The sequence below is a fragment of the Aeromicrobium tamlense genome (assembly GCF_013408555.1).
Classification (GTDB): domain Bacteria; phylum Actinomycetota; class Actinomycetes; order Propionibacteriales; family Nocardioidaceae; genus Aeromicrobium; species Aeromicrobium tamlense.
Window position 1 is genome coordinate 3,203,759 of sequence record NZ_JACBZN010000001.1, and the last position, 55,726, is coordinate 3,259,484.

Annotated in this window: 56 protein-coding genes and 4 tRNA genes (2 of these 60 cut by a window edge); 30 read left to right on the forward strand and 30 right to left on the reverse strand. The window is 71.9% G+C overall.

Annotation, left to right across the window (positions count from 1 at the left end):
* Together BJ975_RS15665 and BJ975_RS15670 are read right to left on the reverse strand one after the other, a co-directional pair.
* Positions 1-1,107 carry the beginning of a LamG-like jellyroll fold domain-containing protein gene (locus BJ975_RS15665; protein WP_179427603.1) on the reverse strand. Its footprint begins 3,228 nt before the window's first position, so 1,107 of the gene's 4,335 nt are visible here — the first part of the coding sequence; the start codon lies at positions 1,105-1,107; its stop codon lies off the left edge, out of view.
* 172 nt (positions 1,108-1,279) lie between these two features.
* Positions 1,280-1,834, reverse strand: a complete 555-nt coding sequence (locus BJ975_RS15670; RefSeq protein WP_179427606.1) for a mycothiol transferase — start codon at positions 1,832-1,834, stop codon at positions 1,280-1,282.
* A 72-nt stretch (positions 1,835-1,906) separates the two neighbouring features.
* Here BJ975_RS15670 and BJ975_RS15675 point away from each other — a divergent pair, with 72 nt between their 5' ends.
* A complete protein-coding gene (locus BJ975_RS15675; protein ID WP_179427608.1) occupies positions 1,907-2,188 on the forward strand; it encodes an antibiotic biosynthesis monooxygenase in 282 nt (93 codons plus the stop codon).
* 53 nt (positions 2,189-2,241) lie between these two features.
* Here the strand turns inward: BJ975_RS15675 and BJ975_RS15680 are convergent.
* Positions 2,242-2,331, reverse strand: a tRNA-Ser gene (locus tag BJ975_RS15680).
* Between the two features lie 76 nt (positions 2,332-2,407).
* Here BJ975_RS15680 and BJ975_RS15685 point away from each other — a divergent pair.
* Complete coding sequence (locus BJ975_RS15685) at positions 2,408-3,463, forward strand: YdcF family protein (protein ID WP_179427610.1); 1,056 nt, start codon at positions 2,408-2,410, stop codon at positions 3,461-3,463.
* 118 nt (positions 3,464-3,581) lie between these two features.
* On the opposite strand, the gene BJ975_RS15690 is transcribed toward BJ975_RS15685, so the two are convergent.
* From BJ975_RS15690 to BJ975_RS15705, 4 genes are all read right to left on the reverse strand, one after another.
* Positions 3,582-4,181, reverse strand: coding sequence for a CE1759 family FMN reductase (locus BJ975_RS15690; RefSeq protein WP_179427612.1), 600 nt, complete (start codon positions 4,179-4,181; stop codon positions 3,582-3,584).
* Positions 4,178-5,275, reverse strand: a complete 1,098-nt coding sequence (locus BJ975_RS15695; RefSeq protein ID WP_179428384.1) for an LLM class flavin-dependent oxidoreductase — start codon at positions 5,273-5,275, stop codon at positions 4,178-4,180. The genes BJ975_RS15690 and BJ975_RS15695 overlap by 4 nt, the downstream gene beginning before the upstream one ends.
* A 174-nt stretch (positions 5,276-5,449) precedes the next feature.
* A complete protein-coding gene (gene tadA, locus BJ975_RS15700; protein WP_179428386.1) occupies positions 5,450-5,872 on the reverse strand; it encodes a tRNA adenosine(34) deaminase TadA in 423 nt (140 codons plus the stop codon).
* 14 nt (positions 5,873-5,886) lie between these two features.
* The gene (locus BJ975_RS15705; RefSeq protein ID WP_179427614.1) at positions 5,887-6,348 is read right to left on the reverse strand and encodes a tRNA adenosine deaminase-associated protein; all 462 of its coding nucleotides are present in this window, start codon (positions 6,346-6,348) and stop codon (positions 5,887-5,889) included.
* A gap of 46 nt (positions 6,349-6,394) precedes the next feature.
* On the opposite strand from BJ975_RS15705, the gene upp reads away from it, so the two are divergent.
* Genes upp through BJ975_RS15720 form a run of 3 tightly spaced genes read left to right on the forward strand, consistent with a single transcriptional unit; the run spans position 6,395 to position 9,545 of the window.
* Positions 6,395-7,036 (forward strand): uracil phosphoribosyltransferase, encoded by a 642-nt coding sequence (gene upp, locus BJ975_RS15710; RefSeq protein ID WP_179427616.1) that lies wholly within the window; start codon positions 6,395-6,397, stop codon positions 7,034-7,036.
* Complete coding sequence (locus BJ975_RS15715) at positions 7,036-8,037, forward strand: adenosine deaminase (RefSeq protein ID WP_179427618.1); 1,002 nt, start codon at positions 7,036-7,038, stop codon at positions 8,035-8,037. Before upp ends, BJ975_RS15715 begins: the two co-directional genes overlap by 1 nt.
* Before the next feature lie 53 nt (positions 8,038-8,090).
* On the forward strand, positions 8,091-9,545 hold the full coding sequence (locus BJ975_RS15720) for an MFS transporter (RefSeq protein WP_317628244.1): 1,455 nt from the start codon (positions 8,091-8,093) through the stop codon (positions 9,543-9,545).
* A gap of 100 nt (positions 9,546-9,645) precedes the next feature.
* On the opposite strand, the gene pntB is transcribed toward BJ975_RS15720, so the two are convergent.
* Positions 9,646-11,052 carry a Re/Si-specific NAD(P)(+) transhydrogenase subunit beta gene (gene pntB / locus BJ975_RS15725; protein WP_179427620.1) on the reverse strand — a complete coding sequence of 469 codons (1,407 nt, stop codon included), beginning with the start codon at positions 11,050-11,052 and terminating at the stop codon, positions 9,646-9,648.
* 11 nt (positions 11,053-11,063) lie between these two features.
* Positions 11,064-12,605, reverse strand: coding sequence for a Re/Si-specific NAD(P)(+) transhydrogenase subunit alpha (locus BJ975_RS15730; protein WP_218846854.1), 1,542 nt, complete (start codon positions 12,603-12,605; stop codon positions 11,064-11,066).
* A 173-nt stretch (positions 12,606-12,778) separates the two neighbouring features.
* On the opposite strand from BJ975_RS15730, the gene BJ975_RS15735 reads away from it, so the two are divergent.
* Positions 12,779-13,669, forward strand: coding sequence for an SDR family oxidoreductase (locus BJ975_RS15735; protein WP_179427624.1), 891 nt, complete (start codon positions 12,779-12,781; stop codon positions 13,667-13,669).
* 1 nt (position 13,670) lies between these two features.
* On the opposite strand, the gene BJ975_RS15740 is transcribed toward BJ975_RS15735, so the two are convergent.
* On the reverse strand, positions 13,671-14,312 hold the full coding sequence (locus tag BJ975_RS15740) for an ACT domain-containing protein (protein ID WP_407647440.1): 642 nt from the start codon (positions 14,310-14,312) through the stop codon (positions 13,671-13,673).
* A gap of 95 nt (positions 14,313-14,407) precedes the next feature.
* On the opposite strand from BJ975_RS15740, the gene BJ975_RS17200 reads away from it, so the two are divergent.
* Both BJ975_RS17200 and ku read left to right on the forward strand, forming a co-directional pair.
* The gene (locus tag BJ975_RS17200) at positions 14,408-15,130 is read left to right on the forward strand and encodes a DapH/DapD/GlmU-related protein (protein WP_179427628.1); all 723 of its coding nucleotides are present in this window, start codon (positions 14,408-14,410) and stop codon (positions 15,128-15,130) included.
* 17 nt (positions 15,131-15,147) lie between these two features.
* Entirely contained in the window at positions 15,148-15,987 is an 840-nt protein-coding gene (gene ku / locus BJ975_RS15750; RefSeq protein WP_179427630.1) for a non-homologous end joining protein Ku, read from the forward strand.
* A 1-nt stretch (position 15,988) separates the two neighbouring features.
* Here ku and BJ975_RS15755 read toward each other — a convergent pair whose 3' ends face one another.
* Positions 15,989-16,756, reverse strand: coding sequence for a GAF and ANTAR domain-containing protein (locus BJ975_RS15755; RefSeq protein WP_179427632.1), 768 nt, complete (start codon positions 16,754-16,756; stop codon positions 15,989-15,991).
* 53 nt (positions 16,757-16,809) lie between these two features.
* Here BJ975_RS15755 and BJ975_RS15760 point away from each other — a divergent pair, with 53 nt between their 5' ends.
* Entirely contained in the window at positions 16,810-19,218 is a 2,409-nt protein-coding gene (locus tag BJ975_RS15760; protein WP_179427634.1) for an ATP-dependent DNA ligase, read from the forward strand.
* 42 nt (positions 19,219-19,260) lie between these two features.
* Positions 19,261-19,722, forward strand: a complete 462-nt coding sequence (locus tag BJ975_RS15765; RefSeq protein WP_179427636.1) for a hypothetical protein — start codon at positions 19,261-19,263, stop codon at positions 19,720-19,722.
* 61 nt (positions 19,723-19,783) lie between these two features.
* On the opposite strand, the gene BJ975_RS15770 is transcribed toward BJ975_RS15765, so the two are convergent.
* The gene (locus BJ975_RS15770) at positions 19,784-19,957 is read right to left on the reverse strand and encodes a CsbD family protein (protein ID WP_179427638.1); all 174 of its coding nucleotides are present in this window, start codon (positions 19,955-19,957) and stop codon (positions 19,784-19,786) included.
* A 181-nt stretch (positions 19,958-20,138) separates the two neighbouring features.
* On the opposite strand from BJ975_RS15770, the gene BJ975_RS15775 reads away from it, so the two are divergent.
* Complete coding sequence (locus BJ975_RS15775; protein WP_179427640.1) at positions 20,139-22,892, forward strand: M1 family aminopeptidase; 2,754 nt, start codon at positions 20,139-20,141, stop codon at positions 22,890-22,892.
* Positions 22,893-23,280: 388 nt separating this feature from the next.
* On the opposite strand, the gene BJ975_RS17205 is transcribed toward BJ975_RS15775, so the two are convergent.
* Positions 23,281-26,979, reverse strand: a complete 3,699-nt coding sequence (locus BJ975_RS17205) for an Ig-like domain repeat protein (RefSeq protein ID WP_179427642.1) — start codon at positions 26,977-26,979, stop codon at positions 23,281-23,283.
* 202 nt (positions 26,980-27,181) lie between these two features.
* Positions 27,182-27,257 (reverse strand) — tRNA-Arg (locus BJ975_RS15785).
* 93 nt (positions 27,258-27,350) lie between these two features.
* On the opposite strand from BJ975_RS15785, the gene BJ975_RS15790 reads away from it, so the two are divergent.
* Together BJ975_RS15790 and BJ975_RS15795 are read left to right on the forward strand one after the other, a co-directional pair.
* Positions 27,351-27,998, forward strand: coding sequence for a TetR/AcrR family transcriptional regulator (locus BJ975_RS15790; protein WP_179427644.1), 648 nt, complete (start codon positions 27,351-27,353; stop codon positions 27,996-27,998).
* A gap of 44 nt (positions 27,999-28,042) precedes the next feature.
* Positions 28,043-28,132, forward strand: a tRNA-Ser gene (locus BJ975_RS15795).
* 53 nt (positions 28,133-28,185) lie between these two features.
* Here the strand turns inward: BJ975_RS15795 and BJ975_RS15800 are convergent.
* From BJ975_RS15800 to BJ975_RS15815, 4 genes are all read right to left on the reverse strand, one after another.
* A complete protein-coding gene (locus BJ975_RS15800) occupies positions 28,186-28,629 on the reverse strand; it encodes a hypothetical protein (RefSeq protein ID WP_179427646.1) in 444 nt (147 codons plus the stop codon).
* A gap of 1 nt (position 28,630) precedes the next feature.
* Positions 28,631-28,719, reverse strand: a tRNA-Ser gene (locus BJ975_RS15805).
* A 162-nt stretch (positions 28,720-28,881) separates the two neighbouring features.
* The gene (locus BJ975_RS15810; protein ID WP_179427648.1) at positions 28,882-29,934 is read right to left on the reverse strand and encodes a hypothetical protein; all 1,053 of its coding nucleotides are present in this window, start codon (positions 29,932-29,934) and stop codon (positions 28,882-28,884) included.
* Between the two features lie 5 nt (positions 29,935-29,939).
* Positions 29,940-30,704: a carbon-nitrogen hydrolase family protein gene (locus BJ975_RS15815; protein ID WP_179427650.1), complete on the reverse strand. Its 765-nt coding sequence runs from the start codon at positions 30,702-30,704 to the stop codon at positions 29,940-29,942.
* Positions 30,705-30,738: 34 nt separating this feature from the next.
* Here BJ975_RS15815 and BJ975_RS15820 point away from each other — a divergent pair, with 34 nt between their 5' ends.
* Genes BJ975_RS15820 through BJ975_RS15830 form a run of 3 tightly spaced genes read left to right on the forward strand, consistent with a single transcriptional unit; the run spans position 30,739 to position 32,819 of the window.
* Positions 30,739-31,713: an NAD(P)H-quinone oxidoreductase gene (locus BJ975_RS15820; RefSeq protein ID WP_179427652.1), complete on the forward strand. Its 975-nt coding sequence runs from the start codon at positions 30,739-30,741 to the stop codon at positions 31,711-31,713.
* 43 nt (positions 31,714-31,756) lie between these two features.
* The gene (locus BJ975_RS15825) at positions 31,757-32,254 is read left to right on the forward strand and encodes a bacterial proteasome activator family protein (RefSeq protein ID WP_179427654.1); all 498 of its coding nucleotides are present in this window, start codon (positions 31,757-31,759) and stop codon (positions 32,252-32,254) included.
* A gap of 58 nt (positions 32,255-32,312) precedes the next feature.
* Complete coding sequence (locus tag BJ975_RS15830) at positions 32,313-32,819, forward strand: winged helix-turn-helix domain-containing protein (protein WP_179427656.1); 507 nt, start codon at positions 32,313-32,315, stop codon at positions 32,817-32,819.
* On the opposite strand, the gene BJ975_RS15835 is transcribed toward BJ975_RS15830, so the two are convergent.
* From BJ975_RS15835 to BJ975_RS15860, 6 genes are read right to left on the reverse strand one after another with little or no spacing between them, the layout of a single operon-like run.
* Positions 32,820-34,325: a sodium/solute symporter gene (locus BJ975_RS15835; protein ID WP_179427658.1), complete on the reverse strand. Its 1,506-nt coding sequence runs from the start codon at positions 34,323-34,325 to the stop codon at positions 32,820-32,822.
* On the reverse strand, positions 34,322-34,720 hold the full coding sequence (locus BJ975_RS15840; RefSeq protein ID WP_179427660.1) for a DUF485 domain-containing protein: 399 nt from the start codon (positions 34,718-34,720) through the stop codon (positions 34,322-34,324). The genes BJ975_RS15835 and BJ975_RS15840 overlap by 4 nt, the downstream gene beginning before the upstream one ends.
* Positions 34,717-35,454, reverse strand: coding sequence for a LytR/AlgR family response regulator transcription factor (locus tag BJ975_RS15845; RefSeq protein WP_179427662.1), 738 nt, complete (start codon positions 35,452-35,454; stop codon positions 34,717-34,719). The genes BJ975_RS15840 and BJ975_RS15845 overlap by 4 nt, the downstream gene beginning before the upstream one ends.
* A gap of 45 nt (positions 35,455-35,499) precedes the next feature.
* A complete protein-coding gene (locus BJ975_RS15850) occupies positions 35,500-36,105 on the reverse strand; it encodes an energy-coupling factor transporter transmembrane component T family protein (RefSeq protein WP_179427664.1) in 606 nt (201 codons plus the stop codon).
* The gene (locus BJ975_RS15855; RefSeq protein ID WP_179427666.1) at positions 36,102-36,764 is read right to left on the reverse strand and encodes an energy-coupling factor ABC transporter ATP-binding protein; all 663 of its coding nucleotides are present in this window, start codon (positions 36,762-36,764) and stop codon (positions 36,102-36,104) included. Before BJ975_RS15855 ends, BJ975_RS15850 begins: the two co-directional genes overlap by 4 nt.
* The gene (locus BJ975_RS15860; protein WP_179427668.1) at positions 36,761-37,354 is read right to left on the reverse strand and encodes a biotin transporter BioY; all 594 of its coding nucleotides are present in this window, start codon (positions 37,352-37,354) and stop codon (positions 36,761-36,763) included. Before BJ975_RS15860 ends, BJ975_RS15855 begins: the two co-directional genes overlap by 4 nt.
* A gap of 59 nt (positions 37,355-37,413) precedes the next feature.
* Here BJ975_RS15860 and BJ975_RS15865 point away from each other — a divergent pair, with 59 nt between their 5' ends.
* The 3 genes from BJ975_RS15865 to BJ975_RS15875 all read left to right on the forward strand — a co-directional run bounded on the left by BJ975_RS15865 (position 37,414) and on the right by BJ975_RS15875 (position 40,323).
* Positions 37,414-37,896 carry a TetR family transcriptional regulator gene (locus BJ975_RS15865; RefSeq protein ID WP_179427670.1) on the forward strand — a complete coding sequence of 161 codons (483 nt, stop codon included), beginning with the start codon at positions 37,414-37,416 and terminating at the stop codon, positions 37,894-37,896.
* An 85-nt stretch (positions 37,897-37,981) separates the two neighbouring features.
* Positions 37,982-39,190: a hypothetical protein gene (locus BJ975_RS15870; protein WP_179427672.1), complete on the forward strand. Its 1,209-nt coding sequence runs from the start codon at positions 37,982-37,984 to the stop codon at positions 39,188-39,190.
* A 197-nt stretch (positions 39,191-39,387) separates the two neighbouring features.
* Positions 39,388-40,323 (forward strand): hypothetical protein, encoded by a 936-nt coding sequence (locus tag BJ975_RS15875; RefSeq protein WP_179427674.1) that lies wholly within the window; start codon positions 39,388-39,390, stop codon positions 40,321-40,323.
* A gap of 84 nt (positions 40,324-40,407) precedes the next feature.
* Here the strand turns inward: BJ975_RS15875 and BJ975_RS15880 are convergent, their stop codons facing one another.
* From BJ975_RS15880 to BJ975_RS15890, 3 genes are read right to left on the reverse strand one after another with little or no spacing between them, the layout of a single operon-like run.
* Entirely contained in the window at positions 40,408-41,880 is a 1,473-nt protein-coding gene (locus BJ975_RS15880) for a GuaB1 family IMP dehydrogenase-related protein (RefSeq protein ID WP_179427676.1), read from the reverse strand.
* A 19-nt stretch (positions 41,881-41,899) separates the two neighbouring features.
* Positions 41,900-43,039, reverse strand: a complete 1,140-nt coding sequence (locus BJ975_RS15885) for a sensor histidine kinase (RefSeq protein WP_317628243.1) — start codon at positions 43,037-43,039, stop codon at positions 41,900-41,902.
* Between the two features lies 1 nt (position 43,040).
* On the reverse strand, positions 43,041-43,721 hold the full coding sequence (locus BJ975_RS15890; RefSeq protein WP_179427678.1) for a class I SAM-dependent methyltransferase: 681 nt from the start codon (positions 43,719-43,721) through the stop codon (positions 43,041-43,043).
* 60 nt (positions 43,722-43,781) lie between these two features.
* On the opposite strand from BJ975_RS15890, the gene BJ975_RS15895 reads away from it, so the two are divergent.
* Positions 43,782-44,498 carry a Fic family protein gene (locus BJ975_RS15895; RefSeq protein WP_179427680.1) on the forward strand — a complete coding sequence of 239 codons (717 nt, stop codon included), beginning with the start codon at positions 43,782-43,784 and terminating at the stop codon, positions 44,496-44,498.
* Positions 44,499-44,752: 254 nt separating this feature from the next.
* Here BJ975_RS15895 and BJ975_RS15900 read toward each other — a convergent pair whose 3' ends face one another.
* Positions 44,753-45,568, reverse strand: a complete 816-nt coding sequence (locus BJ975_RS15900) for an HAD family hydrolase (RefSeq protein ID WP_179427682.1) — start codon at positions 45,566-45,568, stop codon at positions 44,753-44,755.
* Positions 45,569-45,700: 132 nt separating this feature from the next.
* Between BJ975_RS15900 and ssd the strand changes: the two genes are divergently transcribed.
* The 8 genes from ssd (at position 45,701) to BJ975_RS15940 (ending at position 50,576) form a co-directional block, all read left to right on the forward strand.
* Positions 45,701-46,738: a septum site-determining protein Ssd gene (gene ssd / locus BJ975_RS15905; protein WP_179427684.1), complete on the forward strand. Its 1,038-nt coding sequence runs from the start codon at positions 45,701-45,703 to the stop codon at positions 46,736-46,738.
* The gene (locus BJ975_RS15910) at positions 46,735-47,853 is read left to right on the forward strand and encodes a TadA family conjugal transfer-associated ATPase (protein WP_179427686.1); all 1,119 of its coding nucleotides are present in this window, start codon (positions 46,735-46,737) and stop codon (positions 47,851-47,853) included. The genes ssd and BJ975_RS15910 overlap by 4 nt, the downstream gene beginning before the upstream one ends.
* Entirely contained in the window at positions 47,850-48,638 is a 789-nt protein-coding gene (locus tag BJ975_RS16895) for a type II secretion system F family protein (RefSeq protein WP_179427688.1), read from the forward strand. The genes BJ975_RS15910 and BJ975_RS16895 overlap by 4 nt, the downstream gene beginning before the upstream one ends.
* Before the next feature lie 134 nt (positions 48,639-48,772).
* Positions 48,773-49,324 (forward strand): type II secretion system F family protein, encoded by a 552-nt coding sequence (locus BJ975_RS15920; RefSeq protein ID WP_179427690.1) that lies wholly within the window; start codon positions 48,773-48,775, stop codon positions 49,322-49,324.
* Between the two features lie 116 nt (positions 49,325-49,440).
* The gene (locus tag BJ975_RS15925; RefSeq protein WP_179427692.1) at positions 49,441-49,635 is read left to right on the forward strand and encodes a DUF4244 domain-containing protein; all 195 of its coding nucleotides are present in this window, start codon (positions 49,441-49,443) and stop codon (positions 49,633-49,635) included.
* Between the two features lie 58 nt (positions 49,636-49,693).
* Positions 49,694-49,894 (forward strand): DUF4244 domain-containing protein, encoded by a 201-nt coding sequence (locus tag BJ975_RS15930; protein ID WP_179427694.1) that lies wholly within the window; start codon positions 49,694-49,696, stop codon positions 49,892-49,894.
* A 17-nt stretch (positions 49,895-49,911) separates the two neighbouring features.
* Complete coding sequence (locus BJ975_RS15935; RefSeq protein WP_179427696.1) at positions 49,912-50,226, forward strand: TadE family type IV pilus minor pilin; 315 nt, start codon at positions 49,912-49,914, stop codon at positions 50,224-50,226.
* A complete protein-coding gene (locus BJ975_RS15940) occupies positions 50,223-50,576 on the forward strand; it encodes an Rv3654c family TadE-like protein (RefSeq protein WP_179427698.1) in 354 nt (117 codons plus the stop codon). Before BJ975_RS15935 ends, BJ975_RS15940 begins: the two co-directional genes overlap by 4 nt.
* A gap of 20 nt (positions 50,577-50,596) precedes the next feature.
* On the opposite strand, the gene BJ975_RS15945 is transcribed toward BJ975_RS15940, so the two are convergent.
* Together BJ975_RS15945 and BJ975_RS15950 are read right to left on the reverse strand one after the other, a co-directional pair.
* Positions 50,597-52,330, reverse strand: a complete 1,734-nt coding sequence (locus tag BJ975_RS15945) for a BCCT family transporter (RefSeq protein ID WP_179427700.1) — start codon at positions 52,328-52,330, stop codon at positions 50,597-50,599.
* A gap of 117 nt (positions 52,331-52,447) precedes the next feature.
* On the reverse strand, positions 52,448-54,736 hold the full coding sequence (locus BJ975_RS15950) for a DEAD/DEAH box helicase (RefSeq protein ID WP_179427702.1): 2,289 nt from the start codon (positions 54,734-54,736) through the stop codon (positions 52,448-52,450).
* An 83-nt stretch (positions 54,737-54,819) separates the two neighbouring features.
* Between BJ975_RS15950 and BJ975_RS15955 the strand changes: the two genes are divergently transcribed.
* Both BJ975_RS15955 and BJ975_RS15960 read left to right on the forward strand, forming a co-directional pair.
* Positions 54,820-55,152: an STAS domain-containing protein gene (locus tag BJ975_RS15955; RefSeq protein ID WP_078699459.1), complete on the forward strand. Its 333-nt coding sequence runs from the start codon at positions 54,820-54,822 to the stop codon at positions 55,150-55,152.
* Between the two features lie 2 nt (positions 55,153-55,154).
* On the forward strand, positions 55,155-55,726 hold the start of the coding sequence (locus BJ975_RS15960) for a DUF7059 domain-containing protein (protein WP_317628242.1). It continues 880 nt past the right edge of the window; only the first 572 of its 1,452 coding nucleotides appear in the window; the start codon lies at positions 55,155-55,157; the stop codon falls past the right edge of the window.

Below are 55,726 nucleotides of genomic sequence, written 5' to 3' on the forward strand. Positions count from 1 at the left end.
CTTCGCGCCACACAGGTTGCCGCGCGTCTCGACGCCGCTGGCCTGGAAGTCGTCGTCGTACTTGAACACGCACTCGACGGTCATCTGGTTGGCGAGCTTCGGGAACTGCGCCTCGAACGGGTAGAGGTAGGCCGAGCCGGCGCCGTCGAACTCGGCGACCTTCGTGCCCATCGGGGCGTCGTCTCGCACCTCGGGCGAGCCGAAGGTGCGCGGGGTGAGGCCCTGCGCGCCGTCGACCGGGGCGCCGGAGGAGAAGTCGAGGTCGAGGACATCGGCCTTCGGGGCGGCGGGACCCTCGCGGTCGGCGTCGGCGAGCGCCGACACCTGCTCGGCGGTGAGCGGATCGCTGTAGATGCGGCTCGTGCGCAGCGTGGTCTGCGCGAAGAACTGGGGCTTGTTCGAGGCGTTGACGTCACCCGCCAACATCATCGAGTCGGCGCCGGCGGTCGAGTGCTTGAAGGCACCCGCGGCGGCGACGTCGCGGACCAGCTCACCGTCCAGGTAGAGCTTCAGTCGGGTGCCGTCCCACGTCGCGACCGTGTGGTGCCACGTGCCGGTGGTGATCGGGACGCGGACGCTCTTGTAGCCGCCGCCGACGTGGATCATGAAGTGCACGTCGTTGCCCGACATGACCGTGGCGAAGCCGCCCGACTCCTTCGACGAGCACAGCGCCGCCTCGGTGCTGGCGGACGTGCGCGGCCCGTCGAAGCGGAACGAGCACTCCAGCGACATGCCCTGCTCGAGCTTGGCGAACTCCGAGCGGATCGGGTAGCCGATCGCGTCGTCGGTGCCGTCGAAGCTCAGGACCGAGCGCCCGGTGCCGAGGTCGGCGCCCGCGGTCGGCTCGCCGTGCACGGTGGGCTCGAGGCCCTGCGCGTGCTCGGTGAGCTGGCCGCCCTTGAAGTCGACGTCGAAGACGTCGGCGGTCGGGAGGTCGACGGCCTGGCGCAGCGCGGACGCTGCGGCCGGCGGTGCGGCGATGCTCGACATCGAGCTCACCGCCGCATCGGCCAGTCGGGGCGACGCGAGGGCGGGCGTGGTGGTGAAGGTGCCGAACCCGACCGCCGCGGCGAGCGCGAGGCTGGAGGTGGTGCGAAGGGATCGCATGGGCAGTGTGCTCCTACGGGGAAAGCCATCAGGACGCCCTGAGACTCTCGGCGAGAGGTTCTTCCCGGTGAACGCCGGGTGAGCGCCCGGAGCACGATGCGTGAGCACTCGGTGCGTTCGGGGTCCGTTCGCCGTCCGTTCGCCGGGGGCGGCTCCGTGGCCCGCGTCACGACTACTGCGCGGGCGTCCAGCCCGGGGGAGGGTCCTCGCCCACGCGGCCGTCGACGGCCTCGCGGAGGAGGTCGGCGTGGCCCGTGTGCCGGGCGTACTCCTCGAGCAGGTCGAACAGCAGGCGACGCAGGCTCGGATGCGCGCCGTCGGCGTCGCTCACGGCGACGGACTGGTCCAGCCCTCCGTCTGCCAAGGCCTCGGCGTACCGCTGCCGGGCGCGAGCGACGGCGTCGTCGTAGAGCGCGTAGAGCTCCTGCGCGGTTCCGGTGACGGTGAAGGAGGCGTCGTCGCTGCCGTCCCAGTCGAGCTCGGCCCACAGGTCGCCGGGTGAGCGTCCGGCCAGCTTCGTGGCGGACGTGAAGTCCTCGACGAAGGCCAGGTGGGACAGCAGCCCCGCCAAGGTCAGGGTCGACGAGGGGAACGTGGCGTGCAACGACGCGGTGTCGAGGCCGTCGACCTTCCAGCGGAAGGTGGCGCGCTGGCGGTCCAGTGCGCCCAGGAGGTGCTCGACCTCCGAGGCGGCCATCGGGGGCTCCCACCAGGATCCGTCGACCATGGCACGACGGTACGTCGCACGCGGCCCGATCGCACCGGTCTCGACGACCCCATGTCGTGCTTGACTCCGATCATGACCTTCGCCGTCGTCTCGGTGCACTCGCCCAAGCCCGAGCACCGTGCCGCCGTGATCGACTCGATGCAGCGCTACAGCCGGGTCGCGCGCGAGCAGCCCGGGCTGGAGTGGACGGGCGTCGTGGACGACGCGAGCGGCCGTCTCGTGGGCATCGCGCTGTGGGAGTCCGAGGAGGCCGCGGCCGCCGCGCGCCCGGCACTCATGGCCGAGGTCGGCGATGATCCCTTCGCCGACTGGGACGAGCAGCCGATCGACGGGCTGCGCGGCCTCGTGCGCTGACTCGGAAGGCGAGAACCCCGCCGAGCTCGCGCTCGACGGGGTCCTGATCCTGCTGGCGGTGGCGGTGGGATTTGAACCCACGGTGGGCGTGAACCCACACACGCTTTCGAGGCGTGCTCCTTAGGCCGCTCGGACACGCCACCGCCGAGGAGTTTACGTCAGTCACCCCGCCGCGGCCCAATCGGGGCGGTCAAGGGGTCGGGGGCCTAGGGTTCAGGCGTGGGGTGGGCTCTCGTCGCGCTGCTGGCGCTCGCGGCCGGAGTGACTGCGTGGCAGGACCCGCGTCGGCTCCGCATCGGCGTCTACCTCACGCTCGCGATCGGTCTGGCGGTCGTGGGTCTGCTCGGCCGGCTCGCGCTCCTGATCGCCGGATCCGACGATCCGCTGCGGCTCGCGTGGGCGCTGCTGATCGCCCTCGGCGTCGCGTTCTCGGCCGTGGTCGTCCTCGGCCTGGCCAGTGTCGCGAACGGAATCCTCATGATCCGGCGGGAGGGCCGGCGCCCGGCCAATCTGCTCTCGCTCGTGTTCGGGCTCGGCGTGCTGGGCTACTGCGCGCTGATCGTCGTCATGTGGTGGGTCGACCGGAACCACACGGACGTGGCCCTCGAGCTGTTCTTCTGGATCGTCGCGATCGGCGTCCCGTTGGGCTACCTGGCGTTCGTGTTCGTGGCGTTCGTCGGCTACGGGCTGCTGTACGGCTGGGCCGCCGATCGCTGGGCCAGGCCGGTCGACGCGGTCATCGTCCTCGGCGCCGGGCTGAGCGGCGAGCGGGTGACGCCGCTGCTGGCCTCGCGGCTCGACCGCGGCAGGCAGGCGCTCGAGCGATCGCGGTCGCGCGGGAAGGACACCCATCTCATCTGCTCGGGCGGGCAGGGGCCGGACGAGGTCGTGCCGGAGGCGGTCGCGATGGCGAACCACCTCGCCGAGCAGGGTGTCGACCGCGACCTGCTGTGGTTGGAGGACGCCTCGACCTCGACGGAGGAGAACCTGCGGTTCAGCGCCCGCGTCGCCGCCGAGCACGGCGTGGAGTCCGGTCGGTTCGCCGTCGTCACGAACGACTTCCACGTGCTGCGCGCGGCGCTGCTGCTGCATCGGATGGGGCTCGAGGGCCACGGCCTCGGCGCGCGCACCGCGCGCTACTTCTGGCCCAGCGCGATCCTGCGCGAGTACGCCGCGATCCTGTGGGAGCACCGCCGCCTCAACACGGTCCTGCTGGCGCTCTCCTGCGTCCCGATGGCGCTGCTCCTCGTGCGCACCGTCGCCTCCGGGACCTGAGACGCCGCCACCCGCCCCTCCGACTCCACTTTCGGAACGGCTTGCACGCTTTCCTGCGGCGGAAAGGTGCATCCCGTTCCAGAAGTGGGCATGGGGCCGGCGGCGGAGCGTCCGGAGGTCAGCCGGGCTGGCTGATCGACAGCATCGTCTCGCTGAAGAGGTCGATCTCGTCGTCCTTCGAGCGGCCCGAGCCGGCGCCGGCGAGCAGGCTGGCGAGCTCGCCAGCCGCCCGCTCGATGCGCGACTGGAGGGTGCCCTCGCCGGCCGAGCCCCAGTCGTGCGGGCTGGCGAAGACGCCCGTCGGCACGACCACGGCCTGCAGGTAGGCGAACAGCGGCCGCAGCGCGAAGTCGATCACGAGCGAGTGGCGAGCCGTGCCACCCGTTGCGGCGAGCAGCACGACCTTGCCGATCAGCGCGTCGTTGTCGAGCGCGTCGACGAACGACTTGAACAGGCCCGGGTAGGAGGCCTTGAACGTCGGCACCACGACGATCAGCGCGTCGGCCTCGCCGACCTGGTCGTACACGTGCTGCAGGCGCGGGGCCGCGAAGCCGGTGAGCGCCGCATCGGTGATCTCGTGCGCGAAGTCGCGCAGGTTGACGACCTCGATGCTGGCGCCGCCGAGGGCGGAGCCGGAGGCGGCGGCGAGCCGGTCGGCCAGCATGCGCGTGGTCGACGGCTCGCCGACACCGGCGGACAGGGCGACGATGCGGGTCATGCGGGCACTTCCTCTTCGATCGCCGCGTCGCGGGCGGCGACACGGGCGGCGTGGGTGGGGGCGTCCGGCACATCGGCCGGTCGGCGCGCGTCGAACTCGGCGCGCATGGTGGGCAGGATCTCGCCGAGCAGGTCGAGCTGCTCGAGCACCGTCTTCAGCGGCAGGCCCGCGTGGTCGACGAGGAACAGCTGGCGCTGGTAGTCGCCGAAGTAGTCCGCGAACGCGAGCGTGCGCTCGAGGACCTGCTGCGGGCTGCCGACCGTGAGGGGCGTCTGCTCGGTGAAGTCCTCCATGCTCGGCCCGTGTCCGTAGACGGGGGCGTTGTCGAAGTACGGCCGGAACTCGTTGACCGCGTCCTGGCTGTTCTTGCGCATGAAGAACTGACCGCCGAGACCGACGATCGCCTGCTCCGGGGTGCCGTGCCCGTAGTGGGCGTAGCGCTGCCGGTAGAAGTTGATCAGCCGGATGTAGTGCTCCTTGGGCCAGAAGATGTTGTTGGCGAAGTAGCCGTCGCCGTAGAACGCGGCCAGCTCGGCCACCTCGGGCGTGCGGATCGAGCCGTGCCACACGAACGGCGCGACGCCGTCGAGCGGCGCGGGCGTCGAGGTGTAGCCCTGCAGCGGGGTGCGGAACTTGCCCTCCCAGTTGACGACCGGCTCGCTCCAGAGCTTCTGCAGCAGCTGGTAGTTCTCGATCGTCAGCTCGACGGCCTTGCTGATGTCCTTGCCGAACCACGGGTAGACCGGGGCGGTGTTGCCGCGGCCGAGCATGAGGTCCATGCGGCCGTCGACGAGGTGCTGCAGCGTCGCGTAGTCCTCGGCGATCTTGACCGGGTCGTTGGTCGTGATGAGGGTCGTCGAGGTCGACAGGATGATCTTCTCGGTCTGCGCGCCGATGTAGGCCAGCGTCGTCGTGGGGCTGGAGGGCACGAACGGCGGGTTGTGGTGCTCGCCGGTGGCGAAGACGTCCAGCCCGACCTCCTCGGCCTTCTTGGCGATCTCGACCGTGGCCTTGATGCGCTCGTGCTCGGTCGGGGTCGAGCCGTTCGTGGGGTCGGTGGTGACGTCGCCGACGGTGAAGATGCCGATCTGCATGCTGCTCATGTCCTCAGTCTCCCAGAAGATAGTTAAACATTCAACTAGTGGAACGCTGGAGTGTCGGGACTATTCCCGGCGAGGTCACTGAACGAGGTTTCCTGTCACTTCACGAGGTTCGCAAACCTCGTGAAGTGACGGTTTCCCCGGTTAACCGGGGAAACTGCGGACTCGTCAGCGCCCGAAGAAGGAGCGCAGCAGCACGGAGGAGTCGTCGGGCAGGACGTCGGCGAGGACCTCGGGCCGGTGGTTGAGGCGCCGGTCGCGCACCACGTCCCACAGCGAGCCGACGGCGCCGGCCTTCTCGTCCCAGGCGCCGAACACGAGCCGGTCGACGCGTGAGGAGACCACCGCGCCGGCGCACATCGTGCAGGGCTCGAGCGTGACGACGAGCGTGCAGCCGTCGAGGCGCCAGCGCCCGAGGGCGGCCGCAGCCGCACGCAGCGCCACGATCTCGGCGTGGCCGGTGGGGTCGGCGTCGCGCTCGCGGGTGTTGCGGCCCTCGCCGACGATCTCGCCCTCGTGCACCACCACGGCGCCCACGGGCACGTCGCCCTCGGCCGCGGCCTCGCGCGCCAGCTCGAGCGCCCGCCGCATGTACGGGTCCCAGGTCACCCGACGATCGCCTCGAACTGGTCGCCGAACCCGAGCTTCTCGGCGAGGTCGGCTAGCGCCTCGTCGGGGAACAGGTCGTCGTCGTCGCACAGCAGGCTCAGCTCGACGGACGCCAGACCGAGGTCGCTCACGATGTCGAGGTCGCCCACGGGCATCGGCTCCTCGTCGCCGTCGGGAGCGTTCACCAGCTCGGCCAGGTCGGCGGCGATGGGCCAGTCCCACACGGCCGTCGCGTCGGACAGCAGCGCCCGCACGTGCTCGCCGCTGCGGCGCACGATCACGAAGAAGTCGTCGTTGACCGAGGCCAGTCCGAGCACCCCCACCTCGGAGGGGAATCGCGCGAGCGCGGCGGTGAGTCCGTCGAAGTCCTCACCCAGCCGGGGCGGGAGTTCGACGACGGTCCACGCACCCTCGTCGCGGTACGCGGCGATCACGAAGTCGACGTCGTCCTCGGCCACTCTGCGATGGTGACAGACGCCCGCGACCGGCCGCTACCCTCGAGGCATGCGTGTTCACGTCGCCGACCATCCCCTGATCTCCCACAAGCTCTCCGTGCTGCGCGACGCGAGCACCGACTCGCCCACGTTCCGGCGCCTCACCGAGGAGCTCGTGACCCTGCTGGCCTACGAGGCCACGCGCGAGGTCAGCGTCGAGCCCGTCGAGGTGACCACCCCGCTCACCACCACCGAGGGCGTCCGGCTCACCAGCCCCGGCCCGCTGGTCGTGCCGATCCTGCGCGCCGGGCTCGGCATGCTCGAGGGCATGCAGCGGCTGCTGCCCACGGCCGAGGTCGGCTTCCTGGGGATGATCCGCAACGAGACCACCTTCGAGGCCGAGACCTACGCCGAGCGCCTGCCCGACCGTCTCGACGGCCGCCAGTGCTACGTGCTCGACCCGATGCTGGCCACGGGCGGCACCCTCGCGATGGCGATCGACTTCCTGGTGAAGCGCGGTGCCCGCGAGATCACCGCGATCACACTGCTGTCGGCGCCCGAGGGCATCGAGCGGCTCGAGCGCGACACCGCCCACATCGACGCCCCGCTCAACCTGTTCTCCGCCGGCCTCGACGAGCGCCTCGACGAGAACGGCTACATCGTGCCGGGCCTGGGCGACGCCGGCGACCGCCTCTACGGCGTCGTGGACTGATGCACGAGTTCATCGCGGCGCTGCCGAAGGCCGAGCTCCACGTCCACCACGTCGGCTCCGCCTCGCCCGAGACCGTCGCCGAGCTCGCCTCGCGCCACACCGACTCGCCCGTCCCCGCCGATCCCGGGGCACTGGCCGAGTACTTCACCTTCACCGACTTCGCGCACTTCATCGAGGTCTACCTGTCGGTGGTCGACCTGCTGCGCACGCCCGAGGACATCTGGACGCTGACCCACGAGGTCGGCCGTGACCTCGCCGCGCAGAACGTCCGGTACGCCGAGCTGACGATGACGCCCTACACCTCGATCGTGCGCGGCATCCCCGCCGAGGCGTACGTCGAGGCCATCGAGGACGCCCGCCAGGCCGCCGAGCGTGACTTCGGCGTGGCCCTGCAGTGGATCTTCGACATCCCCGGCGAGTCCGGCATCCCGGCCGCCGACGTCACCCTCGACACGGCGCTGCGGCTCGGCCCCGGCTCGCTCGTCGGCTTCGGCCTGGGCGGCCCCGAGATCGGCGTGCCGCGTCCACAGTTCGCCCCGCACTTCGAGCGCGCGAGGGCCGCCGGCCTGCACAGCGTGCCGCACGCCGGCGAGTCCACCGGTCCCGAGTCGATCCGCGACAGCCTCGACCACCTCGGCGCCGAGCGGATCGGCCACGGCATCGCCGCCGCGCAGGACCCCGCGCTGATGGAGCGACTCGTCGCCGAGGGCGTCGCGCTCGAGGTGTGCCCCACGTCGAACGTCCGCACGCGCTCGGTGCCGTCGCTGGAGGAGCACCCGCTGCCCGTCCTCGTCGAGGCCGGCGTCACAGTGACGATCAACTCCGACGACCCGCCGATGTTCGGCACCACGCTGAACGCCGAGTACGCGGTCGCGGCCGACCTGCTGGGCCTCGACGAGGAGGGCCTGCGCGCGCTGGCCACCGCCGCCGTCGACGCCAGCTTCGCGTCCGACTCGATGAAGGCGCACCTGCGCGAGGAGATCTCCGCGGCGGGTCGCTGACCCCGCCGGCCGCTCGACAGGACAGGCGGCGCGCTCACCGGCACAGTGGTCGGGTGGGTGACCGAACGACGCGCGGGGGAGCCGATCCCCTCGCCGTCGACGAGCCCGATCCGCGGCGCTGGCACATCCTCGCGGTGACCCTCGTCGTCGGCTTCATGACCCTGCTCGACGTGACGGTCGTGAACGTCGCGGTGCCGTCGATCCGCGAGGGACTGGACGCCTCCGCCGGGACGGTGCAGTGGGTGGTCTCGGGCTACGCGCTGACCTTCGGCCTCGTGCTGGTGGCCGGCGGGCACCTCGGCGACGCGTACGGCCGGCGCCGGATCATGACGATCGGTCTCATCGCGTTCATCGTCGCCAGCGCCGCCGTCGGACTGGCGCCTGGTGCGGGCTGGATGATCGCGGCGCGGCTGGCCCAGGGCGCCGCCGCGGGCCTGCTCACGCCGCAGAACGCGGGACTGATCCAGGAGCTGTTCACCGGGCCGGAGCGCGGTCGCGCCTTCGGCTACTTCGGCCTGACGGTCGCGGTCGCATCCGGCATCGGGCCGGTCCTCGGCGGCGGCATCATCGCGCTGGCCGGCACCGACCTGGGCTGGCGGCTGATCTTCCTCGTCAACGTGCCCATCGGCCTCGTGGCACTCGTCGCGATCCGCCGCCTCGTGCCGGTGCCGCGCGGTGACGCCGACCGCGAGCACATCGACGTCGTGGGCGCGCTCATCCTCGGCCTGAGCGTGCTGTGCCTGCTGTACCCGCTCATCGCGGCCGAGTCCGGCGAGCGGCTGCCGCTGCTGCTCGTGCTGGCGGTGCTGCCGCTGGCGGTGGCGTTCGTGCGCTGGGAGCGCTCCGTGCGGGCCCGCGACCGGCAGCCGCTGCTCGACGTCGGGATGCTCTCCGAGCTGCCCACCTACGGCAGCGGCATCGTGATCGGCACCCTGTACTTCGCGGGCTTCACGGGCGTGTTCCTGACGTCGTCGGTGTGGCTGCAGGAGGTGCGCGACCTGAGCGCCCTGCAGAGCGGCCTGCTGCTGACCCCGTTCGCGGTCGGCGCCGCGATCACCTCGACCCCGGCGGGCCGACTGGTCAGTCGCGCCGGGCGCCTGGTGACGATCGTCGCGCTCGTCGTGATCATGGTCGGCTTCAGCGCGATGGCGTGGATGACGCCCGGGCAGACCGACCAGGCCCTGTGGTGGACCTTCGCGCCGCTGCTGCTGTTCGCCGGGCTCGGCGGCGGCGGCGTCGTCGCGCCCAACCAGACGCTCACGCTCCAGGACGTGCCGCCGAGCGTGGGAGGAGCCGCCGGCGGAGCCCTGCAGACCGGCCAGCGGATCGGGTCGGCACTCGGCACCGCGGCGCTGATGACCGTCTACGGGCTGACCGCATCGGCGCACGACGGCGACACGGCGCTGCGGGTCTCGCTGCTCGTCTCGGTCGTGGTGCTCGGCCTCGCGCTGGCGGTCGCGGTGGGCTCGCACGTGCAGGCCGGCCGGCGCGAGGCCGCGCCCGACTGACCTCCGACATGTGGAGCGCTCCCCACCCTTCTCAGCCCGCGAGTGCCGAGAAACGGTGGAGAGCGCTACACATCTGGCCCGCCGGGGGCGGCGCCGGGACTCAGAGAGCCTTGATGATGTCCTCGACGCGGTCCTTGGCGTCGCCGAACAGCATCTGGCTGTTCTCGCGGAAGAACAGCGGGTTCTGCACGCCCGCGTAGCCGGCGGCCATCGAGCGCTTGAACACGATGACGTTCTTGGCCTCCCACACGTGCAGGACGGGCATGCCGGCGATGGGGCTGGACGGGTCCTCGGCGGCGGCCGGGTTGACCGTGTCGTTGGCGCCGATGACGAGCACGACGTCGGTGTCCTTGAGGTCGTCGTTGATCTCGTCCATCTCGAGGACGATGTCGTACGGGACCTTGGCCTCGGCCAGGAGCACGTTCATGTGACCGGGCAGCCGACCGGCGACGGGGTGGATGCCGAAGCGGACGTCGACGCCCTTCTCGCGCAGGCGCGCGGTGAGGTCGGCGACCGGGTACTGCGCCTGCGCGACGGCCATGCCGTAGCCGGGCGTGATGACGACGCTCTTGGCGGACGAGAGCAGCTCGGCGGCGGCCTCGGCGTTGATCTCGCGGTGGTCGCCGTAGTCGGTGTCGTCGCCGGGGCCGGCCTCGATGCCGAAGCCGCCGGCGATGACGGAGATGAACGAGCGGTTCATCGCCTTGCACATGATGTAGGACAGGTAGGCACCGGAGGAGCCCACGAGCGCGCCCGTGATGATCAGCAGGTCGTTGTTCAGCAGGAAGCCCGAGGCGGCCGCGGCCCAGCCCGAGTAGCTGTTGAGCATCGAGACCACGACGGGCATGTCGCCGCCGCCGATCGAGGCGACCAGGTGCCAGCCGAGGCCGAGCGCGACCAGCGTGACCAGGATCAGCAGCCACAGCGCGGGGTCGACGACGAACCAGATGGTCAGGATCACGAACAGCGCGAGCGCGCCGAGGTTGATCCAGTTCTTGCCCGGCAGCACGAGCGGGGCGGACTTCATCTTGGCGCTCAGCTTGAGGTAGGCCACGATCGAGCCGGTCAGGGTGACCGCGCCGATGAACACGCCGATGAAGACCTCGGCGTTGTGGATGTCGAGCAGCGTCCCGGCGTCGCCGGGCAGGTCGTGCGGGAGGTCGCGGTAGCCCAGGTAGCCGTTCCAGCCGACCAGGACGGCCGCGAGGCCGACGAACGAGTGCAGCAGCGCGATGAGCTCGGGCATGCCGGTCATCTCGACGATCTTGGCGCGCCACAGGCCGATCGCGGCGCCGATCGCCATGGCGACGATCAGCAGGGCCAGACCGATGCCGGGCTCGTTGTCGACCACGAGGACGAACGTCGCGGCGAGCGCGATCGTCATGCCGGAGATGCCGAAGACGACGCCCCGGCGGGCGGTCTCGTGCTTGCTCAGCCCCGCGAGGCTGAGGATGAACAGCAGGGCGGCGACGAGGTACGCAGCGTTGGCGAGGGAGGAGGCAGTCACAGGTCAGCCCTTCACTTCGAGAACATGCTGAGCATGCGACGGGTCACGGCGAAGCCGCCGAAGACGTTGATGCTGGCGAAGAGGACGGCCACGAACGCCAGCGCCCGGATGACGTTGTCGTCGGCACCGATCTGGATCATGGCGCCGACCACGATGATGCCGCTGATCGCGTTGGTGACGCTCATGAGCGGCGTGTGCAGCGCGTGGTGCACGTGGCCGATCACGTAGTAGCCGATCACGATCGACAGCGCGAGCACGGTGAAGTGCTGCGGCAGCTGACCCGGCGCGGTGGCCAGGACCCACAGGAAGATCAGGACGCCCGCGGCGAGCGCGCCGATCTTGACGCCGGGGTTGACCGGCTTCTTCGGCTCGGGGGCCGGGGCGGGCTCCTTCGGCGCGGCGGCCGGGGCCGGCGCGGCCGAGACCTGCACCGGCGGCGGCGGCCAGGTCTTCTCGCCGTCGCGCACGACGGTGACGCCGCGCTGGACGACGTCGTCGAAGTCGAGGACGATCTGGCCGTCCTTGCCCGGCGTCAGCAGCTTGATGAGGTTCACCAGGTTGGTGCCGTACAGCTGCGAGGCCTGGGTGGGCAGGCGGCCCGCGAGGTCGGTGTAGCCCAGGATCGTGACGCCGTTGGCGGTGACGACCTTCTGGCCGGCGACCGAGCCCTCGACGTTGCCGCCCTGCGCGGCGGCCATGTCCACGATCACGCTGCCGGGCTTCATCGAGGCCACGTCGGCGGCGGTGATGAGGCGAGGCGCGGCGCGTCCCGGGATCAGGGCGGTGGTGACGATGATGTCGACGTCGGCGGCCTGCTCCGAGTAGATCTCCGCGGCGCGCTTGTCGTACGCCTCGCTGGTGGCCTTGGCGTAGCCGTCGGAGGAGACCTCCTTGGCCTCCTCGGGCACGACGACCTCGAGGTACTCCCCACCGATCGACTTGACCTGGTCGGCGACCTCCGGACGCGGGTCGGTGGCACGCACGATCGCACCGAGGCTCGACGCGGCGCCGATGGCCGCCAGGCCCGCGACTCCGGCGCCGGCGACCAGGACCTTGGCCGGCGGCACCTTGCCCGCGGCGGTGACCTGGCCGGTGAAGAACCGGCCGAACTCGTGGGCGGCCTCGACGACGGCGCGGTAGCCGGCGATGTTGGCCATGGAGGAGAGCACGTCCATGGACTGGGCGCGCGAGATGCGCGGCACCGCGTCCATCGCCAGCACCGTGATCGGTCGCGATGCCAGCTTCTCCACCAGGTCGGGGTTCAGGCCGGGGCTGATCATGCTGATCAGCGTCGCGCCGTCCAGCATCAGGGCGATCTCGATCTCGGTCGGCGCGTTGACCTTGAAGATCACGTCGCTGGCCCACGCGTCGGGCTTGTCGCTGATCGTGGCCCCGGCCGCCGCGTAGGCGTCGTCGCTGAAGCTCGAGGCCGCTCCGGCCCCGCTCTCCACCGTCACCAGATAGCCGAGATCGATCAGCTGCTTCACCGTCGCCGGAGTCGCGGCGACGCGAGTCTCGCCGGGCGCGGACTCCTTCACGACGCCGATCCGCATCGAGCCCAGATCGGGCAGGGGGGTGCTCATCCCGCAGACAATAGCCGGGTGTCTGCGGACCCGGCGCATGAGGTGTGTCACGTTACGGACAGGTAACACAGGGCCGGCGTGGCAATCGGTGCATGTGACATCGCCAGTGGCACATTTCACATACCGCCGGTATCTTGGCGGGCATGTCGTCTCTGAAGCCCCAGCAATTCCGCGGCAAGGTCGCGCTCATCACGGGTGCCGCGCGTGGCATCGGCGCCGCGGTGGCCCGGGCCTACGTCGTCCACGGCGGTCGCGTCGCCCTCGTCGGCCTCGAGCCCGACCTGCTGGAGGAGCTGAGCACCGAGCTCGGCGAGTCGGCCGCGTGGTGGCAGGCCGACGTCCGCAGCAGCGACCAGCTGCGCACCGCGATCGACGAGGCCGCGGCGTACTTCGGACGCCTCGACCACGTGGTGGCCAACGCGGGCATCGCGTCCTACGGCACCGTCCGCCAGATCGAGGACGACGCCTTCGAGCGCGTCATCGACGTCAACCTCAACGGCGTCTTCCGCACGGCCAAGTACGCGATCCCGCACCTGCGGGCCTCGAAGGGCTACCTGCTCGTCGTGTCGTCGCTGGCCGCCTTCTCCAACATCGCCGGACTCAGCTCCTACAGCGCCAGCAAGGCCGGCAACGAGGCGCTCGCCGTCGCGCTGCGCCAGGAGGTCGCGCACCTCGGGATCAAGGTGGGCATCTGCCACCCCTCGTGGATCGACACCGACATCGTCCGCAACGCCGAGGCCGACCTGCCCACCTTCAAGGCGATCCGTCGCAGGCTGCCGTATCCGGCGAACACCACCACCGACGTCGAGACCTGCGCGGAGAGGATCCTCGTGGGGCTGGCGAAGCGCAAGAGCCGTGTCTACGTCCCGCAGGCCGTGCTGCTGGCCAACTGGACGAAGGCGTTCGTGAACTCGCCGGCCACGTGGCCCTACGTACGGCTGCTGACCCGCCGAACGGTGCCGGCGCTGGAGCAGGAGGTCACGGCGCTCGGCCGCTTCCACCACGCGCACACGCCGGTGACGCCGCAGCAGTAGGTCAGTCGCCCTCGGTCTGCACCGAGGCGGCGAGCGAGACCATGTGGCCGAGGCGCGCGATCTCGGAGGGGAGGAACTCCGGACCTCCGTGGCGGCCGACGGCGACGAAGAACTCGGTGCCCGAGCGGGTGGTGCCGGGGGAGCCGGCCAGCACGGTGGAGTCCCAGGCCGCCACCTCGGGCAGCGCGCGGGCGCTCTCCACCTTCAGCCAGCCGTCGCAGTCGGGCACGACGCGCGGGGCCGCCGACGAGCCGAACATGAACGCCGCGCCCTCCTCGCCGGGGCCCACCGCCATCGCCCAGTCGGTGCGGAACGTGGAGGGGATGACCTCGACGAGCCGCTCGATCGCGAGATCGGGCTCGTCGGTGAAGGCCTCGACCGCCTCGAGGTCCATGCTGAGGTTGGCGCCGGCGGTGTAGCGGCTGATCCAGTGGACGTGCACGCCCTCGAGCGCCTGGCAGGCCGTGATGAGGGCGTCGGGCATGACGGTGTGCGGCAGCTCGAGCAGCACGTCGTCGACCGCGATGCCGTCGGAGCGGTGCTCGACGATCTCGATCGCCTCGATGTCGGCGCCGGCGCCACCGAGGGCCGTCGCGAGGGCGCCGAGGGAGCCCGGCACGTCGGGGAGCTCCACGCGCAACAGAAACGCCATGGCAGCCATTGTCGCGCGTCCCGATTGCAGGGAGGTAAACGCGGCGCTGGCGAGTCGCGTCCGGGCGCAGCCCCTAGGCTGGCGCCGTGGTGGAGCACGCACGCGGGACCGAGGGCCTGCGACTCGTCGGCTCGTCGCAGCTGGTGGCCGAGCCGCCGATCCGGATGCTGGGCGACCTGCTGGTCCGCGGCGGCACGACGCACGTCGGCGCGTTCACGAGCCTGGCCCACGGCGTCGAGACCCAGGGGGCCACGATCGGCCGCTACTGCGAGTTCGCCCCCGACATCCTGATCGGCGCCACCGGCCACCCGCTGACGTGGCTCGGCGTCAACTCCTTCCAGTACAAGAAGGCCACGTGGGGCTGGCACCCCTCGGCGTCGGAGTCCGAGGTCATCGACCCCGAGGCCGACGGGCGCCCCTCGTTCCGCGGCGAGCCGTCGGTGGTCGGGAACGACGTGTGGATCGGCGCGAAGGTCGTGGTCCTGCGCGGCGTCACGATCGGCGACGGCGCGGTCGTGGCCGCTGGCGCGGTGGTCACCGAGGACGTGGCGCCCTACTCGATCGTCGGCGGCATCCCGGCCCGACCGATCCGCGACCGCGTCGACCCCGCCACCCGCGAACGACTGCTCGAGCTGGCCTGGTGGCGGTTCTCGCCCAACCAGCTGGCCGGCGTGACCTTCGACGACCTGCCGCGCGCGATCGCGCAGCTCGAGGAGCGGCTGCCCGGCCTCGAGCCGTATGAGCCCGGGTTCGTGCCCGTCGAGCGCCCGCAGCGAACCGACGCCAAGCGGTCGCGCTGGAGGCGCTGAAGGCGGATACTGGCTGGATGCGAGCCATCTGGAAGGGCGCGATCAGCTTCGGGCTGGTCCATGTGCCGGTGAAGGTGTACTCCGCCACCGAGAGCCACGACGTGTCGCTGCACCAGGTCCACGACGAGGACGGCGGGCGCATCCGCTACGAGCGCCGCTGCGAGATCTGCAAGGAAGTCGTTCCCTACAAGAACATCGACAAGGCCTACGACGACGGCGAGAAGACGATCGTCCTCACGGACGAGGACCTCAAGTCGCTGCCCGCCGAGCGCAGCCACGAGATCGACGTCGTCGAGTTCGTGCCCGACGACCAGATCGACGTCCTGCGCCTGGGCAACCCCTACTTCCTCGAGCCCGAGGAGAAGGCGCTCAAGCCCTACACGCTGCTGCGCCGCGCGCTCGAGGACACCGAGCGCACCGCCGTGGTCACGTTCGCGCTGCGCCAGCGCACCCGCCTGGGCGCCCTGCGCGTACGCGATGGTGTGCTCGTGCTGCAGACCCTGCTGTGGGACGACGAGGTCCGCACGGCGGACTTCCCCGTGCTGGAGAACACCGCGAAGGTCACCGACAAGGAGCTCGCGATGGCGGGCCAGCTGATCGAGTCGCTCGCGGGCGACTTCGACGCCAGCCAGTTCACCGACGACTACCAGGAGCAGCTCAAGACCCTCATCGAGGCCAAGCGCAAGGCGGGCGAGGGCATCGAGACCGAGGCCACCTTCGGCGAGCAGGAGGAGGAGGGCGGCGAGGTCGTCGACCTCATGGAGGCGCTGCGACGCAGTGTCGAAGCGCGCAAGGGCGACGCGAAGTCCGACGGCAAGCCCAAGAAGAAGGCGGCGAAGAAGAAGTCGTCGGCCTGAGTCAGGCCGGCTGCGGGTCGCCGTTCTCGGGAGCGTTCTTCGGAGGATCGGCCATGAGGGACTCCGGCACGTCCACGCGAATGGTGCCGGGGAACTCCGACACGGGACGCTTGCGGTTCTCCACGACCCAGGTCGCCACGGCGTGCAGCTTCTGGTTGTGGTTCTGGGAGTAGCGACGCAGCACGTCGAACGCGCGGTCGGCCTCGATGTCGAAGCGCTCCATCAGTATTCCCTGGGCCTGCCCTATGACCTTGCGGGCATCGATCGCGTGGAGCAGTCCCTGCTCGTGGTGCGCGTTGGCCAGGGCGACCGAGGCGTGGCGGGCGAAGATCAGCGCGGTGGCCAGATCGTTCCCGTCGAACGCGTCGGGCCGGTCGGCGTACAGGTTGAGCGATCCGTAGCGGCGCTCGCGGGTCTCCAGCAGCACGCTCATCGCACTGCGGATGCCCAGGTCGCCCGCGGCCCGGCCCCACTTGGGCCAGCGCGGGTCGAGGCTGACGTCGTTCGAGACGAAGCTGCCGCCGGCCTCGAGCGCGTCCAGGCAGGGGCCCTCGTCGAGCTCGCGCTGGAGCTCGTGCGACCGGATCACCCGCTCGGAGGTCGTCGACGCCGTCTCGATGCGCGTGCGCGAGTGGACCAGCATGATGCCGGCGTCATCACACTCGGCGGCCTTGCGGGCATATTCGGTGATGCGTTCCACGGTCTTCTCCGTGGTCGGCTGCTCGTGCAGGTCGAGCGCCACCTCGGAGAAGAAGTCAAGCACGGACACGGCCGCTCCTTCACACTGGTGACTACGAACAGTACGCGGAGGGGGTCAAGGTCGTGGCAGGCGCGTCCACCCAAACCGTCTCGGTGGACGGACGGCTGTTGAGGCTGACGAACAGCGACAAGCCGATGTACCCGGCGACGGGCACCACGAAGGCCGACGTCATCTCGTACTACGTGCAGGTCGCGCCGTGGCTGCTGCCGCACCTCGCGGGGCGTCCGGTCACCCGCAAGCGCTGGGTGAACGGCACCGGCCCGGGGGCCGAGGTCTTCTTCGAGAAGAACCTGCCGGACTCCGCGCCCGACTGGATCCGCCGGGTCACGATCAAGCACAAGTCGCGCACGAACGTCTACCCGATCTTCGAGTCCGTGGCCGACCTCGCCTGGGCCGGACAGGTCGCCGCGCTGGAGCTGCACGTGCCGCAGTGGCAGGTCGACGCCACCGGCGTGCCGCAGAACCCGGACCGTCTCGTGATCGACCTCGACCCCGGCCCGGGAACGGGGCTGCCGGAGTGCGTCGAGGTCGCGCACGCGGCGCGCGAGCTGCTGGCCGACATCGGGGTCGAGTGCTTCCCGGTCACCAGCGGCAGCAAGGGCATCCACCTGTTCGCGCACCTCGACGGCACGCACGACTCCGACTACGTCAACGCCTTCGCGAAGCAGGTCGCGCAGGCGCTCGAGGCGTCGATGCCCGAGCTCGTCGTGAGCGACATGAGCAAGGCGAAGCGCGCGGGCAAGGTCCTGGTGGACTGGAGCCAGAACAACGGCGCGAAGACCACGATCTCGCCGTACTCCCTGCGCGGCCGCGACGAGCCCACCGTGGCGGTGCCGCGCGACTGGGACGAGCTCGACGAGGACCTGCGCCACCTCACGATCGACGAGGTGCCGGCGCGGCTGGCCGAGCGGGGCGACCCGATGGCGTCGCTCGCCGGACCCGTGGCCGACAGGCTCTCCACCTACCGGTCGATGCGCGACGCCAGCCGGACCCCGGAGCCCGTGCCCGACTCGGTGGTGCGCGGCCGCGACGGCGACCCGATCTTCGTCATCCAGGAGCACCACGCGCGCCGGCTGCACTGGGACTTCCGGCTCGAGCGCGACGGCGTGCTGGTCTCGTGGGCGCTGCCGAAGGGCGTGCCGGACTCCACCAGCGGCAACCACCTCGCGGTCCAGACCGAGGACCACCCGATGGAGTACGCGACCTTCGCGGGGAGCATCCCGAAGGGCGAGTACGGCGCGGGCGACGTCACGATCTGGGACCACGGCCACTTCGACCTCGAGAAGTGGAACGACCACGAGGTGATCGCGACGCTGCACGGCACGCAGGAGGGCGGGCTCGGTGGCTCGAAGCGGCTCGCCCTCATCAAGACGGGCGAGAACTGGCTGATCCACCTCATGAAGGACCAGCAGCCCGGGGCGCCGTCCACGACCTCGCGACCGAAGGCGACGAAGGGCACGAAGCCGGCGAAGAAGAAGGCACCGGCGGGACGCTCGGGCTTCGTCCCGCCGATGCTCGCGGTGCTCGCGGGCGGCCGCGACGCCTCCGGTGACGGGTGGGCCTACGAGCTGAAGTGGGACGGCATCCGGTGCGTCGCGGTGGTCTCGGGCGAGGACGTGCGGCTGTACTCGCGCAACCACAACGACGTCAGCGCCAGCTATCCCGAGCTCGTCGAGGAGCTCGCCGCGATGGGGCTCGACACGGTCCTCGACGGCGAGATCGTCGCGATGGACGAGCGTGGCATCCCCTCCTTCGGCCGGCTGCAGCAGCGGATGGGCGTCACCAAGCCGGGTGACGTGGAGCGACTCCGGCGCACGACGCCCGTGCAGCTGATGCTGTTCGACCTCCTCGAGCGCGACGGCACCTCGCTGCGCGACCTCCCCTACGACGACCGCCGAGACGCGCTGGAGGAGCTCGACCTCGAGTCCGAGCTGGTGCACGCGCCGCCCGCCCACGGCGGCACGATCGACGAGGCCGTGGCGCTGAGCCGGAGCCACCAGCTGGAGGGCATCGTGGCCAAGCGGCGCGCGTCCACGTACGACCCCGGTGCGCGCTCCACCGACTGGCTCAAGATCAAGAACCAGGACACGCAGGAGATCGTCATCGGCGGCTGGCGCCCGAGCAGTGGCGGGCGCGGGATCGGATCGCTGCTCGTGGGCGTGCCCGTGGAGGGAGGCCTGCGCTACCTCGGCCGTGTCGGCACGGGCTACAGCAACGCCGAGCGGCTCAAGCTCCGCTCGCTCCTCGACCCGCTCGAGCGGAAGACCTCGCCGTTCGTCGACGAGGTCGAGTCCGCGGCCTCCCGCGATGCCACCTGGGTGACGCCGCGGCTGGTCGGCGAGGTCGTCTACGGCGACTGGTCGCCCGCGGGGCACCTGCGACACGCCAGCTGGCGCGGCCTGCGACCGGACAAGGACGCGGCCGACGTGGTGCTCGAGGCGGCTGCCGAGGTGCGACTGACCCCGCCGTGAGACACGATGGAGGTCCGACGACATCTGTGCGAAGGAGCCATTGTGGGCAAGAAGAGCGTGAAGGATCACGTCGACACCGTCGTGGAGCAGCTGCCGGACGCGTCCGAGCTGCGCGACCTCCGGGACCAGCTGGTGGAGCGTCTTCCCGACCGAGCCGAGTGGCTGGCGCTGCGCGACGATCTCATGGAGAAGCTCCCGGACAAGACCGAGCTGCTCGACCTGCGTGACAACCTGGTCGACAAGCTGCCCGACGAGGTCAGCGACAAGCTGCCGATCGAGAAGCGCCAGCGCTTCCGCGGCCTGCGGAAGGTCGCGTTCGTGGGCCTGCTGACCGCCGGCATCGCGGGCGTCGTGGCCTTCTTCAAGGCCCGGTCCGCCGACCAGCCGACGTACACGGCCTCGACCTACACGACGCCGGGTCGGCCGACGACCTCCACGACGCCGACCACGCCCACGGGCGACGTCGGTGCCACGGGCACGGTCACGCCGCCGCCGACCGTCTGACCGACACACGAGCGAGGGCCCCGGGAATCTCTTCCCGGGGCCCTCGTCGTTGGTTCGGTGATCAGTGCTTGAACGCGTCCTTCACGTTCTCGCCGGCCTGCTTGACGTCGGACTTGGCCTGGTCGCCCTTGCCCTCGGCCTCGAGGCGCTCGTTGTCGGTCGCCTTGCCGGTGGCCTCCTTGGCCTTGCCCTTGACGTCCTCGGCGGCGTTCTTCAGCTTGTCGTCAAGTCCCATGATCTCCACCTTCGCTCGGGGGTCTGTTCTTGTCTCCATGCCACCACGGACGCACGGTGTCCGCATCTTCAGAGGGACGCGGCACGCGTGTTGCGGGCAGGTGAAACCTCTGGCGTTCCAGTGACGCGCGCCACGTCCGTCGTACAGGATGAGCGGAACCTCCTCCGACGAAAGAGCACCGATGTCCCTCTCCCCACCCCTCGCCCGCCCCGCCAGGGCCGTCGCGGCCGCGTTCCTGAGCGGAGCCCTGTGCCTGGGCACGCTCGGCGCGACCGCCACGAGCGCCTCGGCAGCCGAGCCGGTCGCCGGCGCCCGCACCTCCGGCGACTCCCTGTTCCCGAACGTGGGCAACGGCGGCTACGACGTGAAGCACTACGACCTCGACATCGCCTGGACGCCGGGCGCGCCCGTCGCGACCGCGAGCACGATCGCCGCCACCGCGAAGATCACGGCGACCGCCGACGCGCCGCTGTCGGAGTTCTCGCTGGACTTCGAGGGCCTCACGGTCGAGTCGATCACCGTGAACGACGCACCCGCCTCGTGGACGCGCGACGTCGACGCCGCGGCCACGAAGTACAAGCTCATCATCACGCCGGCGACGCCCGTCGAGGGCGAGTTCACGACCGTGATCACGTACTCCGGCTCGCCCGTCACCCACATCGACCCCGACGGCTCGCGTGAGGGCTGGATCGCCGGCGACGACGGTGCCACCGCCGTGAACGAGCCCGTCGGCGCGATGACCTGGTACCCCGTCAACAACTCGCTGAAGGACAAGGCGAAGTACGACATCAAGCTGACGATCCCGCGGCTGATGGACGGCGAGACCATGGCCGCGGCCAGCAACGGCACGCTGCACTCCAAGACGCGCAACGGCGCCCTGGAGACCTGGCACTGGCGCCAGCCGAACCAGATGGTGCCCTACCTGTCGATGGTCTCGATCGGCAAGTACGAGGTGCGCGAGTCGGTGGTCGAGCTCGAGAGCGGCACGTACCGCGACTGGACGTTCCTCGACTCCGCGATGACGACGACCCAGCGGAACACGACGCTGGCGAGCCTGGCGCAGACGCAGGACATCATGCGCTGGATGGAGTCGAGGTTCGGCCCCTACCCGGGCGTGGCCACCGGCGCGGTCGTCGACCGCATCAACGTGGGCTACGCGCTGGAGACGCAGGACCGCTCGTTCTACCAGAACTCGGTCAGCCGCGGCACGCTCATCCACGAGATCGCCCACCAGTGGTTCGGCAACGCGGTGTCACCGACGGACTGGAGCGACCTGTGGCTCAACGAGGGCATGGGCGACTACGCCCCGCGGGCCTACAACCTCGCGAGCGGCACCACCACGACCACGCCCGAGACGGCCTACTTCAACTCGTGGAACGCCAGCGCCCCGACGTCGGCCCAGTGGCAGGTGCCGCTGGCCGGCTTCACCGACCCGGCCATCCTCTTCAACTACGTCTACGGGCGTGGCGGCATGACGTTCGAGGCGCTGCGCACCATCGTGGGCGACGAGGCGTGGTTCGAGATCCTGCGCACGTGGGTCGCGGAGAACAACGGCTCGGACGCCTCGACGGCCGACTTCGTCGCGCTCGCGAACCGGGTCTCCGGCAAGGACGTGCGACCGGTGCTGAACCCATGGCTCTACGGCACGGTGAAGCCGGCGTGGCCGTCGAAGTGGAACCTGTCGGCGGCTGCCGACGCCACGGGCCCGGTCGCCGCGGGTGACACCGTCGTGCACACCCTGACGGCGCAGAACACGGGCAAGGTCGCCCTCGGCGGCCAGACCGTGACGGTCGACGTCGCCGACCTCGTCGACGACGCGCGCCTCGGCGCGCTCCCGGCGGAGCTGGCGAACCTCGGCGGCACGCTGCGGTGGACGATCCCGGCCACGGCGGCCGGCGCGTCCGCGACCGTCTCGTTCCCCGCCACCGTCAAGGAGTCCTCGTCCGGCGGCACCGTCGGCCTCACGACGAGCTCCAGCGCGCTGGGCTCGTTCTGCCTCACTTGCAGCGTGTCGACGGCGATCGCCGACCAGGACGACGCGTGGACGCTCGGCCTGTCGGCGGACCCGCTGCCGGGCGACGTCGAGACCGGTGACGAGATCACCTACAGCGTGGCCGCGAAGAACACGGCGGTCCACCCGCTGCGCGACGCGACGGCCGAGATCGACCTGTCCGACGTGCTGGACGACGCCTCCGTGGTCTCGCTGGGCGACGGGCTCGAGCTCGACGGCACGACGCTGCGCTGGTCCGTGCCCCGCGTCTCGAGCGGCCAGACCGCCCGCGCGGACTTCACGGTCCTGGTCGAGGCGGAGTCCGACGCGTCGTTGCGGATCTCCGCCGCACCCGGCACCGCAGGCGGCAGCGGTGAGCCCACGCTGACCCACACGGTCGGCCTCAAGCCGCTCGGTCCGGCCCCCGTGCCGGTCGTGAGCGGCACCGGACGCGTCGGCACGGTCCTGACGGCCTCGGCCGGCACGTGGCCCGCCGGTACGGCGCTGACGTACCAGTGGTCGGTCGGTGGCGCGCCCGTCGCCGGTGCCACCGGGTCGACCTACCGCCTCGCGCCGAAGGACGTGGGACGGGTCGTGACCGTCGCCGTCACCGGTGCGAAGGCCGGCTGGGCGCCCGTGACGAAGGTCAGCAAGCCGCTCAAGGTGGCCCCGGGGCTGCTGACGCGCACGCCGCGACCGTTCCAGAGTGGCCTGCCGAAGGTCGGCCGGACGCTGAAGGTCAACCCGGGCCGCTGGGACTCCGGCGTCACGCTGTCGTACCGCTGGTACCGCGGCAGCAAGGCCATCAAGGGCGCGACGAAGAAGTCGTACAAGCTCACGAAGGCGGACCGCGGCCAGCGGATCCGGGTCAAGGTCACGGCGCGCAAGACCGGCTACGCGACCGTCGTGAAGTACACGCCCCGCTCGGCGAAGGTCATCAAGTAGGTCCTGAGCCCGGCGTCACGAGGCCCCGGTCCGCCACGGCGGACCGGGGCGCTCTCGTCTGCCCCGTCCCACCCCCTCCGTTTCCCCGGTTACGTGGGTTCCTTGTCACTGACCGGGGTTTGCGATCCCCGGTCAGTGACAGGAAACCCCGGTCGGTGGAGGACCTGCGCGTTCCAGGGGCAGGGACGTGGGCTGTGACCCGCCACCTGCGCTCCTCACCCCACCGACCGGGGTCTGCCGTCAATTCCCGGGGTTTGCGATCCCCGGGAAGTGACGGAGAACCCACGTAACCGGGGAAACCGCCACCCGGTCGGACGGACCGCGGACCGAGGCCGGACACACGACGAGGCCCCGGCAGCGGGTGCTGCCGGGGCCTCGTGTGACGGTGTCAGCGCAGGCGCACCGACTTCGAGCTCGTGCTCGACCCGTAGTTGGCGTCACCGGAGTAGACGACCTTGACCCGCAGGCCCTGGCGCTTCTTCGGCGTCTTCACCGTGAAGGACGCCTTGCCGGTCGACGTGACGCGCACGGTCCGGGCCAGCTTGTAGCCGCCCTTCGCCTGCTTCACGTAGACCTTGACCGTGCCGGTCGGAGCGACCTTCGCGACGCCGCCACGGACGGCGAACTTGCCACGCAGGGTCTTCCCGGCCTTGACCGACGACTGCGCCGAGAGGCTGGTCGTCGTGGCCTTCTTCGTCACCGTGAGCATCGACGAGATGCCCACCCCGCCCTCGGTGAGGTCGGTGCCGTCGTAGGACGCGGCGACCGTGTAGCGACCCGGCTTCAGGGTGGCCGGCAGCGTGAGCGAGGCCGAGCCGTCCTTGGCCAGCGCGACCTTCTTCGTCACGGTGCCGTAGCGGAAGGTGACGTTGCCGCCGTCCGCGCCGCCGACGACCGCGGACAGCGTCGCAGCCTTACCGAACACGGTGGTGGCGCTCGAGAGCGACATCACCAGGGTCGGCTTGCCCTTCACGAGGGTGAAGGTGACCGCACCGGACGTCGAGCCGGCGGTGACCCCGGTCTCGGCGAAGGTCGCCACGATCTCGTGCTTGCCGGCCTTGAAGCCCGGGACGTCGAGGGTGGCCACGCCGTCCACGACCTCCGCGGTGCCGAGCGAGCGGTCGCCGTCGAAGAACTCGACGCTGCCGGTGGTGTCGCCACCGCCGACCGTCGCCGAGAGCGTGACCGCCTCGTTGATCTGCGGCGCCTCGGGCGAGATCGACAGGGTCGTCGTGCTCGCGTCGAGGATGGCCACCGAGGTGGTGCCCGTACGGCCCGTGCCGCTGCCCGTGACCGTGACGTCCGCGGCGCCGCGGGTGGCGGTCTCCGGGATCGTCACGGCGGCGCTGACGGCACCGGAGCCGTCGGCGACGGCGACGACCGGGTCGACCCCGGCGATCGTCACGGTGACGCCCTCACCGGAGCGGAAGCCGCCCGCCGTGACGGTGACCGACGAGCCCGGCTGGGGCTTGTCGTCGCTGACCGAGACGTCGGCCTTCTCGTCCTTCGCGGCCAGCTCGGCGCACGCGTCGCCCTGGACGCCCGCCGGCGGCAGCGCCGTCGCCGAGCCTGTCACGCCGTCGTCCTCGCGGACGATCATCCAGTCCAGGGCGTTCGTGCCCATGACCGCGCCGGCCGTGTTGATGACCGAGGCCTTCACCGACGTGGAGGCCGTCGTGCTGGCCAGCTGGTCGCCGAGCACCGGAGCAGTGACGACCTTGCAGGTCTCGCCGGGGGCGAAGGTGACCTTCTCCATCGCGATGCCCGCGCGGCCCGTGGCCGAGCCGAGCGCCGACACGTAGCCGGTGACCGGGATCGTGGCCGCCTCGTCGAGGTAGACCGCGATGTCCGCCGTGCCCGGCCCGTTGCCCTCGTCCACGACGGGGGCCTTCACGTTGAGCGTCGGCAGGGACTTGCTGTCGGCCGTGCCGACCGCCGAACTCTCGAACGCGAGGTCCGACAGGAACACGCCGCCGGTGGCCAGCGCGTCCGGACCGGCGAGGGCGCCGAAGCGGACCTCACGGATGTCCGAGACGTTCAGGCCCGCGTCCGCCAGCGTGGCGACCGGGAGGTCGACCTGCTGCAGCACGATCTTCTTCAGGATCGTGCTGGTCGAGGCGGGCAGTCGCGTGGTGGCCAGCGGGTTGAGGTCCGCGACGGGCGTCGTGAACGTCCGGCCCGCGTTGTCGACCACGGTCAGCGAGATCGCGGTGCTGGTGGCGACGGTGTCGTCCGCGGCGACCTTGAACGACAGGCGCTCGAGGTCCGACGCGTTGCGCGCCTTCGCGGGGACGCTGACGCGCACCTCGCTGGGCGTCACGGTGGTGGTGCCGGTGCCGAGGGCCGTCCACGAGAACTTCGTGACCGGCGTCGCCGGGACGTTGCCGCCGTTGCTGGCGGGCGTCCAGTGCGGCAGCGCGCTGGTGCTGATCGTCGAGGGCGTGCAGGCCGGCAGCGGCTGCGACACCGTGCGACCCGCGGCGCTCGCGCAGACCGTGGCCGTGGCCGCGCCCTGGACGCGGACCAGCGAGCTGGTCTCCTCGAACGTCGTGATCGTCTGGCGAGCCGAGGCCGGAGCCGTCGACATGCTGCGGATGTCGGCCGAGCCGAGCACCTCGGGCACCTGGGCGGAGCCGTCGAACATGGGCAGGAACTGCTTCTCGTCACCCATCGTCAGGCGGAACCAGCCGGCCATGTAGGCGGTGCCGGCGTCGTACTGCGCGTCGGCGCTCAGCCGGATGTTCGTCTCCGAGCGGGGACCGCAGACGGCATCGGTCGAGGTCGCTCCCCAGTCGTCGGAGACGCTGTACGCGTACTTCCCGGGGGTCCAGACCGTGTTGTAGAAGTTGTGGTTCGCGCCCATCATCCACACGCCGCTGCGCAGCACGTCGTCGTCGAACGCGTAGCGCGAGTCGTCGAGCATGTGCTGGCCCTGCTGGTTCGAGACGTCGCCGTCGCAGTAGGGCAGGACCACGTTCATCGGCACGTTCGGCACCGTCATGCGCGCGAAGTCGACCGGCGCGAGCGGCAGGATCGACGTGATCTTCCACGGCTTCTCGAGGCCCTGGTTGAGCGTCGCGGCCGAGGTGACGCCCTCGCCGCCCCGCGAGTGGCCCATCATGCCGATGTTCGAGAAGTCGAAGCGACCCACGAAGTCGGCGGGGGCGAGACCCGCGGTGCCCTCGGTCAGGCCCGGCAGCGGGGCCTGGTTGGCGAGCGCCTGCTCGAGCGTGACGTCGGCGTCGGTCTGCTGGTCGTAGTAGCTGACCGCGGCGCCCTCGTTCGCCTTCTTGAGCATCGTGAGCGTGTCCAGCAGCAGCTGGCCGCGCGCCTGGGCGCCCTGGTCCAGCGCGAGCTGGTTGTCGTTGGAGTTGATCGCGTTGGCCGAGATCGACACGACCGCGTAGCCGTGGCTGGCCAGCGCGCGCGCCGTGCCGTCGTAGCCGGCGAAGCTCGGGATGTTGATCTGGTTCGGTCCGCACGGCCAGCGGTTCGGGTTGGCGGTGCCGGTGGAGCACGAGGTGTGGCGGCCGTGCAGCAGCAGCACGACGGGGCGGGCGCCACCGGTCTTGGGCAGGTAGACCTTGCCCTGCAGCTCACCGCGGATGCCGCCGATCGCCGCGAGGGGGATCGACTGCGCGCCGAAGTTGTAGACGGCCTCGGTGTGCTCGAACTCGCCGAGCGACGCCGGGTTCGCGTCGAGGGCCTCGGGGTCGGCCTCCGCGATCTCCTCGACGCTCGTGACCTGGGCCGGGGCGCCGGAGGGCTTGCTGAACCAGCCCGCCTCGATGTCGTCGGCCTTCAGCACGGACGCGTCGGCGGTGAAGACGCTCAGGCTCTTGCCGTCGGCGGACTCCGTGGCGATGCCGATCGGCTCGCCGTCGACCTCGATGGTCGGGGCGTCGGAGACGACCGGCAGCTTCTTCGCCAGGTCGACCGTGACCAGGTAGCCGCCGGCGGCGCGCGAGACCGTCCAGTCGCTGCCGGAGGCCAGTTCGCCGTCGTCGGCGTGGGCGGGCACCGCAGCCAGTGGCAGCGCGAGCAGCGCTCCCACGGTGGCGAGCCGCCATCCTCGTTGTGTGAACACGTGATCCCTCTCGGGTGGGGGAGCTCGCAGGTGGGGACGCGAGCGGGGACCGTCCGAGTCTGGGAGGGCTTCGTTTCGCCGATGTGACGAGAAGCGCTCATCGAGATGTGCTGACGGCGCGTCACGTAACAAGTGCGCGACCGTGGGGAGCGCCCCCGGAAACGAGAGACCCCCGGCGACCTGGTGGTCGACCGGGGGTGTCTGGCGCGCCCGTAGGGATTCGAACCCCAAACCTTCTGATCCGTAGTCAGATGCTCTATCCGTTGAGCTACGGGCGCACGCCCTTGCGGGCCTCGACGAGTCTAGCGGGTGTTCCCTCGAGGTGCGAAATCGGGGCAACGGACGGCCCGAAATCCCGTAAGTTGGCTTCGATGTCAGATTCCCCCCGCGTTCCGCAGCGCCGCGACGCCGTGGCGAACCGCGAGCGCATCATCGACACCGCCGAGGCCTACTTCGCCGCGAACGGCCTCGACGCGCCCCTGCACGGCCTCGCGGAGGCCGCGAAGGTGGGCACCGGCACGCTCTACCGAAACTTCGCCTCGCAGGAGGAGCTGTGGCGGGCCCTCTACGACCGGCACATCGCGATCTTCGACGAGATCGCGGAGCGCGCGATGGAGGCGTCGACGGGCTGGGAGGGCATTGAGCTCGTGGTCGACGAGGCCACCCAGGTGATGATCGACCGGCGCATCGTCGCCGAGGTGATGCGTCGTCAGGCGATCAACGACCCGGACTACCGGCCCACCGACCGGTGGGTGGGCACGCTGGCGATCCTCGTGCAGCGTGCGGTCGCCGAGGGCTCGGCGCGCGACGACCTCGCGGTGGCCGACCTCAGCGCCGCGCCGCTGATGCTCGGGGCGGTCCACACGGCCGCGCCGGAGAACCGCGAGTGGCTCGCGCGCCGCATGCGCACGCTGCTGCTGGACGGGATGCGGGCCCATCCGCACGAGCCCACGCCGCTCGCCGAGCTGCCGCCGGACTTCTACGAGCGCGGTGCCTCGATCGTCAAGCGCACGACCTGATTCGGCGGCTGGGGGTCGGGGTGGGTATCCTGATCCGGTTGTCTGGAGATGTCGCATAGTGGCCTAGTGCGCCCGCCTGCTAAGCGGGTTGAGGTTTAAACCTCTCGCGGGTTCAAATCCCGCCATCTCCGCCATGGGGAAGTGGGAGCAGGCTCAGCCTGCTCCCACTTTCGCTTCTCCGGAGGTCTCAGAGCCCTTCGGTGGGGTCGAACCGTCGGTAGCCGTTGGCGGTGTTGAGCCGGTCGTAGACCTCGCGGACGAGCTCGGCCCGGCGGTTGCGGTCGACGAGGCTCAGCGGGAACGCGGTGATCGCGCCGGTGCCGTCGGTGAAGCGCAGCAGGCCCTCACTGATCTCGACCGACTCGACTTGCTTCCACGTGACGTCGCCGTGGCGCCCGCGGGCGCGGAACCCGGCCTGGTCGAGGGTCAGCACGACCGGCGGCCGCAGGTTCATCACGGCGGCCACGAGGAGCGCGATCACGGCCACGCCGGCGGCGAGGACGGTCACGGTGGTGCGCAGGGCGCTGTCGGTCCCGGTCAGGAACGCGACCAGCACGCCCACGGCAGCGACGATGAAGCACACCCCCGCGAGCACCATGAGGTGCGCGCGATCGAGTCGGTAACGGTTCACGCAGAGGGGACGGGATTCGAACCCGTGGCTGACATCTCTGCCAGCGACCGCTTTCAAGGCGGTTCCGATCGGCCACTCCGGCACCCCTCCAGGCCCGTCGCCGAAGCGGCGGGACCTGCGTCGATTCTCGCATTGCGCACGCACAGCGCCCCGACGCGGCACCCCTGCCCACTTTTGGAACGCTCTGCACCCTTGCGGCCGCGGAAGGGGTGCAACCCGTTCCAGAAGTGGAGAGGGGCGAGCGGTAGAGGGTCAGCGCAGGGGCGAGAGGCGCCCGGGCTCGGTGCGCTCGGCGTGCTGCACGGCGCGCGCGGAGCGGCGCGACTGCGGCCGGAAGAACACGGCCCGGATCACGAGGCCGATGACCAGGCCGATGGCCGCGCTGTAGAGCGTGGAGAGCGCGAAGTACGACGGGTAGGCGCGCGGGTCGATGAGCGAGTTCGCGACGATCACGGTGCCGACGACGGCGAAGACGCACACCCACCAGCCCTCGCGGTAGCGCGAGCGCATCGAGACGCCCACGATGAGCGCGGGGAAGCCGATGAGGAACTCGTAGGGCCGCGGCACGCCGCCGATGTTCTGGCGCAGCCACACGATCGTGTCGTCCAGCAGGTTGGTCAGAGCGGGCGATCCGGCGGTGCGCACGAAGCTGCCGTAGAAGAAGAGCCCGACCGCGATGACGGCCACGACCACGAGCAGCTTGAGGTGGCGGCGGCCGAAGCCGTGCAGGCTGGAGCCGAGGCGCCACACGATCGAGACGGCCAGCGTCACCGACACGGCCATGACCATGAGGCCGAAGGGCCGCACGTCGACCGAGGCGTTCCACGCCGCGACGCCCACGGCGCCGCTGACGGACAGGACCAGCATCACGGCGTACTCGCGCAGCACCTGCAGCACGTTCGCGGCGGGACGCGTGAAGACCACGGCGGTCACTGCCGAGAGCACCGCCGTCGCACCGGCTGCCGCGGCGAGCAGCGAGTTGAGGTCGGTGAGCACCGCGGCCGCCGCCAGCAGCGCCGACAGCGTCACCCAGATGCGCATGTAGCCGCCGACCCGGTGGGTCAGGATCACGGCGAACACCACGAGCAGCGCGGCGGCGGAGGGCCGCCAGAGCCACGAGGGAGCACCGACGTCGGAGATCGACGTGGCCGCGCCGAGGGTGCTCGCGAGCCAGACCAGGAAGGTGCCGAGCATCAGCAGGCGCGCCCAACGGGGTGACGCGACTCGTGGCTCACGGGTCGCGACCTCGTACGGGGTCGGGACCGACGTGTCCAGTCGTCGTCGGCCCGGCGTGGCGGTCGTCACTGCGTCTACATCCTCCGGTTGGCAAGCGACGGGTTCACGTCGCGAGAGTGCTGCACGGCGTCCACCGCGATCTGCGCGGTGATGAGCTCGTCCCCCCCGGCGGCCTCCTCCACGATAGTTCCCCACGGATCGGCGACCAAGGAATGACCGCTGTAACGCTCGCCGCCCTGGCCCGCCGCGGCCACCCAGACGGTGTTCTCGATGGCCCGTGCGCGCAGCAGCGTGCGCCAGTGGTCGACCTTGTGCTCACCTGCGACCCACGCGGCCGGCACGACGAACGCGTCGGCCCCGGCGTCGACCAGACGGCGCGCGAGCTCGGGGAACCGCAGGTCGTAGCAGGTCATGAGGCCGACCGTGAGGTCCTCGACGGTGACCGTGACGGGCTCGATCTCGCCGGCGCGCAGGCGATCGGACTCGCGGTAGCCGAAGGAGTCGTAGAGGTGGATCTTGCGGTAGGTCGCGGCGAGGTCGCCGTCGGGACCGACCACGACGAGCGTGTTGAACGGCAGTCCGTCGGTGCGCTCGAACATGCCTGCGACGATCGTCGAGCCGAGGCGCCGCGCCTCGCGCGCGAGGAGGTCCACGAACGGCCCGTCGAGCGGCTCGGCGACGGCCGCGAGGTCGTGGTCGGGGGCGCCGAAGTCGTGCATCGCGCCCTCGGGCAGCACGACGAGCCCGCCGCCCTCGACGTCGCGGAGCCGCGCCGCCACCTGGTCGCGGTTGACGGCCGAGTCGAGGGTCGCGGCCAGTTGCACGAGCGTCACCTGCATGTGGACCAGTGTGCCGGTCACTACGGTGGTTCACATGCGAGCCGTCATCGTCGAAGAGCCCGGGGGCCCCGAGAGCCTCCACGTCGCCGAGCTTCCCGATCCCGAGCCGGGGCCGGGCGAGGTCGTGATCGCCGTGGCCGCCGCCGGCGTCAACCGCGCCGACCTGCTGCAGCGAGAGGGCCACTACCCGCCGCCGCCCGGCACCACCGACGTCATCGGCCTCGAGTGCTCGGGCGTCGTCCACGCGATCGGCGAGGGCGTCACGGGCCTCTCCGTCGGCGACGAGGTCTGCGCGCTGCTCAGCGGCGGCGGCTACGCCGAGCGTGTGGTCGTGCCGGCCGGTCAGGTGGTGCCGGTGCCCGCGGGCGTCGACCTCACGACCGCGGCCGCGATCCCCGAGACCTACGCCACCGTCTGGTCGAACGTCTTCATGCTCGCCGGCCTGCGCGAGGGCCAGAAGGTGCTCGTGCACGGCGGCGCCAGCGGCATCGGCACCACCGCGATCCAGCTGGCCAAGGCCTTCGGCGCCACCGTCGTCACCACGGTCGGCAGCGCCGAGAAGGCCGAAGTCGTGCGCGGCCTCGGCGCCGACGCGGTCGTGAACTACCGCGAGGACGACTTCGCCGAGACCTGCCAGGACCTCGGCGGCGTCGACGTCGTGCTCGACATCATCGGCGGCAAGTACCTCGCCCAGAACGTCGCCTCCCTCGCCCGCGGCGGCCGCATCGTCGTGATCGGCATGCAGGGCGGCCGCAAGGGCGAGCTCAACCTCGGCGCCCTGCTGGCGAAGCAGGGGAGCGTCTCGGCGACGTCCCTGCGCTTCCGCCCGGTGGAGGAGAAGGCCGCGATCATGGCCGAGCTCGTCGAGAAGGTCTGGCCGCTCATCGAGGACGGCACGTTGGGCCCCGTGGTGCACGAGACCGTGCCGCTGGCGCGGGTCGCCGACGCCCACCGGATCCTCGAGGAGTCCTCGCACGTGGGCAAGGTCGTCCTCGACATGGGCGCCTGAGCCCGGAGCGCCGTGCGAGGCACCTCGGCCTAGGCTGGAGCGCATGACCGACGACCGGATCATCGACCCCCAGGGCCAGCCCGTGGCCTCCTCCGAGCCCGCGCGCACGCCGCTGACCGACCTGGTCGAGCAGCCCGCGAAGGTCATGCGCATCGGCGGCATGATCCGCCAGCTGCTCGAGGAGGTGAAGTCCGCGCCGCTCGACGACGCGAGCCGGGCCCGCCTGCGCGAGATCCACCACCAGTCGATCGACGAGCTGAAGGACGGTCTCGCGCCCGAGCTCGTCGACGAGCTCGAGCGGCTCAGCCTGCCGTTCGACGCCGAGTCGCCGAGCGACGCCGAGCTGCGCGTCGCCCAGGCCCAGCTGGTGGGTTGGCTCGAAGGTCTCTTCCACGGCATCCAGGCCGCCCTCTACGCCCAGCAGGTGCAGGCGCAGAACCAGCTGCAGAACATGCGTCTGGCGCTCCCGGGGGCCGGCGGCGAGGATGGTACCTCGGACGATCGCGTCACACCTTCCGAAACCGGGGGAATGTACCTCTAGACTGGTGTCATTCGCATGATCGGAGATGGCAATGAGGCCGACACTCCCGCCGTGTGCCATGGCACCCGAGATGTACCAGGACGAGATCCTGCTGTCCCCGCCCGCTCGACGCGACGTCTCGGTCGAGCAGTGGCGTGACTACGTGACCAAGCGCGCTGCCGCCCACCGCCGATGTGCGGGCTGCAGCGTCCTCGACGACTGCCTCTACCGGGCCGTGGTCGACGTCGACGTGTCGGGCTTCGTCGCCTGCACCAGCGAGGCCGAGCGCCGCACCATGCGCCGCGATCTCGGCATCGAGGTGCGGGTCGACTCCAGCTCCTACGGCACGGCGCGCGTCGGGGGCGGCCCCGTCGACCACGCCGAGGTGATCGGCGCTCGCAAGGCGCACCCCGACGAGACCTGTCGCGAGCTGGCGCAGCGGCTCGGCTGCTCGACCTCCACGGTCAAGCGCCACCTGCGCCAGGAGCGCGAGGGACGCGCGGCGGCGGTCACCACGATCGCCAAGCCGTCGATGGGCGAGGTGCTCGACTCGTTCGACCGCCTCGACACCTCGCGTCGGGTCTGATCAGAACCGCCGGTCCACCTGCACCCGCTCCGGCGTGTGCAGGCGGACCATGGTGCGCCCGACCGTGGCCGGGACGCGCGACCGGGTGGCCAGCGAGATGCCCACCATGAGGCCGAAGCCGACGGGCACCGACCACACGGCCGGCTGGCTCATGAGCGTGCCCCACCAGCCCTCGACGTCGAGGGCGAGCGTGACGAAGGGAGCCGCGCCCGCGCAGATGCCGCCGCCGATGAGGCCCGCGATCGCCCCGGCCGACGTCAGTCCGCGCCACCAGATGCCCAGCACGAGCAGCGGGCAGAAGGTGGAGGCCGCCAGCGCGAAGGCGAACACCACCGAGCTGGCCACGGGGATCGGCTCGGCGACGAAGGCCAGCACGAGCGGCACCGCCACGCACACGGCGGCGGCGATCCGCAGCGCCGCGATGGACGAGAGCCGGCTGCCCCACGGCGCGTGGTTGCTCAGGCCCTGACCCACCACGCCCGCGAGCGCCATCGTCACGCCGGACGAGGTCGACAGGAACGCCGCGAAGGCGCCGGCGGTGACGAGCGCCGTCAGCAGCTCCCCGGCGGTCCCCGCGATCACGCGGCTCGGCAGCTCGAGCGCCACCGTGTCGGCGCGGCCGGCGGCGATGAGGTCGGACGCGTAGACCCGCCCGAGCACGCCGTAGAATGTCGGGAGCAGGTAGAACGCCGAGACGAGGCCGAGCACGATCAGGGTGGTCCGCCGCGCGGCGTGCCCGTCGGGGTTCGTGTAGAACCGCACCACCACGTGCGGCAGGCCCATCGTGCCGAGGAACGTCGCCACGATCACGGCGTACGTGGAGTAGACGGTCTGCGGGTTGGCGTCGCCGAGGGGGATCCACCAGTCGCTGCCGGCCTGCGCGGCCGGCTGGCCGTCGCGCGACCACGCCAGCAGCAGGAACATGAGCGGCACCAGCAGGGCCGTCAGCTTGAGCCAGTACTGGAACGCCTGCACGAAGGTGATCGACCGCATGCCGCCCAGCACCACGTTGAGGGTCACGATGATCGCGACGAGCACGGTGCCCACCCACCGGGGAGCGTCGAGGACGGCCTCGAGGGTCAGTCCCGCGCCCTGGAACTGCGGCAGCAGGTACAGCCAGCCGACCGCCACGACGAGAGCGGTGCAGACGCGCCGCACCGCCACCGACTGCAGGCGCACCTGGGCGAAGTCGGGGATCGTGTAGGCGCCCGAGCGGCGTAGGGGAGCCGCCACGAACACCAGCAGGAGCAGGTAGCCGGCCGTCCAGCCGATCGGGTACCAGAGCATGTCGGCGCCGTAGGCGAGCACGAGGCCGGCGATGCCGAGGTAGGAGGCGGCCGACAGGTACTCGCCGCTGATCGCCGAGCCGTTCAGGGCCGGGGAGACCGACCGGGAGGCCACGTAGAAGTCACTCGTCGTGCGGCTGATCCGCAGGCCGAACGCCCCGATCGCGAGGGTCGCGATCGAGACGAGGGAGACGGCGACGATGCCCCAGGTCGGGCTCATGGTCGGGTGTCGTCCGGCTCGACCAGCAGGGTGAACAGGCGCTCCGCGCGCTCGACGTGGCGCACATAGAGCCAGCCCAGCACGATGACGCCCGCGTGCACGCCACCGCCCAGGACGAGCCACGGCAGCGGGATGCCCAGGACGCGCAGGTCGTTCAGGCCCGGCACCCACGAGAACACGAGCGGCAGGCTGACGACGGTGAGCAGGAGCGTGATTGCCACGGTCATCGCGGCGCGCAGCTGCGAGCGGATGAGTGACTGCATGTAGACCTCGCCGACCCCGGTGGCCTCGTCGATCTCCTGACCCACCGTGCTGCGCACGTGCGCGGGCGCCGTGGAGAGGGGGCTGGTGATGCGGACCCGGCCAGACGGCTCGGGCAGGGCCTCGTCGGTCACGGCGTGTGCTCGCCGATCAGCTCGCGCAGCGCCCGCGTGTGGCGGCGGGCGACCTGCAGCTCGAGCGTGTTCCCGCCCGCGGCCGGCACGACCACGCTGGCGCGGCCCGAGGACATGCGGACCTCGAGGATGTGCGCGCGGTTCACCACGAGGCTGCGGTGGATGCGCAGGAAGCCGGCGTCGGCCCAGTCGTCGGCGAGGGAGCCGAGGGGCGTGCGGATGAGGTGGCTCGAGCCCTCCAGGGTGTGCAGCCGGACGTAGTCGCCCTGCGCCTCGGCGTGGGTGACCTTCGACCGCGAGACGAAGCGCGTGACGCCCGCCAGCTCGACGGCGATCGTGTCGTCGGACTCGGTGCCGCCGTGGTCGGAGTCGGCCACGGCCCGGCGCACGCTCTCGCGCAGGCGCTCCTCGCGGATCGGCTTGAGCAGGTAGTCCACGGCGTTGAGGTCGAACGCCTCCACGGCGTGCGCGTCGTGCGCGGTCACGAAGATGATCTGCGGCGGCGTCTTGAACTTGCCCAGCAGGCGCGCGATGTCGATGCCGGTCAGTCCGGGCATGGCGATGTCGAGGAACAGCAGGTCGATGTCACCGGCGTCGAGGCGACGCAGCGCCTCGGTGCCGGACCGAGCCGTGTCGATCGTGCCGATCCGGTCGTCGCGGCCGAGCAGCCAGACCAGCTCGTCCAGCACCGGTTGCTCGTCGTCGACCACCAGCGTCCGCAGTGCGCGCGCCATGGGAGTGAGCCTAGTCACTGTCGAGGGATGCGGCGTCGAACCGGGTCAGTCCAGGACGCCGCGGGCGTGCAGCGCGTCGCCGGTGTCGCGGGCGCGCGCGACCACGCGCAGCACCAGCGGGATCGTGCGGGCGCGGATGCTGCGCTCGAGCCCGCGCGCCCGGGCCGCGTCGCGCGTCTCGGCCGCCAGCTCGATCGTGCCGGGCAGTGCACGCAGCATGAGCGAGAACGTGAGGCCGACGCGGTCGGGGTCGACGCCGAGGCGGCGGAAGGGCCGCAGGCTGCGCACGATCGTGTCGAGCAGGTCGTTGACGGCGGTCGTGGCCGTCAGGACGGTCGCGGCCAAGATGAGCGCGGTCAGGTCGGCGACCACCTCGACCGCCCGCGGCCACCCGTTCTGCCACGAGTTGAAGGCCAGCAGGAGCACCGCGACGATCAGGAAGGGCCGCAGCGCCCCCAGCAGGGATCGGGGCGAGAGGCTGCCGAGCGCGGCGAGGACGAGGGCGAGCGCGACGAACGCGATGCCTGTCCAGGGGCCCTTGGCGACGAGCACGGCCGCGGCGAGCAGGAACAGTCCCACCAGCTTCGGGCCGGGCGTCAGCCGGTGCAGCGGCGACGTCCCCGGCTGGTAGAGCCCGAGCGGAGAGCTCATGACACGAGAGCCCGGTAGTGGTCGACGGCGGTCGCGGCGGGCCCGTCGAACGCGACGCGTCCGGCGTGCACCACCAGCGCGCGGTCGCACCGTGCGGCGAGGTCGAGGTCGTGGGTCACCAGGACGACCTGCTGGGGCAGACCGAGCAGCACGTCGCCGACGCGGCGGGTGTTCGCGAGGTCGAGCAGCGTGGTCGGCTCATCGGCGACCAGGACGTCGGGATCGGTGGCCAGCACCGTCGCGATCGCGAGCAGCTGCCGCTGCCCGCCCGAGAGCGCGTGCACGCTGCGCTCGGCCAGGTCGGCGAGGCCGAACCGCTCGAGCACGGCGAGGACGGCCGCCTCGCGCTCGGCCTTGTCGCGGTGCCTCTTGCGCAGCGACAGCGCGACGTCCTCCGCGACGGTGGGCATCACCAGCTGCGCCGCCGGGTCGGTGAACACGAAGCCGACGCGGCGGCGGACCTCGCGACCGTGCCGACGCGTGTCGAGACCGTCGACCAGGACCTGGCCGCTCGTGGGCTCGACGAGGCCGTTCACCAGTCGCGCGAGGGTGGACTTGCCCGAGCCGTTCGAGCCGACGATCGCGATGCGACGCTCCTCGAGCCGGAGGGTGGTGGGCTCGAGCCGTCCCGCGACGGCCGCCTCGACGAGCTCGATCACTTCCGGCGGGCCGGCAGCAGGTCCGGGAACGCGCGGTGGACGGCGGTGGCGACCGTGGCCATCGCGAGGTTCTTGATGACGTCGCCGGGCCAGAAGGCCAGGTCGATCTTGGCCGCCGCCGCGAGGCTCATGTCGGCGCGCCAGGCCAGTCCGAGGATGCCGAGCGTGTGGATCAGCAGAGCGCTGGAGAACAGGCCCGCGGCGAAGATCAGCGGAATGCTCGTGGCGACCTTCTCGCGCGGGAGGCGCTCGACGATGAACCCGCACAGCGCGGCCGCGAGCGGGAAGCCGATGAGGTAGCCGGCGGTGGGGCCGGCGAAGACGGCCAGGCCGGCGGCGCCGCCGGAGAACACCGGGACGCCCGCGGCGCCGACCGCGAGGTAGAGCATGACGGCCAGGAAGCCGCGCTTCGCGCCGAGGACGGCACCGGAGAGCAGCACGGCGAACGTCTGCAGCGTGATCGGCACGAGGCCTGCGCCCACGTTGATGGCCGGGAGCAGCGCGCAGACGGCAATCAGCGCGGCGAAGGCGGCGATCAGTGCGAGGTCGGTGGAGGTGAGGCGACGGCTCGCCGAGGTGGTCGTGGTCATGAGGTCTCCTGAACGGTGTTCACCTGAACGGTGTTCAGGCTAGCCGATAGAATGCCGACATGGCCAACACCCTCGACGACGTCGTCTCCGGGGCCCTGCGCGTGCTCGACGCCTACGGGCTCGAGTTCTGCTCGATGCGCCGCGTCGCCGGTGAGCTCGGGGTGCAGCCCAGTGCGCTCTACCACCACGTGCCGGACAAGCAGACGCTCCTGGCGCTGATGGCCGACCGGATCGTCGCGAACGTCGAGGTCGGCGACGATCCCGCCAAGGCTGCCCACGCGCTGCGCGAGGCACTGCTGTCCACCCGCGACGGGGCCGACGTCGTGGCCACCGCCTCGGCCTTCCGGCTGGGCGACTCGCGCATCGAGACCGAGCTGGCGGCGCTGACCTCGCCCGACGTCGCGCGCACCCTGCTGCTCTACGTCTTCGGCCACACCCAGGCCACCCAGATGCACCGCCAGGCCGCGCAGATCGGCATCCTCGCCGAGGATCCCGACCTCGATGCGTCGTTCGCGCGCGGCCTCGACCTCATCCTGCGCTGACGCGTCTCCCGGCACCCCGTGGCATCGCGTGGACGCGCTGTCGTACTCTTTCGGGAATGACATTCATTCTCAACAAGGAGCGACGATGACGAGATGGCGACACGTCCGCCTGGCGGTGGCGGCCCTGGTGGCGGGGTCGGCGCTGGCCGCGTGCGGTGAGACGGCGAGCGAGTCCGGGCGCGACGACGACCATGGTGGTGCCGAGGTCTCCGGGCCCCGGCTCGTGGTGACGACCGACGACGGGCTGCTCGTGCTGGAGCGCGACACCCTCGAGCCGGTGAAGACGCTGCCCGCGGAGGGGTTCGTGCGGGTCAACGCCGCCGGCGACGCACGGCACGTGTTCGTGTCGACCGAGGAGGGCTTCCGCCTGCTCGACACCGGCGTCGAGGCCGAGGCGCACGGCGACCACGCGCACTACCGGACGAAGGGCGAGCCCGCGTTCGGGGAGACCTACGAGGCCGCAGAGCCGGGCCACGTCACCATCAGCGACGGCCGCACCGTGCTGTTCGGCGACGGTGACGGCTCGATCCGGGTCCTGGACTCGGAGGACCCGACGAAGGTAGTGGAGACCACCGAGACCCCCGATCCGCACCACGGCGTGGCGGTGAACCTCGGCGGCGACCTCATGCACACCGAGGGCACCGCGGACGCCCGCTCGACCGTCGTTCTGCGCGATGGCGTCGACGGTGACGAGAAGGCCCGCACGGACGACTGCCCCGGTGTCCACGGCGAGGCGACGGCGGCCGACGGCCGTGCGGTCGTCGGCTGCGAGGACGGTGTCGTCGTGGTGGACCACGGCACGATCACCAAGGTGTCGAGCCCTGACGCGTACGGCCGCATCGGCAACCAGGCGGGAAGCCCGGAGTCGTCGGTCGTCCTCGGCGACTACAAGGTCGACGCCGACGCCGAGCTGGAGCGCCCCGAGCGCATCAGCCTGATCGACACCGAGACTGCGAAGCTGCGCCTCGTGGACCTCGGCACCAGCTACACGTTCCGGTCGCTCGGCCGCGGCCCGGCGGGCGAGGCGCTCGTGCTGGGCACGGACGGCGCCCTGCACGTGATCGACCCCGTGACGGGCAAGGTCGCCGACCGCATCGTCGTGATCGACCCGTGGCAGGAGCCCCTCGACTGGCAGCGTCCGCGGCCGACCCTCGAGGTCGACGGCGACACCGCGTGGGTCACCGAGCCCGGCGCGTCCACGGTGCACGAGGTCGACCTCGCCGCCGGCCGGGTCACCCGCAGCGTCGAGCTGCCCGGTGTCCCGAACGAGATCGTCTCGGCCGGCGCGCACTGACGCGGGCCCCTTGAGTGAGCGGTCAGCTGTCAACCCTTCCCGGGGAGACCCGGTGCGTCATCAACGTCATGCGGTGGTGATGAGGTTGACGGCTGACCGCTTGGCCAGAATCCACAGGGGGGCAAGGGCTGAGCTCGCTGTCCACAGGGAACCGCCGGAACAGCGGCTGAGGGTCCTCGCCGCGGCAGCGTGGAACGGTGCCTCGACCACCCGAGATCCCCGACCTGGCTCGCCGCGGACCGTTCAGCCGAGAACAGGCGCGCTCCGCCGGGGTCAGCGACCGTCGCCTGCAGGGCAGGCACTTCGAGCGACTCCATCCCGGCGTGTGGCGGTGGACGGGGTACGAGATGACGCCGCTCGACTGGCAGACGGCAGCGGCGCTCGCGATGCCGGACGGAGCGGCGCTGAGTCACGTGAGTCGGATCCAGCGGACGGGTCTGGACGTCGGACCTGTTCGACCGGTGCGCTTCACGATCGTCGGCGACCATCACCTCACGGTGACGGGGACCTTCCTGCACCGGACGGCGGTCATGCCACCGCGCGATGACGTGGGAGTGACGCCTGCGGCGGCCTTCGTCCAGTGCTGCGCGTCGATGCGGCTGCTCGACCTCATCGTGATCGGCGACCACCTGCTGCGCGAGGAGCTCGCGACGGTCGGCGAGATCGTGGACGTCTGTCGGCTCCATCCGTGGCGGCCCGGCGCGAGCCAGGCGCCCGCGGTCCTTTCGTGGCTCCACGAACGAGCCTGGTCGCCGAAGGAGTCCGAGCTCCGTGCCTACGTCGACGCGGCGGGCCTGCCGCGGCCCGAGGTGAACGCCGACGTCCTCGCCCTCGACGGGACACGGTTGGGCATCGGCGACCTGTGGTTCCCCCAGTGGCGGCTGGTGGCCGAGTACGAGGGCCGGCAGCACGCCGAGGACCCGCTCCAGTTCCGCAAGGACATCGATCGCTACGCCGGGTTCCGGGACAACGACGTCGCCTACGTCCAGATCACGGCTGCGATGACGGCCAACCCTGCGGGGTCCGTGCAGCGGCTCTTCACCGCGCTCGTTCGCCACGGCTACACCGGACCGCCACCGAAGTTCGCGGAGCGCTGGGGCTCCCTCTTCAGAGCGGTCCCGGGAGGGCGGTGAGCCACCAACCGCATGGGGGACCTATTCGGTTGACGACTCACCGCCACCCGCGCGGAGAGGTTGACGGCTCACCGCCCACGAGGGTCACCAGGAGGCGTGCAGCGGGCGGCCCTCGTCGTAGCCGGCGCTGGACTGCAGGCCCACGGTGGCGCGGTCGGCGAACTCGGCCAGCGTGCGGGCGCCGGCGTAGGTGAACGAGGAGCGGACGCCGGCGGTGATCTGGTCGACCAGGTCCTCCACGCCGGGGCGCTCGGGGTCGAGGTACATGCGCGAGGTGGAGATGCCCTCCTCGAACAGCGCCATGCGGGCGCGCTCGAAGCCGGCGGCGTCGCGGGTGCGGTTGGCCACGGCGCGCGAGGACGCCATGCCGAACGACTCCTTGTACTCGCGGCCGTCGGCGCCGAACTTCAGGTCGCCGGGGCTCTCGTGCGTGCCGGCGAACCACGAGCCGATCATGACGCTGCCGGCACCGGCGGCCAGCGCCAGCGCCACGTCGCGCGGCCAGCGGACGCCGCCGTCGGCCCACACGTGGGCGCCCAGCTCGGCGGCCGCCTCGGAGGCCTCGAGCACGGCCGAGAACTGTGGCCGGCCCACGCCGGTCATCATGCGGGTCGTGCACATCGCGCCGGGGCCCACGCCCACCTTGGCGATGTCGGCGCCGGCGGCGACGAGGTCGCGTACGCCCTCCGCCGACACCACGTTGCCCGCCGAGATCGGCAGGCGGCGACCCGTGGCGGCCTCGTGCGCGTCGCGGACCTCGCGCACGACCGGCAGCGCGTCGAACATCTTGGCCTGGTGACCGTGCGCGGTGTCGACGACGAGGACGTCGACGCCGATCTCGATGAGGGCCTGGGCCTTGCCCTTGACGTCGCCGTTGATGCCGATGGCACCGCCGACGACGAGGTGGCCGTCGGGATCGGTGGCGGGCGTGTAGATCGTGGAGCGCAGCGCGCCCTTGCGGGTGAGCACCCCGGCCAGCGCACCGCCGTCGACGACGGGGGCGAACGGCACGTGCTGCTCCGAGAGCAGGTTGAACATCTCGCGCACGTCGCCACCGGCGGGCAGGACGAACGGATCGGTCAGCATGACCTCACGGACCTGCGCGAAGCGGTCGATCTCGTGCGCCTGGTGCGGCGTGAAGATGCCGACGACCTTCAGCTCGGGACCGTGCAGCGACTCGACGACGACGGCGCCGCCGTGGGCGCGCTTCGGCACGAGGCTGAGCGCCTCGCCGACCGTCATGTTCGGGGTCAGCACGACGGGAGTGTCGTAGACCGGATGCGCGGCCTTCACGCGGGCGACCGTGTCGGCGACGATGTCGAGCGGGATGTCCTGCGGGAGGATCGCGATGCCGCCGCGGCGGGCGACGGTCTCGGCCATCCGGCGACCCGAGACGGCCGTCATGTTGGACACCACCAGCGGCAGGGTGGCACCGGTGCCGTCGCTCGTGGACAGGTCGACGTCGAAGCGCGACGCGACGTCCGAGCGTCCGGGGACCATGAAGACGTCGTTGTACGTCAGGTCGTGGCTGGGCTGCAGATCGTTGAGGAACCTCACCGGTCAAGTCTACGGATCGTCAGTCGACCGTGGTGGGAGTGAATTTCGGGACCCGCAGCGTCACCTTCGTGCCGAGGCCCGGCGCGGTCTCCACGACGAGGCCGTGGTCGTTGCCGTAGACGGTGCGCAGCCGCTCGTCCACGTTGGCCAGGCCCACCGACGGCGAGCTCGTGCGGCCCGCCAGTGCGGCCCGGACGGTCTCGGGGTCGGAGCCCACGCCGTCGTCCTCGATCGAGATGAGGCACTCGGTGCCGGCGTCCTCCGCGATCACCGTGAGCGTGCCGGGGCCGGGCTTGCGCTCCAGTCCGTGGCGCACCGCGTTCTCCACGAGCGGCTGCACGGTGAGGAAGGGGACGGTCAGGCTCAGCACCTCGGGTGCGACGCGGGTGACGACCCGCAGCCGGTCGCCGAAGCGCGCCTTCTCCAGCACGAGGTAGCGCTCGATCGACCGCAGCTCCTCGGCGAGCGTCGTGTAGTCGCCGTGCTGGCGGAAGGAGTAGCGCGTGAAGTCGGCGAACTCGAGCAGCAGCTCGCGGGCGCGCTCGGGGTCGGTGCGGACGAACGACGCGATCGCGCCGAGGGAGTTGTAGATGAAGTGGGGCGAGATCTGCGCCCGCAGGGCCCGCAGCTCGGCCTCCATGAGCGCGGTGCGCGAGGCCGACAGCTCGGCGAGCTCGAGCTGGCTCGAGACCCAGCCGGCGACCTCGGTGGCGGTGCGCGCGAGGCCCGCCGACGCGCTCTCGTCGACCACGACGATGCTGCCGACGACGCGGCCCTCCACCGAGAGCGGCGCGACGATGACGCGGTTGGACGCCTGCGTGCGACCGTGCTCCAGGGCGACCGCGACGAGCTCGGCCGTGTGCTCGGTCTCGTCCGTGCCCGCCCAGCCGAGCGGACCGTGCGTGTCGGTGATGCCCACCGTCGGCGCGCCGATGAGCTGGCGCAGGTGGGGGAGGGCCTGGCGGACGCTCTCGGCGTCGAGACCCGACCGGAGGGCCGGGGCGGCCAGCGCGGCGGTGTGCAGCGTCTCGTACGTGGCGCGGTCCTCGGCCGAGCCGAGACTGCGGCGGCGGCTCAGCAGCACCCAGCGCGTCAACAGGGTCAGCGCCACCAGCACGGCGACGACCGCCAGCGCGATCGCGGCGTCGAGGGGACCCACGTCAGTCCAGCGAGAGCAGGATCGCGTCCGGCGGATCGGGCTCGCCGGCCAGCGCGGACTTGTCGACGACGGCGCGGACGCAGCGCGTCTCGTGCCGCAGCCGGAGCTTCGCGGCGCCGGAGGCGTACTCGCGCCACAGGTCGTGCACGGCGCCGAGCGCGGACTCGGGCACCGAGGGACGCCGGGTCTGCTCGGCGAAGCGCAGCAGGTGCGGCAGGTCGAGCTCCTCCCACGCGTTGAAGACCTCGACCTCGGGCGGGCCGAACAGGCCGGAGGCCGAGAAGGTGTCGACGGCCGGCTCGGGCGCGTCGCGGTCGCCGGTGATCGTGCGCAACCGGCGCATCCACGGGATCGAGTCGTCGTAACGACGGCTCATGCTGGACAGCAGTCCGCCGGGCACCAGGACGCGCGCGTACTCGGCCAGCGCGGCCGGCGACTCCTCGAGGAACGGCGTGATGACGACGTCGAAGGTGTTCGAGCGCAGCGGCAGCCGGTCGCCGCCGGAGCGGATGTAGGAGAGGTCGGGGTTGCGGACCTGCTCGACGTCGTCGCCGATGACCGTGACGTCGTGACCCTGCTCGGCCAGCTCGTACGCCAGGCCGCCGTCGCCGAGGTGCAGCACCGTGGCGAGGCGGTCGCCCACCATCCACTTGGCGGCGCGCGCAGCGGGGATGACGTCCACGCTCCGAGGCTACCGCCGGTCAGCCCGTGGCCCCGGAGGTGCGCTGGGTACGCTGCCTGCGTGTCCGATCCGTTCATCGCAGCCGCCTCCCTCGAGGGCGTTCCGTCGGCGTTCCGCGCCGCCCGCGACGGGATGGACGCCGTCCTGCGCGACCGCGGCCTGCGCCGCAGCACGCCCGACGACACGGCGCGCTCGCTGCTGATCGGTGCCTGGGCCACGGCCACGCTCGAGGGCTCCGAGATCGACCTCGACGAGCTGTCCTCGGGCGGCGGCGACGCCACCGCGCGGGCGGCGGTCCGGCTCTCCACCGAGCTGCTCGGCCTGCTGCCCACGTGGCAGCGGTCGCCGGTGCAGGCGATGGCGCGGATGCACGCGCTGGCCGCCGCCGGGTCGGTCCCCGATGACGACCTCGGCCGTCCCGTGAACCCCGCCGGCACCGCCCGGCTGACCCAGCTGGCGAAGCTGCTCGGCGCAAAGACCGAGGCGCCGGCCATGGTCGTGGCGGCGCTCGTGCACGCCGAGATCGCCTCCGCGGGGGCGTTCGTCTCGCACAACGGCGTGGTGGGGCGCGCGGCCGAGCGGCTCGTCCTGCTGGCGCGTGGCGTCGATCCCGCCTCGGTCACCGTGCCCGAGGCCGGCCACGTCGCCGCGGCGCCCGACTACTTCGCTGCACTCGAGGCCTACGGGACCGAGGAGACCGGCGTCCACCGCTGGCTGCTGTACGCCGCCGAGGCGTTCACGCGGGGCGCCGAGGCCTCGCCGCTGTCCTCGCACTGAGCCGGCCGGTCCCGGCACAGGACGACGGCGTCGGGGCAGGCCCGACGCCGTCGTGGAAGTCCGCACCTTCAGCTACCAAGCGTGCCTTCGTCAATCATCGCCTCGGGTCCGGCGTCGTGAGACGGCGGTTGTCCCGTCTGCGATTGCCCTGTGGGACGGGAGATCGCCGCGTGGGTACCGGGGTGCGGACTGCTCTGGAGTTCTGGCTCCAGCGTGCCTCACGCGGCCTGGAACCACAAGGGTGAACGGGGTTGTCAGGCGGGTCGCGACGTGCGGCGACGCACGGCCGCGGTGATCCCGAGCGCCAGCAGCGAGGCCGACGCCGCGATGCCGCCGAGAGCCATCGCCTTGCCCGTGGTGGACTCCGGCACGAGCCGCGAGCGCAGCGCCGTGGGTCGCTCGAACGTGAGGATCGGCCAACCCTCCTCGGTGGCCCGACGGCGCAGTCCCTTGTCGGGATTGACCGCGAACGGGTGGCCCACCGCCTCGAGCATCGGGATGTCGGTCTCGGAGTCGGAGTAGCCGAAGCTGCGCTCCAGGTCGTAGCCCTCGAGCTCGGCCAGCTCGCGCATCGCGGTGACCTTGTTCGGGCCGTAGGAGTAGTGCAGGACGCGGCCCGAGTAGCGACCGTCGATCTCCTCGAGGCGGGTGGCGATGGCGTGCGTCGCACCGAGCATCTCGGCGATCGGCTCGACCATCTCGGTGCCGGAGGCCGACACGATGATGACGTCGTGGCCCGACTCGCGGTGCTCCTCGATGAGGTCGAGGGCCTCGGAGTAGACGAGCGGCTCGATCACGTCGTGCAGGGCCTCGCGCACGATCTGGCGCACGGTGACGGCGTCCCATCCGGTGACCATGGCGCTGATCTCGTCGCGCATCTTCTCGAGCATGTCGTGGTCGGCGCCGCCGGTGCTGAACACGAGCTGGGCGTAGGCGCTGCGCAGGACGGCGCGGCGGCTGAGCAGACCCTCGGCGAAGAGGGACTTGCTGAAGGCAAGCGTGCTGGACCTCGCGATGATGGTCTTGTCGAGGTCGAAGAAGGCGGCGGGGCGTCCCGCGGGAGTCGCCATGTCCTCCAGCGTAGGCGGTCCGCACCGACAGTCGGGGACATTCGTCCACACGCCTACGTCACACCCGTCGCGCCGTCCACAGGCTCGGCGCGACCCCTGTCGGTGCGTCTCGCACCTCGCGAGGGTGGGGGCATGGACCCACGCCCGCTCTCCTCAGTACCCCTGGTGGTCACCCGCGACGCGTCCTTCGCCGAGAGCGCCCGGCGCTGGTGCGCGGCCGCCGGGCACGAGCCCGAGACCATCGCCGACGTCGAGCGGGTGCGCCGCGCCTGGCGCTCGGCGTCGTCCGTGCTGGTCGACTCCCGCAGTCTCGACGCGCTGCTGGCCGTCGACCTTCCGCGGCGCGACGAGGTGGTCGTGGTGGCGCCCGACCCGCGCGAGGCCTGGCGCTCGGCACTCGACCTCGGGGCGCGTGACGTGCTGTCGGCCGACGAGGACGCCGCGATCGTCGGGGCGCTCGTGCGGGCGCTCGACGGCTCGGGCGAGGCGTGCGCGATCACCATCGTCGGTGCGTGCGGAGGTGTCGGAGCCTCCACGCTGGCGGCCGCCGCGGCGGGCCTGGCCGCCCGGCGCGACCTCGCGCCCGTCCTCGTCGACGGCGATCCGCTGGGCGGGGGACTGGATCTCGTCACGGGCGCCGAGGCCGTGGACGGCTCGCGCTGGAACGACCTCGACGGCGCCGTCGGTCACGTCGGCGCCGCCGAGCTGGTGGAGAGCCTGCCGGTGCACCGCGGGATCGCGCTGGTGTCCTTCGGGCGGTCCGGACGTCCGGTGCACGGCAGCGCACCCGTGATCGGCGCGGCGATGCGCGGCTTCGACGTGGTCGTGGCCGACGTGCCGCGCCACCTGGACGACCTCGGGCGCGAGCTGGTCTCCCGCTCGGTCCTCACGGTGGTCGTCGTGCCGCGGCGGCTGCGCGGGGTGGTCGCGGCGAGGGCCCTCGTCGAACGGCTGGGCTCGTGGTCCGGCTCGATCGCACTCGTCACGCGGTCGACGCCGTCGGGGATGCCCACGGCGGCTGTGGGGCGCGAGCTCGGGCTGCCGGTCCTGGCCGATGTCGGCTCCTCGCGACGCTTGGCGGCCGACCTCGAGCACGGCCTCGGCCCCTTGCGCGCACGGTCCGTGGTCGGCGCGGCGCGACGGGTGCTCGACACGGTCGGCCTGCGGTGACGGCCGTCCGTGCCGAGGTCGTCGAGCGGGTCCGACGACGATTGGCCGCGTCCGGTTCCGAGCCCACGCCGCACTCGGTCGCCGAGGCGCTGCGAGCCGAGGAGCAGCTGTGGGGCACCACCACGGTGCTCGCCATCGTCGAGCAGCTGCGCAGCGAGGTGCTGGGGGCCGGCGTCCTCCAGCCACTGCTCGACCTGCCGGGCGTCACCGACGTCCTGGTCAACGGTGCCGAGGGGGTCTACGTCGACGAAGGCGACGGCCTCGTGCCCCGGCCCGAGGTCGGCTTCGCCGACGAGGCCACCGTGCGACGGCTGGCCCAGCGCCTCGCGGCCACCGCGGGACGCCGGCTCGACGATGCATCACCGTGGGTCGACGGCCGTCTCGCCGACGGCACCCGGCTCCACGCCGTGCTCTCGCCGGTCGCCCGCACGGGCACCGCGATCTCCCTGCGCGTGCCGCCGCGACGGGCGATGACCCTGGCCGAGCTGGAGGCGGGAGGGTCCGTCGCACCGGCGATGGGCGCTGCGCTCCGGGACCTCGTCGCGGCCCGTCGCAGCTTCCTCGTCACCGGTGGCACCGGCTCGGGCAAGACCACCGTCCTCGCCGCGCTGCTGCATCTCGTCCCGGAGCCCGAGCGGATCGTCGTGGTCGAGGACTCCGACGAGCTGCGGCCTCGGCACCCGCACGTCGTCGGTCTCGTCGCCCGCCCGCCCAACGTGGAGGGTGCCGGAGCGGTGGGACTGCGCGACCTCGTGCGCCAGGCGCTGCGCATGCGTCCCGACCGGATCGTGGTGGGCGAGGTGCGTGGGGCCGAGGTGGTCGACCTGCTGGCCGCCCTCAACACCGGTCACGAGGGTGGCTGCGGCACCGTGCACGCCAACGCGCCGGACGACGTCCCCGCGCGAATGGAGGCACTCGGCATCGCCGCCGGCCTCACCCGCGACGCGGTCCACGCCCAGGTCGCGGCGGGCCTCGACGCCGTCGTGCACGTCGTGCGCCACGCCGACGGGGTGCGCGAGGTCGCGGCGCTCGCCGATGTCGCGGCCGATGCGTCCGGCCGGCTCGTCGTGCGGCCTCGGCTCGAGGTCCGCCGCGGCCGGGTCGTCGAGCCGTGAGGGAGGCGGCGGCCCTGCTGGGCGTGGCCGCCGTGCTGGTCTGGCGACCGCCCTGGAGCTGGATCCGCGTGCGGGTCCACCCCGTCACCTGGCCGCGGCCGGGGCGCCGCGAGCTCGTCCCGGCCGCCGTGCTCGCGTCCGGTGCGTCCCTGACGGTGCTGCCGGCCGCGCCGACGATCCTCGCCTGGACCGCGGCGGGGGTCGCGGTCGCCGCCGCCGTGCGCTGGCAGCGCGCCCGTCGGCGTCGGCGTCGGCTCGTGGTCCGCGACGAGTGCCAGGTGGTCATCGACGGACTCGTCGGCGAGCTCCGCAGCGGGGTGCCGCCGACCACCGCGCTCCAGCGGCTGGAGCTGGAGGCGCCCGTCCTTCGCGCCGCCGCGACCGCCGCGGCCACCGGCGGCGACGTGGCGACCGCGCTGCTCGAGCTGGGTCGCCGTCCGGGTGCCGAGGCCCTGAGGGGCGTGGGTCAGGCCTGGGCGGTCTCGCAGTCGTGCGGCGTGGCGCTCGTCGACACCCTCGAGCGTGTCCGCGAGGCCGCACGGGAGGACCGCGAGCTCGAGCGCGAGCTGGCCGCGGGCGTCGCCCCGGCCCGGGCCACCGCACTGCTGGTGATCGCGATGCCGCCCCTCGGACTCGGCTTGGGGACGGGCCTCGGGGTGGATCCGCTGGACGTCGTCCTCACCACCGTTCCCGGGGCCGCGTGCGTCGCCCTCGGCGTCGCCTTCGCGGTCGCGGGCGTGCTGTGGATCGAAGGGATCGCCGACCGACTCGAGGCGGGCGGATGATCGCGGGTCTGCTCGCTGCGGCAGCCGTCCTCGTGGCTCGCCCGGGGTACGCTCGGCGACGCCTCCGGAGGCTGAGGCGGACGACGACGCCCCGGCGCCTGGATCGGGCACTGCTCGTCGCGGCGTGCGCGCCGGTGGGCGGCTGGCTGCTGTTCGGCGCCATCGGCCTCGTGGTGGGCGCGGCGGCCGCACCGTTCGTCCACCGCCAGGCCGGCCGCTGGGAGTCGTCGCGCGACGTCAGACGGCGGGTCCAGCTGGTGCGGGGCGCGCCGCTCGCGCTCGACCTCGTCGCTGCGGTCCTCGAGGCAGGCCGCTCGCCGCACGAGGCGGTCCTGGCGGTCGCGGCACACGCGCCCGACCCGATTGGCCCCGAGCTCCAGGCTGTCGCCCTCCGCGTGCGCCTCGCCGCCGATCCGGCGACGGCGTGGAGGTCACTCGACGGCGACGTCCTCGAGCCGGTCGGCCGCGCGTTCGCGCGGGCCGAGACCTCCGGCGCCGCGATCGTCCCGCTGATCCGCGACACCGCCGATGACCTGCGCCGGGCCGACCGCGCACAGCGGCGCGAGATGGTCGGTCGCGTCGGGGTCCGCACCACCGTGCCGATGGGACTGTGCCTGCTCCCGGCCTTCGTGCTGGTGGGCGTCGCTCCCACGGTGATCGCGGTCGTGGGATCGGTCCGGATGTGACTCGTCCCCAGCCGGCGCGCCGCGACGGGAGATCTCCACAGGCTTCCGCGAGGACCGCAGATCAGGGCGCCGGATCGCCATCTTCGGGTGTCACATCATCCGTTGGAAGGACACCCATGAAGTTGATCGCCACCCTGCGCCGCGTCGCCGACCGTGCCGACGAGCTCGGCATGAGCACCTCCGAGTATGCCGTGGGCACGCTCGGTGCCTGCACCATCGGCGGCGTGCTGGTGAAGATCGGCCAGTCCGACTGGTTCGGCGGCCTCGTCCGGGACGTGCTCGGCCGGATCCCCGACCTGCTGCCGTTCTGATCGCCCGCCGCGGCACCCGGGCAGCCGGGTGCCGCGGCCCCACCCGAGGAGTCACGCCATGAAGAAGCTGAGTCGAGCCGAGCCGGGCCAGGTCACCGCCGAGTACGCCGTCGGTGGTGTCGCCGCCGTCACGGTCGCCGGGGCGATCCTCGGCGGTCCGGGCTCCGTGATGGGCCGGTGGGTCCTCGATCTCGTCACCGACCTCGTCGCCCGGGCGTTCACGACCACGCTGCCCGATCTGTTCCGGTGGCCGTGGTGAGGCGAGGTGAGCGGGGGATGGTCACCGCCGAGACCGTGGTCGTCCTGCCGTTCGTCGTGCTGGTCGCGTGCGTGCTGGTCTGGGTGGTGTCGCTCGGCGTCGCCCAGATGCGCGTCGCCGACGCGTCGCGCGAGGCAGCCCGACTGCTGGCGCGGGGTCAGTCGACCGCAGAGGCGCGCGCGGCGTTCCGTGAGGCCGTGCCGGGCGCGCGCATGCGGGTGAGCCGCGAGGGCGACCGGGCCGGGGTCACCGTCCGCTACCGGGCGCGGCTGCCGCTCGTGCCGCGGGTCCACCTCGACCTGTCCAGCCGCTCGGTGGCGGTCGTCGAATGAGGAGCGCGGAGCGGGGATCGGCCACGGTGCAGGCCGCGGCGGTCGTCGCGCTGCTGAGCCTCGTCGCCTTCGTCTGCCTGCAGATCGCGCTGGCGGTGTCGCTGCGCGAGCGGGCGGCGGCGGCCGCCGACCTCGCGGCGCTCGCGGCCTCGCGCGCCAGCGTGGAGGGGGCGAACCCCTGTGGGGTGGCGCGCCGGGTGGCAGGCGACAACGGTGCGCGCCTGCGGGACTGCCGGATGGACGCCGATGTCGCCACGGTCACGGCGCGCGCGGTGGGCCCGCGCTGGTCGATCGGCCGATGGGCCGCCGACCAGCGGGCCCGGGCCGCCCCCGCCTGGTACCTCGAGTGAGGCGGCGGGGGCGGACGGGTTCAGCTCTTCGCGGACTTGTCGATGATCGCGTCGTCGCCGTCGACGACGGGACCGGTGGGATCGTCGGACGGGGCCTCCTCCACCACGAGGGCGAAGTCCTCGCCGTGGCGGTCGACACCGGCCAGCACCGCGCCCTCGACCAGGCTCTGGCCGAGGTCCTCGCGGACGATGATCGGGTCGGTGCTCAGGTCGCGGTAGAGCGACACGCACAGGACGACCATCACGCCCAGGAACGGCAGCGCAGCGACGATCGTCAGGGCCTGCAGCCCTTCGAGTGCGACGGGGTCGTCGGGATCGGCGATGAGCAGCATGATCGCCGCCACGGCCCCGGTCAACCCGCCCCAGAAGATCACCAGCCAGGTCTTCGGCTCGATCGAGCCACGCTGGGACAGGGTGCCCATGACGAGGGAGGCCGCGTCGGCGCCGGAGACGAAGAAGATGCCGACGAGAAGCATCACCACCACGGTCGTGACCGCGGGGATCGGGTACTGCTGCAGGAGGTCGAACAGCGCGTAGTTCGAGTCGACGGTGGTCTCGCCGCCCGAGATCGCCTCGGCCTCGCTGATGCCGGAGCCGCCGAAGATCGCGAACCAGACCAGGCTGACCATGCTCGGGACCAGCAGCACTCCGGTGACGAACTGACGGATCGTGCGGCCACGGCTGATGCGCGCGATGAACATGCCGACGAACGGCGTCCACGACACCCACCACGCCCAGTAGAAGATCGTCCAGGCGCCGAGCCAGTCGGCGACGGAGCCGCCTCGGGCATCGGTGCGTCCCGCCATCTGCGGGAGGTACTCCACGTAGTCCGCGATCGCCGTGGGCAGGAGGTTCAGCATCAGCAGGGTCGGGCCCGCGATGAAGACGAAGGCGGCCAGCACGAGCGCGAGCACCATGTTGATGTTCGAGAGCCACTGGATGCCGCGCGCGACGCCGGACACCGCCGACAGGATGAACAGGATCGTGAGGGTCACGATGATGAGGACGAGCAGGAGCTCGCCGACCGATTCGACCCAGCCGTTGTGCTCCAGGCCGGCGCCGATCTGCAGGGCGCCCAGGCCGAGCGACGCGGCCGAGCCGAACAGGGTGGCGAAGATGGCCATGATGTCGATGGCCTTGCCGATCGGTCCCTCCACCCGTCGACGTCCGAGGATCCTGGTGAAGACGGCCGAGATCAGCTGCGGCCGTCCCAGACGGAAGGTGCCGTAGCCGATCGCCAGGCCCACCACGGCGTAGATGGCCCACGGGTGCAAGGTCCAGTGGAACAGCGTCTGCGCCATCGCGGCCTGGACGGCCTCGTCGGTGGCCGCGTCGGCGGTGTTGGGCGGCGGTGCGAGGTAGAACGTCAGCGGCTCGGCGACGCCCCAGAACATCAGGCCGATGCCCATGCCCGCGCTGAACATCATCGCGATCCAGGAGGCGGTGCGGAACTCGGGCTTCTCGCCGTCACGCCCGAGCGGGATCTTGCCGTAGCGGCTCGCGGCCACCCAGATCGCGAAGACGACGAAGCCGGTGGTGGCCAGGACGAACAGCCAGCCGGTGTACTCGATCACCCACGACTGGGCCTCCGAGGCACGTGCGCCGAGGGAGGCTTGGTCGAGGATTCCCCAGAGGATGACCATGAGGGCCAGAGCGGCTGCGACCCCGAAGACGACCTTGTCGAGTCTCCCTTCTGGGCGTGGTTCCAGCTCGGGCTCGAATGCGTCGGCGGGTCGGTCGGTGCCGATGGCCATCGGAGAAATCACCTCGGGTCTCTGGTGTGTCTGTGGTTGCAAACCTTTCAACTCTCGCACCGTCGTCCCGGAATGGCCAATCGAACGGAGCCCGGAAACCCGGGGGAAACGGCTCGATCAGGCGGGTGCGGACGCCAGCACGGCGTCCAGCAGCAGCACCGCTCCGGCCTTGTCGAGCGGGTGGTTCCCGTTGCCGCACTTGGGCGAGACCACGCAGGACGGGCACCCGTCGCGGCACGAGCACTCGGCGATCGTGTGGCGCGTCATCCGCAGCCACGTGGCCATCTGCTCGTACCCGCGCTCGGCGAACCCGGCACCGCCGGCGTGGCCGTCGTGGACGAACACCGTGAGCTTCCCGGTGTCGGGATGCAGGGCGGTCGAGAGGCCGCCGATGTCCCACCGGTCGCACGTCGCCAGCAGCGGCAGGATGCCGATCGCGGCGTGCTCGGCGGCGTGCGCGGCACCGGGCAGCGCCTCGGGGTCCATCAGGCCGGTGGCGACGTCGGTGTCGAGGGTCCACCACACGGCCGCGGTGGGCAGCGTGCGCTCGGGCAGGTCGAGTGGCTCCTCGCCGATCACGCGGCCCGTGCTGCGGTCGCGGATCTGGTAGCCGATGACCTGGCTGGCCACCTCGACGTCACCGAAGGCGACCGTGGCGGGGCCCCACGTCACTCGGCGGCGCTCCTCGACGACGGTGACGGCCGTGGCCGAGCGTGCGCTGGTGGTGTGGTGCACGTCGGCACGGCGCACCACCGCCGCGCCGTGGTCGGGGTCGTAGGACTCGACGAGGTGGTCCTCGCCGCGATGGACGTAGATCGCGCCCTCGTGGACCTCGGCGTCGGCGGATCCGGCGTCCACCGTGCCGACGAGACGCCCCGTGGTGCCCTCGACGATCTGCACGGGGTGGCCGCCGGCGGAGCGGATGTCGGCGAGGTCGGCCGCGCGCTCGCGGCTGGTCCAGAACCAGCCGGCCGCGCGGCGGCGGAGCATCCCCGCGGCCTCCAGCGCGGCGACGCCCTCGGCCGCGCGGGGGCCGAACGGGCCGAAGTCGGCCTCGGTGAGCGGCAGCTCCTGGGCCGCGGCCGCGAGGTGCGGGCCCAGCACGTAGGGGTTCTCCGGGTCGAACACGGTGGCCTCGACTGGCGCGCCGAGCACAGCCTCGGGATGGTGCACGAGGAACGAGTCGAGCGGGTCGTCGCGCGCGATCATCACGCCCACGCTGTCGACCCCGGCTCGCCCCGCGCGACCCCACTGCTGCCACAGGGCGGCCCGGGTGCCGGGGAACCCCACCGTCACCACGGCGTCGAGGCCCGCGATGTCGATGCCCAGCTCGAGCGCGTTCGTGCTGGCCAGACCGAGCAGGTCGCCGGAGCGCAGTCGCGCCTCCAGCTCGCGCCGCTCCTCGGGCAGGTAGCCGCCGCGGTAGGTGGCGACGCGCCCGGCCAGCTCCGGATCGACCTCGGCCAGCGCCCGCGACGTGCCCATCGCCAGCTGCTCGGCGCCGCGTCGCGAGCGGACGAAGACGAGGGTGCGGGTACCGCCCACGACGAAGTCGGTGAGCAGGTCCGAGGCCTCGGAGCCGGCCGAGCGGCGCACCTCCACGCCGTCGCGCGCGGCCTGCAGCGGTGGCTGCCAGAACGCCACGGTGCGCGCCGCGTGGGGCGAGGCGTCCTCGGTGACCGCCGTGACCGGCGCCCCGATCAGCCGCTGGGCCGACGCGGCCGGCTCGGCCACCGTGGCCGACGACAGCACGAAGAGCGGATCGGCCCCGTAGTGCGCGCAGATCCGCCGCAGCCGTCGCAGGATCAGCGCCACGTGGGCGCCGAAGACGCCGCGGTAGTGGTGGCACTCGTCGATCACGACCACCCGCAGACCGGCCAGCAGGCGCGCCCACCGGTCGTGCTGCGGAAGGATCGTGCGGTGCAGGATGTCGGGATTCGCCAGCACCCAGTTTGCGTGGTCGCGCGCCCACGCCCGCTCCTCGCGGCTGTTGTCGCCGTCGACCGTGGCCGGGCGCAGGCCGGGCACGCCGGTGGGCAGCCGCCGCAGCTGGTCGGCGGCCAGGGCCTTGGTGGGCGCGAGGTAGAGCACCGACGGCCGCCGGGCGCCGGAGAGGCCGGACCCGCCGCGTCCCTCGCGCAGCGACTGCAGCGCGGCCGCCTGGTAGACGAGCGACTTGCCCGAGGCGGTGCCGGTGGCCACCACGACGTGCCGTCGGTCGTGCAGCGCCGCGAGCGCCTCGGCCTGGTGCCCCCACAGCACGTCGGCGCCCTCGGCCGCGAACAGCTCGCGGACCTCGGGGTCGATCCACTCGGGCCACGGCTCCACCACGGGCTCGACGGCGGGGTGGTGCTGCACGTGCACGAGTCGCTCCGCGTGGCGCGCGAGAACGGGGTGCAGGGGCATGGGGGAAGTCTCCCCCACTGCCCTGACGGCGCCGCGCGTGCGTTCAGGTGGGAAGACGTGCCGCCGGATGATTGAATTCGGACATGGACCTCACGCTCACCGAACGGGAGTCACCCCCGTTCCACGTGGTCGAGGTCGCGGGGGAGATCGATGTCTACACCGCGCCACGCCTACGTGAAGTCGTCGTCGGCGCGATCGACGACGGACACACCCGCCTGGTGATCGACATCGAGAACGTCGCCTTCCTCGACTCGACGGGCCTCGGCGTGCTCGTCGGGGCGCTGAAGCGCGTGCGGGCCGACAACGGCTCCCTCGACATCATCTGCACGAGCGAGCGGCTCCTGCGCATCTTCGCGATCACCGGTCTCGACAAGGTCTTCGGCCTGCACACCTCGATCGACGAGCTGGTCTCCTGACCGTGGCGACCCCCGACGTCGGCAGGCTCCGGGAGGCGATCGACGGCTTCACCGTCGACGCGGTGCACGGGATCCTCGGCGACGCGGCGTGGCGCGCGCTGGCCCGCAACGAGACCGTGCCCGGGCTGCGCGCCACCGCCGATGGCTCGACCCTCTCGACGCTCATCCGGCTCTTCCAGCTGCAGGCCGCGGTGCCCCGTGCGAGCGCCGAGGCGGCCTTCGGCGACGCGTGGGAGACCGCGCTCGCGCTGGGCCTGGTCGAGCTCGACGGCGACGAGGCGCGGGCGCTGCTCGACCTGCGTCCCTACGGCGACGAGACGCACGACTGGTGGGTCGTGTGCGACCTGACCCCGGGCCTGGACGGCCGTGAGAACCCGCGCGACCCCTCGTACGTGCTGGGCATCAGCGAGGCCTCCTCGTCGCTCGCCCAGCTCACGGTGCGGCCGCAGGTGGATCGCGCGCTCGACCTCGGCACGGGCTGCGGCGTGCAGGCCCTGCACCTCGCCACCCACTCGCGTGACGTGGTCGCCACCGACGTCAACCGGCGCGCCACCGACCTCACCCGGCTCACCGC

Bases quoted from the DNA above. Each gene is read 5' to 3' on its own strand.
- BJ975_RS15670 (WP_179427606.1), bottom strand. From the start codon at position 1,834: ATGGTCGACGGATCCTGGTGGGAGCCCCCGATGGCCGCCTCGGAGGTC.
- BJ975_RS15675 (WP_179427608.1), top strand. From the start codon at position 1,907: ATGACCTTCGCCGTCGTCTCGGTGCACTCGCCCAAGCCCGAGCACCGT.
- BJ975_RS15690 (WP_179427612.1), bottom strand. From the start codon at position 4,181: ATGACCCGCATCGTCGCCCTGTCCGCCGGTGTCGGCGAGCCGTCGACC.
- BJ975_RS15695 (WP_179428384.1), bottom strand. From the start codon at position 5,275: ATGCAGATCGGCATCTTCACCGTCGGCGACGTCACCACCGACCCCACG.
- tadA (WP_179428386.1), bottom strand. From the start codon at position 5,872: ATGCGGCGGGCGCTCGAGCTGGCGCGCGAGGCCGCGGCCGAGGGCGAC.
- upp (WP_179427616.1), top strand. From the start codon at position 6,395: ATGCGTGTTCACGTCGCCGACCATCCCCTGATCTCCCACAAGCTCTCC.
- BJ975_RS15715 (WP_179427618.1), top strand. From the start codon at position 7,036: ATGCACGAGTTCATCGCGGCGCTGCCGAAGGCCGAGCTCCACGTCCAC.
- BJ975_RS15730 (WP_218846854.1), bottom strand. From the start codon at position 12,605: ATGCGGATCGGCGTCGTGAAGGAGTCCGCGCCCGGCGAGACTCGCGTC.
- BJ975_RS15735 (WP_179427624.1), top strand. From the start codon at position 12,779: ATGTCGTCTCTGAAGCCCCAGCAATTCCGCGGCAAGGTCGCGCTCATC.
- ku (WP_179427630.1), top strand. From the start codon at position 15,148: ATGCGAGCCATCTGGAAGGGCGCGATCAGCTTCGGGCTGGTCCATGTG.
- BJ975_RS15770 (WP_179427638.1), bottom strand. From the start codon at position 19,957: ATGGGACTTGACGACAAGCTGAAGAACGCCGCCGAGGACGTCAAGGGC.
- BJ975_RS15775 (WP_179427640.1), top strand. From the start codon at position 20,139: ATGTCCCTCTCCCCACCCCTCGCCCGCCCCGCCAGGGCCGTCGCGGCC.
- BJ975_RS15790 (WP_179427644.1), top strand. From the start codon at position 27,351: ATGTCAGATTCCCCCCGCGTTCCGCAGCGCCGCGACGCCGTGGCGAAC.
- BJ975_RS15815 (WP_179427650.1), bottom strand. From the start codon at position 30,704: ATGCAGGTGACGCTCGTGCAACTGGCCGCGACCCTCGACTCGGCCGTC.
- BJ975_RS15820 (WP_179427652.1), top strand. From the start codon at position 30,739: ATGCGAGCCGTCATCGTCGAAGAGCCCGGGGGCCCCGAGAGCCTCCAC.
- BJ975_RS15825 (WP_179427654.1), top strand. From the start codon at position 31,757: ATGACCGACGACCGGATCATCGACCCCCAGGGCCAGCCCGTGGCCTCC.
- BJ975_RS15830 (WP_179427656.1), top strand. From the start codon at position 32,313: ATGGCACCCGAGATGTACCAGGACGAGATCCTGCTGTCCCCGCCCGCT.
- BJ975_RS15835 (WP_179427658.1), bottom strand. From the start codon at position 34,325: ATGAGCCCGACCTGGGGCATCGTCGCCGTCTCCCTCGTCTCGATCGCG.
- BJ975_RS15845 (WP_179427662.1), bottom strand. From the start codon at position 35,454: ATGGCGCGCGCACTGCGGACGCTGGTGGTCGACGACGAGCAACCGGTG.
- BJ975_RS15850 (WP_179427664.1), bottom strand. From the start codon at position 36,105: ATGAGCTCTCCGCTCGGGCTCTACCAGCCGGGGACGTCGCCGCTGCAC.
- BJ975_RS15860 (WP_179427668.1), bottom strand. From the start codon at position 37,354: ATGACCACGACCACCTCGGCGAGCCGTCGCCTCACCTCCACCGACCTC.
- BJ975_RS15865 (WP_179427670.1), top strand. From the start codon at position 37,414: ATGGCCAACACCCTCGACGACGTCGTCTCCGGGGCCCTGCGCGTGCTC.
- BJ975_RS15870 (WP_179427672.1), top strand. From the start codon at position 37,982: ATGACGAGATGGCGACACGTCCGCCTGGCGGTGGCGGCCCTGGTGGCG.
- BJ975_RS15900 (WP_179427682.1), bottom strand. From the start codon at position 45,568: ATGGCGACTCCCGCGGGACGCCCCGCCGCCTTCTTCGACCTCGACAAG.
- ssd (WP_179427684.1), top strand. From the start codon at position 45,701: ATGGACCCACGCCCGCTCTCCTCAGTACCCCTGGTGGTCACCCGCGAC.
- BJ975_RS15925 (WP_179427692.1), top strand. From the start codon at position 49,441: ATGAAGTTGATCGCCACCCTGCGCCGCGTCGCCGACCGTGCCGACGAG.
- BJ975_RS15930 (WP_179427694.1), top strand. From the start codon at position 49,694: ATGAAGAAGCTGAGTCGAGCCGAGCCGGGCCAGGTCACCGCCGAGTAC.
- BJ975_RS15935 (WP_179427696.1), top strand. From the start codon at position 49,912: ATGGTCACCGCCGAGACCGTGGTCGTCCTGCCGTTCGTCGTGCTGGTC.
- BJ975_RS15940 (WP_179427698.1), top strand. From the start codon at position 50,223: ATGAGGAGCGCGGAGCGGGGATCGGCCACGGTGCAGGCCGCGGCGGTC.
- BJ975_RS15945 (WP_179427700.1), bottom strand. From the start codon at position 52,330: ATGGCCATCGGCACCGACCGACCCGCCGACGCATTCGAGCCCGAGCTG.
- BJ975_RS15950 (WP_179427702.1), bottom strand. From the start codon at position 54,736: ATGCCCCTGCACCCCGTTCTCGCGCGCCACGCGGAGCGACTCGTGCAC.
- BJ975_RS15955 (WP_078699459.1), top strand. From the start codon at position 54,820: ATGGACCTCACGCTCACCGAACGGGAGTCACCCCCGTTCCACGTGGTC.